Here is a 42,949-nt window from a genome sequence, read left to right as displayed (position 1 = left end):
CGCCGACGCCCACGATCTTCTTGTACGTCTTCCAGTTGTCGTAGAGCTTCACGCGGGCGGACAGCGTGCCGGTGCTGGTGCCCTTGTAGAGGTAGACGGTGCCGGTGGTGGTGTTGCGGGCGATCAGGTCCGGGCGGCCGTCGCCGCTGACGTCACCGGGGGAGGTCAGGACGTCGTACTGGGTCCAGCCGCCGGCCGACAGCGTCGTGTACGACGTCGACGGCTTGACGGCGGCGCCGCAGCCCGGCTTGTACAGGCGGAGCGCTCCGCTGCTGTACCGCACCAGAACGTCGTTGCAGCGGTCGCCGCTCAGGTCCCCGAAGGGGATCGCCTTCACCGAGGTCGCCCAACCGGTGCCGGTGTACTTGGAGTTGACCTTGCCCGTCCCGGTGCCGCTGTGGAACGTCAGGCCGCCGGAGGAGTTGAGGGTGAGCAGGTCGCCCCTGCCGTCCGGGCCGTCGGGGCTGGTGAAGTCGCGGAGTACGGGCGCGCCCCGGGTCAGGAAGCCCTCGCCGGACTTCACCGTGACCGGGACCGAGGTGCCCAGGCCGGTTGCCTTCAGCGTCCAGGTGAACCAGCCGTTGGGGAAGTAGCCGCCGCTCGCCGTCTTGCCGTTCCAGTTCGCCGACACCACGGCCGAGGCCGCGGCGCCGGTGAGTGCGCGGGTGGCCCTGCCGGTCGCGCCGCTCTGGACCGAGGTGAAGGTGAGCGACCAGGAGGTGACCGGGCGGGACAGCAGCCACTGGCCGGTCCAGGCGGTCGACGAGCCCGGTTCGAGGTAGCTCCCGGCCTCCGTCTCGAAGGCCGTCGGCGCGGACGGGGTGACGCCGGTCGTGGCGACGTGCGTCTGCTCGAACGAGTCGAACCAGGCGACCAGGCCCGTGTACTCGTCCACCGTCCAGCGGTGGCGCCGGTCCACCGCGAGCCCGCTGTCCGGCAGGCCGGAGGCGATCACGCGAGTGGTGCCGGTGGCCGCGTCGGTGAGGACCAACCGGTCGGCGTCGTGGTCGTGGCGGACGGTGAAGCCGTCGCCGAGCAGCACGTCACCGGGCTGTACGGCGACCGACGTGCCGGCCTTGGTGTCGTACACGCCCGCCGAGGCCGTGCCGCAGGACCAGTACACCCAGCGGCCCGCGGCCTGGAGCTCGCTCGGCACGCAGCCGAGCGAGGGGACCGTCACCGTGGCGAGGGTCTTGTTCTCGGTGAGGCTGTAGGAGGTGAGCTTGCCGGTGGTGGAGGCGCTCCAGAGGGTGGAGCCGTTCAGGGCGGCGGCGCGTACGGTCCGCTTCAGCTTCTGGCCCTGGCCGAACTCGCCGACGTACTGCATCGGCGTGGAGCCGCCGGAGTTGTAGACGGCGTAGTCGTCGGAGACGTCGACGATCGAACCGCCCTCGGTGCCGAACGACAGCGGGTTGTAGCCGATGGAGACCAGCCGGTCGGCGTTCTCCAGGCCGCTGCCGCCCTCGTCGCCGTCGTAGAACGTGTCGAGGTAGACGTCCTCGGGGTCGGTCCCGTCGAAGTTGCCCCACATGGCCGAGCAGGTGGTGTTCGGGTACGGGCACGTCGGGCTGACCGAAGAGCTCTCCGTGGCGGCGGACGCGGTCAGCTGGGTGCCGCCGTTCGTGGTGAGGGTGCGCACGGACGTGGTGTCCGAGGCGCTGGTCCTGCTGTCCTCCGCGACGCGCAGGCTGCCGCGGCTGAGCGCGAGCCCGGTCTTGGTGTTCTCGTACGGGGTGGCCCGGTACAGCTTCTCCAGCTGCGGGGTGCCGTCCGCGCCCACGAAGACGCGCTGGACCCACCAGTCGGCCGTGCCGGTGCCGCCGGTGACCAGGGCGGAGCCGTCCGGGGTGGCCAGCGGGTTGCCGTAGGTGTACGTCAGCAGGGTGCGGGTGGCGCCGTCGGTCAGGGACACGGCCGTGGTGCCGCCGTTGGGCTTGGTCAGCACGAGCCAGTCCCCGACGAGGACCGGGACGGGGACGGAGATGACTTCGCCGATGTCGGGGTCGCCGGCCACCGGGACCGTCTCCTCGGCGGTGAGGTCGGTGCGGGACTTCAGGTGCAGGCCGGAGGCCGGCGTGTACCAGCCGATCCGGTCGTCGCTGAGTACGAGCTCCGGCGAGGTGTCCGCGCCCGTGAAGGCGGTGGTGAACGCGGCGGTGGCGAAGTCGAGATAGCCGATGGTGAACGTCCTGTCGCCGGTCTCCGCGTCGGTGACCGGGTAGGCGAGCAGGGCGCCGTCCTGGTCGCCGGTCCGGAGGATGCCCCTCGACACGTACACGTCGGTCGGGAAGCCGGTCACCACACGGTCGCGCTGCGCGCCGTCGACGAAGTCGGCCAGTCCCAGCCAGGTGCCTTCGAGGCCCTCGCCGTCGACGGTGGCACTGCCGTGGACGAGCACCGTGGAGCCGTACGTACTGATGTAGTGGCCGTTCGGCGGCATCTCGACGGTCCGCGGCGGGCTCCCGTCCGGGCTCCACAGGGACATCGGGTAGTCGTAGTTGTCGACGTCCGGCAGGGCCACGGTGTCGCCACCCTGCCCGTACATGCCCGAGGCGCAGACCACGGTGATGCTGTAGCAGGTGGTGGACGACGGCTTGTAGACCCCGTCGGGTCCTTGGACGGTGACGGTGCTGCCGTCCTCGTACCTTGTCCACAGCAGCCCGGGGACGCCGTCCTGCCGGTGCAGGAATCCGGTCTCACCGGCCGCGAGCAGCCGCTCGGTGCGCGGGGTGTCGGTGCGCGGGTCGTCCAGGACGATCTCGGTGGTGCCGGCCGCGGCGGCCGTCGTGGCGGCCTGCGCGGCGCCGCCGCCGTCCTCAGAACCGGAGAACAAAGTGATGGATCCGGCCGCCACGGCGACCGCGAGCGCGGAGACGAGCGCGGCACGACCGCCCCGTCTCGGGGCGTGTCTGCCCACGTGAAGTTCCCTCCCCAACGAGGGCCCCCGCCCTCGCACAAGTGGCCGGATGTTATCAAGAGCGCTCCGCGGTCCCCGCGTCAGTGCTCCCTGGCCCCGCATCGTTCATCTCACAGACGTGTCCCGTACTTCTCAAAGTGGCTTAAGGGAACTCAAAGGGACTTCACAGGCCTTTGCCCGACCGTCATCTCATGTCCACAACGGCCCTTCACCAGCTGGCACTTGTCGCCGCCGACCTCGTCGCCATCTCCGTCCTCACCTTCGGCGTCTACTTCCCGCGCCACCACCGCCGGGACCTGGTCACGTCCTTCCTCGGAGTGAACGTCGGTGTGCTCGCCGTGGCGATGACGCTGAGCTCCACGTCGGTCGGGATCGGGCTGGGGATGGGCCTGTTCGGGGTGCTGTCGATCATCCGGCTGCGGTCGTACGAGATCGCCCAGCACGAGATCGCGTACTACTTCTCCGCACTCGCCATCGGCCTGTTGAACGGACTTCCGCACAGCGTGAGCGTCCTGACCGGGTGCCTGACCCTCCTGATCGTCGCCGCCCTGTACTTCGGCGACCACCCCCGCCTCTACCCCCGCCACCGGCAGCGCAGCCTGCGTCTCGACTCGGCGCACACCGACGAGGACGCCCTGCGCGCGCACCTCGAAGTGCTGCTGGGCGGCCGCGTGGTGAACCTGTCGGTCAAGGGCATCGACCTCGTCAACGACACGACGCAGGTCGAGGTCCGGTACGTCGTGAGTGACGGCATGCGAGCGTCGAAGGACGCCGACCTGCCGCTCGAGCAGGGCGTACGGGCGTGAGTGCCCTCGACTCCCTCGGTACGGCCGTCGGCGCGCTGCGGCCGATCGGGCTGGACGAGCTCGTCGCCCGGGCGGAGCTGCTGACCCGGCTGGACCGCAAGTACATGCTGCCGGTCGTGGACCTGCCCTTCGTGTTCGGCGGCCTCGACGAGGACGTGCGGGTCCTGGACATCGACGGGCGGCGGGAGTTCGGCTACCGGTCCGTGTACTTCGACACCCCCGGCCTGGACGGCTACCTCGGTGCCGCACGGCAGCGCCGGCGCCGCTTCAAGCTCCGGGTGCGGACGTATCTGGACTCCGACCAGCACTTCTTCGAGGTCAAGACCCGCGGGCCGCGCGGCACCACGGTCAAGTACCGCATCCCCTACGACGGTGACCCGTACCGCCTGGGCACACAGGCGCGGGCGTACGCCGATGCCGTGCTCGCGCAGGCCCGTATCGACACCGTGGGCTTCCGCTGGCAGCCGGTACTGACCACCTCCTACCGGCGCACCACCCTCCTCCTCCCGGCCACCGCGAGCCGCCTCACCCTCGACACCGGCCTGACCTGGGCCCTTCCCGACGGCACCGCACTGCGCACTCCGGAGCGGGCGATCGTCGAGACCAAGGCCGGCCGGGCCGGGTCCGGCGCCGACCGGCTGCTGTGGTCGCTGAAGCACCGCCCGTGCCCCGTGTCGAAGTACGGCACGGGCCTGGCCGCGCTGCGCCCCGACCTTCCTTCCCACCGCTGGCTGCCCGTCCTGCGGCGCCACTTTCCCACCGCACTCGACGGGAGTCCGGCATGAGCAGAAGACCATTTCGTACGAGGGCCGCAGGTGCCCTCGCCTCAGCTGTGCTCGGCGCGGCGGCACTCGTGGGGTGCACCGCCGATACCGAGTCCGACACCGCTTCCTCCCAGGAGAGTTCGGGTACGGCCGCTGCCGTGGCCGGCGCCCAGGATGCCGCCGCGGTCCTCGCCGACAACGAGGAGGCACATGACGCGGCCGTCGACGCGGACGCCTCCAAAGCCGTGGAGATCACGCTCGACGGCGACTCGGCCGGCGTGGAGGGCGAGGGTGCCAAGGCCGACGGGAGCACGGTCACGATCAGCTCGGGCGGGACCTACCGGATCAGCGGGAAGCTCACCGACGGGCAGATCCTCGTCAACGCCCCCGACCAGACGGTCACGTTGATCCTCGACGGCGTCGACATCTCCAGCTCCTCCGGGGCGGCGATCGCGGCGACCGAGGCGGAGGAGCTGGTGGTCGTCCTGGCGGACGGCAGCGAGAACACGCTCGCCGACGCCGACTCGTACGCCGAGAAGGACGAAGCCGACGCGGCGCTCTTCAGCGCCGGGAACCTGACGGTCGGGGGCGCCGGCTCGCTCACCGTGCACGGCAACGGCAACGACGGCATCGCGAGCAAGGACGGCCTGGTCATCGCCTCCGGCAAGGTCACCGTCGAGGCCGCCGACGACGGCATCCGCGGCAAGGACTACCTCGTCGTGCACGGCGGCACGGTGACCGTCACCGCCGACGGCGACGGACTGAAGGCCGACAACACCGAGGACGCGGAAGCCGGTTACATCGCCGTCGACGGCGGCACGGTGAAGGTCACCTCCGCGGGCGACGGCGTCGACGCGGCCACCGACCTCGTCGTCACCGGCGGCACGCTGGACGTGCACAGCGAGGCCACCGACGACAGCTCGGCGCACGGACTGAAGTCCGGCGTCATCACCGTCCTGGAGGACGGCACGGTCGGCGTCGACTCCTCCGCCGACGGCGTGCACAGCGACGCCGCCGTGCACCTCGGCGGGGCCACGGTGACGGTCGCCGCCGGGGACGACGGTGTGCACGCCGAGGGCGACCTGGTCGTCGACGGCGGCACGGTGAAGGTCACGCGGTCGAACGAGGGCCTCGAGGGCAAGGACATCACGGTCGGCGGTGGTTCGACGCAGATCACCTCCTCCGACGACGGGGTGAACGCGTCCGGCGGGACGACGACCGAGGAGGGCGGCGGCGGTGGCCGTGGCCCGGGCGGCGGTGGCGGAGGGGAGTCCGCCGGCGACTTCACCCTGAAGGTCACCGGCGGCACCCTCGTCATCAACTCCGACGGCGACGGCTTCGACTCCAACGGCACCGCCGAGATCACCGGCGGCACGCTCGTCGTCAACGGCCCCGAACAGGGCGGCAACGGCGCGCTCGACGTCAACGGCAGCTTCACGGTGAGCGGCGGTGTGCTGCTCGCCGCGGGCAGTGCGGGCATGGCCGTCGCACCCGACACCGAGTCCGGGCAGGGCTGGGTGTCGGCGACGCTCGACTCGACGGTCGCGGCGGGCACGACGCTGCACGTCGTGGACGCCGACGGAAAGGTGGTCGCCACGTACGTCACCTCCAAGGCCATCCAGAACGTCGTCTTCTCGTCCTCCGCCGTCAAGAGCGGGGAGGAGTACCGGATCTACTCGGGCGGCTCGGCGTCGGGCGCGAGCACGGGCGGTCTCGCGAAGTCCGGGGAACTCGGCTCGGCGGAGAAGATCGCGACGGTGACGGCGGGGGAGGCGCCGGAGGGCGGGTTCGGGGGCGGGCGGAGGTAGGAAGGCCGGAGCTCGGGTGGCGCGGGCTTTCGCCTCCGGCTCCGGCCAGGAAGAGTTCGGTCAGTTCCGGCAGGTGTCCGTCGCGCCCGCGACGGTCATGGGCGCCTGGAACATCCAGTGGACCGAACCGGGCCTGTTCTCCTGCCGCTGACGGGGAACAGGGACACCAGCCGGAGGCCCGTGGCTACTCGTCTTCGAAGATCTCCGCGGCGGATGTGGCGGTGGCGGCGCGGGTGAGCCAGGTGCTCAGGGTGGCGTGGTCCGTGCAGTTGGTGATGCGTTCCCGGGTTTCGTCGGAGACGTCGATGCCCCGGCCGGCCAGGACCAGCAGGAGCGCTTTGGCTTCGCCTTCGGCTTTACCCTCGGCGCGGCCTTCGTCACGCAGCTCCTGTGCCAGCGGGGACTGGAAGAAGGAGAGGTCCATGGTCACGAGTTTCCTCCAGTGTTCGGCGACCGTGCCTGTGCCCAGGCCCTGTGCGGTCAGTTCGATGAAGATGTCCGCTGCGTTCAACCTTCCGGTCTTCAGGCCCCCTCCGCATACCTACCTCGCCACGAACTGGGTGAGGATCGCCTGCACTTCGTAGATGTCGACGCCCTTGGTGAAGGTCTTCTCGACCGGCGTGGGGGTCCCGGAGATCCAGATCTTCAGCTCTGCGTCGAGGTCGAAGTGGCCGGCGGTCTCCACCGAGAAGTGGGTGATGCTGCGGTACGGGATGGAGTGGTACTCCACCTTCTTGCCGGTGATGCCCTGCTTGTCGACCAGGAGCAGCCGCCGGTCGGTGAACAGGATGGTGTCCCGGATCAGCAGATACGCGGCGTGCACCTGCTCGCCGTGGCCCAGCAGGCGCGCGTAGTCCTGCTGCGCCGACGCCGGGTCGACGGTGTGCGCGTTTCCGAACAGTGCCACGGGTGGCCCCCACTCAGTTCAGTTGATTCACGTATCCCGGGAGACGCCGGGGGCCGGAAAAAAGATGCGCGCCTGCGGCAACTCTTCGTCCGGCGGCGACAACTGACGAGTCGTAAGCGCCTTCACCGGAGCTTCACCACCCGCACGTGTCCCACCACCACGTAAGGACTCCTCCGTGGCAGCACCCTCCCACCGCCGGTCCCTCCGCTCGCGGCGCACCCTCGTCGTCTCCGTCGCCGTCCTGGCGGCCGGGGCCGGCGCCGGTGTCTTCGTGATGAACGCGAACGCCGGTGCCGTCGACCTGTACCACCAGACGCTCGCCGCCAAGGACGGCTGGGCGTCCTCCGGCACCGGTACGACCGGTGGCGCGAAGGCCGACTCCGCGCACACCTTCACCGTCTCCACCCGCGCCCAGCTCGTGAAGGCGCTGGGGTCGGCGTCCGACACCACCCCCCGCATCATCAAGATCAAGGGCACGATCGACGCCAACACCGACGACGCGGGCAAGAAGCTGACCTGCGCCAACTACGCGTCGGGCACGGGTTACTCGCTCTCCGCCTACCTGAAGGCGTACGACCCCGCGACCTACGGCCGCTCCAAGCTGCCCTCCGGCACCCAGGAGAAGGCCCGCGCCGCCGCCCAGGCCAAGCAGGCGAAGAACATCGCCTTCAAGGTGCCGGCCAACACCAGCATCGTGGGCGTGCCCGGCACCAAGGCGGGGATCAGCGGCGGCACGCTCCAGATCCAGAACGTGGACAACGTCATCGTCCGCAACCTCGCCTTCGCCGCTACCGAGGACTGCTTCCCGCAGTGGGACCCGACCGACGGCGACGACGGCAACTGGAACTCGAACTACGACTCGGTCACCCTGCGCGGGGCGACGCACGTCTGGGCCGACCACAACACGTTCACGGACGCGCCGCACCTCGACAGCGCCAACCCGAAGTACTACGGCCGCGAGTACCAGATCCACGACGGCGCCCTCGACATCACCAAGGGCTCCGACCTCGTGACCGTCTCGCGCAACCAGTTCACCAACCACGACAAGACGATGCTGATCGGCAGCAGCGACACCGACAGCGTCGGCAAGCTGCGCGTCTCCATCCACCACAACGTGTGGAAGGGCATCGTCCAGCGCGCCCCCTTGGCCCGCATCGGCCAGATCCACATCTACAACAACTACTACGACGTCACGACCCTCAACGGGTACGCGCCGCAGTACAGCATCAACTCCCGCGCCAAGGCCCAGGTCGTGGCGCAGAACAACTACTGGAAGCTCCCGACGAGCGGCAAGGTCGCCAAGCTGCTGAGCGGCGACGGCACGGGTTCGGTCGCGGGCAGCGGGAACCTCGTCAACGGCACGACGACCGACCTGGTGGCCGCGTACAACGCCGCGTCGTCCAAGGACCTGAAGACGACGGTGAACTGGAAGCCGACGCTTACGGCGGGGCTGGAGTCTTCGGCGAAGAGCCTGCCGACGTCGCTGGCGACGACCACGGGTGCCGGAGTGCTTTCGTAGGGCACCGCGAGTGCAGCGGGGCTGGGGAGCGTTCGGCTTCCCGGCCCCCTTCTTTCGACGCTCTCGACCCTCTCGGCTCTCTCTCGACTTCTCGACCGGGACCGGGAGGTCAGCCACCCCAGGCCGCGATCACGTCCCGCGCGCCCCACGTGAGCCCGACCGCGCCCTCCGCCACCGCCCCGGTCGTGCCGGAGAGCGATACGACGGCGAGCCCGGTGGCGCCCGGTGTGAAGCCGGGGACCTGGGCGGCACCCTGTGCGAGGGCGGTCAGGTCGTGCTGGTCGAAGGGGGAGGCGAGCCACTTCACGGAGCCGGCGAAGAAGACCGTCCCCGCCACGGGCGAGCGGTCGGCGCCGATGAGGTCGATCTCCGGTGCGAACTGCCGGTTCCACCAGCCGCCGACGACTTCCGTGTCCGGCCAGGGGAACTCTCCCGTAGCCGCGGCCAGCTCCAGTGCCTGACGGACCAGGGGTTCGACGGCCCGTCCGCGCCAAGCCGCCCACCGTCGTTCGACCACCCGGTACGCGGACTCGGGTCGGCCGCGCCGGGACAGCTCCTGCGCGGAGCGCATCGCGGCGAGGTAGAGACGCAGATTGCTGTCGGCCACGCGGTAGAGAGCCGGTTTGCCGGGCTGGGTGGAGAGCGGCGAGTCCGACGCGAGGGCCCGCTTCTCGTCGGTGAGGCGCCGCAGCAGCGGGGACAGTATGCCGGAGGGCAGGACGCCGCTCTGGCTGCCGGCCGTCGCGGCGATGTTGGCATGCGTGCGGTCTCCGCTGCCCACCGCCTCAAGGACACGGCGTGTCTGGTCCGGTGCCGGGAACTCGGCCATGAGAGCCGCTTCCGGGACACCGAAGAGCGGCGAGGCCGGATCGGCGCACTCCGTCTTGACGAAGTCGAGCGCCGGGGTGCCGTGCGGCCAGGCCCGCAGGATGCCCGGCAACCCGCCTGACACGAGGTGCGCGTCGATGGCGTCGGCCGCGTCCAGCCCGAGCGCGCTTCCCACCTCGGCCGGATTGAGCGGACCGAGCACGAAGGGGTCGGCCCGGCCGTAGAAGGGCCGGTCGTACGCGGTGAACCGCTCCATCATGTGCAGATCACTGCCGAGCAGCAGCAGAAGCACGGGCCGACCGGACAGCAACCGGTCCCAGGAGGTCTGCAGCGCGCCGTCGAACACGGTGTCCTGCTCCGAGAGCCAGGGCAGTTCGTCGAGTACGACGATGCTGGGCGAGGCGGGCAACACGGCGGCGAGGGTGCGGAAGGCGTCGGGCCAGTTCGTGGGGGCTGTCTTGGGTACGAGTTCCGGGTCGGCCGGCAGGGAGGACTCGCGCAGCTCCGCCATGAAGTCGGCGATGCCTTCCACGGGGGACGCGCCCTTGGTCGCGGTGAAGAAGACGTACGGGCGCCCGGCGCGGTCGCAGAACTCCTGGACGAGCCGTGACTTCCCGACCTGCCGCCGCCCCCTCATGGCGACCGCGACCCCGGCGCCGTCGGCGTCGACACGATCGAGACGCTTGTGAAGGAGGGCGAGCTCGGCTCGGCGGCCTACGAAAGGGGCGGGCATGGCACCTCCAGGGTCTATGTAGATTCATTCTACGTAGATTGCTTCTACGTACGTATCCCGGCAGCGCCCCTGTTTCAGGCCGCGGCGGACAGTTCGCACCAGACGTACTTGCCTCGGCTGCCGTTCCTGGCCAGCGGCTGCCAGCCCCAGAGGTCGGCGCAGGCGCGGACCAGGGCGAGGCCGCGGCCGTCCTCCGCGTCGGTGAGGTCCGCCAGGTCGTGGGGCGGGTGCGGGGGTTCGGGGTCCGCGTCCCACGCACCGATCCGCAGGACGCCGCCCGACCAGTGCACGCGGAGGGTTGCGGGGCCCTTCGTGTGCAGTACGGCGTTGGCGACCAGCTCGGTCGCGAGGAGTTCGGCGGTGTCCGCGAGGCGGATCAGGCCGTGCATGGTGAGGATCAGGCGGAGGGTGCGGCGGCAGACGGTGACGGCGCGGGGGTCGTGGGGGATGGAGAGGGTGTATTCCCAGGGTTCTGTTTCAGACATGGGTGAACTCCAGGTGGCGTCGGGAAAGTTGATCCGGGCGGTGGCAGTGCCGCAGCCGCCATGGCAGGACGGGGCGGTGCGCTTCCGGTAACCCCGGGTTCCGCAGCGTGTGCGTCACGTCACTGACGGTAGAGAATAAAGTTAGTACGTCGCAACCTGTTGTCGTAGTCTGGTCACTCGATGTGATGGGAGCGGGGAGGCGCAGGTGCCACGGAAGCAGCCGACGGCCCGACAGCAGCGGCTGGGGCGGGAGTTGCGCAGACTGCGTGAGGCCGCAGGGATGACGGCACGCCAGGCAGCCTCGCTGCTGGGCGTGATCTCGGTGACGATGAGCCAGATCGAGTCAGGCGTCGCCGGTGTCAGTGAGGCGCGGGTACGGCGGATGGCGGCTCAGTACGCCTGTGCGGACGTCGAGTTGATCGACGCGCTGGTGGAGATGGCGACGGACCGTACCGCGGGGTGGTGGGAGGAGTACCGGGAGGTGCTTCCGCCGACCTTCCTGGACCTGGCAGAGCTGGAACACCACGCGAGCTTCGTTCAGGAGATCGGCACCACGCATGTCACCGGGCCCTTGCAGACCGAGGACTACGCTCGCGCCGTGTTCGCGTACTGGCGGCCGGAGCTCCCGGCGAGCGAGTTGGAGGCTCGGGTCTCCCACCGTATGAACCGCAAGGCGGCCCTCGCCAGGGACGGCGATTGTCCGTACACGGCCGTGCTGCACGAGTCGGTGCTGAGGACCCGGGTCGCCGACCGACGGGTGGCGCTGGCCCAACTGGACGAAGTCATCCGGCAGTCGGAGCGACCCGGCGTCACCGTGCGGGTGATCCCTTTCGCCGCCGACCGTTTTGGCGGGGCGAGCGCGGCGTTGCTGTACGCGGGCGGGCGGGTCCCCCCGCTGGACACCGTGCAGAAGGACACACCGTCCGGCTCGGGCTTCGTGGATGCGGCCGCACAGCTCCAGTCGATGCGAACACTCTTCCGTAAAGTGGAGTCGGCATCGCTTGACCCCGCCCCGTCGCGGGACTTCATCCACCGCCTCGCGAAGGAGCTGTAGAAGTGGTCCAGTGGCAGAAGTCGTCCTTCTCCAGCGGCTCGGACGGGTCCTCCTGCGTCGAACTCGCCCACGCCGATACCTCGTTGCTCCTCCGCGAGAGCGACGACCCCGACCGAATACTCCGGGTGGCCCAGGACGGCCTCGCCGCCCTACTGCGTCGGCTGCAAGCCGACCGCTCGTGAGCAGCGGGGTGCGCATATGTCGGCTGGCCACCGCCCTGTCGAGGGACGTGATCCAGTGGCAGAAGTCCACGTACTCCGGCGGTGCCGACGGCAACGAATGCGTCGAACTCGCCCACGTCGAAGACTCGTTGCTCCTCCGCGAAAGCGACGACCCCGACCGAATACTCCAGGTCACCAAGGGCGGCCTCGCCGCCCTTCTCGACCAGCTGCGCCTCAGGTGACGTACCGGCCGTCCCACGGTTCGCCGAATTCGAGGCGGTCCGGGTAGAGCTCGGCCCAGGTCTCGCCTTCCTCCTCGCGGATCACCAGGCCGAAGCGGACGCCGTCGACGGTGAGTTGGAAGGGGCGGATGGCGATGTCCGTGTAGGCGCGGCGGGGCAGGCTGCGCAGGAGTTTCGCCAGGTGGATGCGGGCGCGGCCGAGGACGGAGTCGTTGCCGAGCGGGGCGCGCTGTTGCTCGGCCCAGGTGCCGGCGCACCAGATCTCCGAGTCGCGGTAGTGGCCCTCGGCGTCGAAGGTGTGGAGCGCCACGTAGAGACGTTTGTGTGCTTCCCAGCCTTCGCCGGGACGGAAGCCTTCGGGGAAGGCGTACGTGATCGACGCAAGGAACTGACCGTCCGCGTACCGGCCGATCGACTCGGTGTGACGCCTGGGCACGTAGGCGATCGGAATCACCTCGGGCACTGCCATTGCCATGGCGGAAACCATACGGGTGGACGTGGACATGCAGGTAGGGGGTACGGGTACGGCAAGGGCCCGGAAAACGAGATGTTTCCCGGGCCCTGCGCTGTTCGAGCGTGTGCGCTACGCCGTTGGCTTCTCCTCCAGGCGCGGGAAGAGGACCGCGCCCTTGGTGACCGTCGTGCCGGCCGGGAGCCTGCCCCACTCGCCCGCCTCCTGGACCCGCTGGTCCGCGAGCGCGCCGAGGGACGCCTCCGCGCCGAGCGAGTCCCAGAGCTTCTGGGAGGTGTCCGGCATGATCGGGTTCAGGAGGACCGCTACCGCGCGGAGCGACTCCGCGGCCGTGTAGAGGATCGTGGCCAGGCGGGCCTTGCCCTCGTCAGAAGTGTCCTTCGCGACCTTCCACGGCTCCTGCTCCGTGATGTAGCCGTTGACCTGCTTGACGAAGTCGAAGACGGCGAGGATGCCGCCCTGGAAGTCCACCTCGTCGCCGATCTTCCGGTCGGCTTCCGCGACCGCCTTCGCCAGGCCGTCCTGGATCGCCTTCTCCGCCTCGCCGGACGCCGTCGCCTCCGGCAGGGCGCCGTCGAAGTACTTGCCGACCATGGCCGCGACGCGGGAGGCGAGGTTGCCGTAGTCGTTCGCCAGCTCGCTGGTGTAGCGGGCGGAGAAGTCCTCCCACGAGAAGGAGCCGTCCTGGCCGAAGGCGATCGCGCGCAGGAAGTACCAGCGGTACGCGTCCACGCCGAAGTGCGAGGTCAGGTCCTGCGGCTTGATGCCGGTCAGGTTCGACTTCGACATCTTCTCGCCGCCGACCATCAGCCAGCCGTTCGCGGCGATCTTGCCGGGCAGGGGCAGCCCCTGCGCCATCAGCATCGCGGGCCAGATGATCGCGTGGAAGCGGAGGATGTCCTTGCCCACGAGGTGCACGTCGGCGGGGAAGGTGCTCTCGAACTTCGCCGGGTTCTCGTTGTAGCCGACCGCCGTCGCGTAGTTCAGCAGCGCGTCGATCCACACGTAGATGACGTGCTTGTCGTCCCACGGGACCGGGACGCCCCAGTCGAAGGTGGAGCGGGAGATGGACAGGTCCTGAAGGCCCTGGCGTACGAAGTTCACGACCTCGTTGCGTGCCGACTCGGGCTGGATGAAGCCGGGGTTGGCCTCGTAGTGGGCGAGGAGTTTGTCGCCGTACTCGCTGAGCTTGAAGAAGTAGTTCTCCTCCTTGAGGATCTCCACCGGCTTCTTGTGGATGGCACACAGCTTCGTGCCGTCCTCGGCCTCGATGAGGTCGCCGGGGAGCTTGTACTCCTCGCAGCCCACGCAGTACGGACCCTCGTAGCCGCCCTTGTAGATCTCGCCCTTGTCGTGGAGATCCTGGACGAACTCCTGGACGCGGTCCGTGTGACGCTTCTCCGTCGTACGGATGAAGTCGTCGTTCGCGATCTCCAGGTGCTCCCAGAGGGGCTTCCAGGCTTCGGTGACGAGCTTGTCGGCCCACTCCTGCGGGCTGACGCCGTTCGCCTCCGCGGTGCGCATGATCTTCTGACCGTGCTCGTCCGTGCCGGTGAGGTACCACACCTTCTCGCCGCGCTGACGGTGCCAGCGCGTGAGCACGTCCCCTGCAACGGTCGTGTAGGCGTGGCCCAGGTGAGGAGCGTCGTTGACGTAGTAAATGGGGGTCGAGACGTAGTACGCCTTCGCCCCCTGCTTCTCGGTTCCAGTGGCCGCCATGCCCGAAATCCTACTGGGCGCGTGAACATCGACTCACATGCGTTTCGGGGTGCGGACGGGGGTGGACGGTGATCCGTCCACCCCCGGCGGCGTGCGGCTGTGTCGTTACGGGCGCCAGGCGGCCAGTACGCCTTCGTACAGCTCGGCGTCCGTGAGCTCTCGGGGGGCCGGGCCCGCGTGGAAGAAGGACGTGTTGTCCGTCTTCAGTTTGCGGAGGTAGTCGAAGGCCTTGTTGTCGTGCTCACCGAAGGCGACGAAGGAGAAGAACACGGTGGGGTGGTTCTTCGCGGCGTCCGTGAGGGACTGGGTGGCGGGGGTCTTGGCGTCGGGGGCGCCGTCGGTCTGGAAGACGACGAGGGCGGGGGTGCCGGGGGCTTCCTTGGTGTGGTGGGTGACGACTGCCTCGACCGCGGCGTGGTAGCTGGTACGGCCCATGCGGCCGAGGCCGGCGTGCAGCTCGTCGATCTTGTTGTCGTGGTCGGTGAGGGTCAGCTCGCCGGTGCCGTCGAGTTCCGTGGAGAAGAAGACGACGTGGACCTTGGCTTCCGGGGCCTCGGGGTCGAGGTGGGCGGCGAGGGCGAGGGTCTGCTCGCCGAGGGCCTGGGCGGAGCCGTCCTTGTAGTACGGGCGCATGGACGCGGAGCGGTCGAGGACGAGGTAGACCTTGGCACGGGTGCCGGTGAGGTTCTTGTCCTTGAGGGTGGCTTCGGCTGCGTTGTATGCCGTGCGGAGGGTGGTGGGCACCCGGCCTTCGGCCGGGTTGTCGTTCCCACCCGCACCACCCGTGCTGCTTTCGTCGTCGGCTGCGGGTGGCCCCTGTGGGGCGTCCTCGCCGTCGGCGGCCAGCGGTTCGGGGGTGGAGACCGGCTCGGGCTCGGGCTCCGGCTCGGGCTCCGGCTCGGGCTCGGGGGTGACCTCCGGGGTGACCTCGGCGGTCGGCTCCGGCTCGGGCTCGGTGACTGCCTCGGGCTCGGGCTCGGGGGTGACCTCGGCGGTCGGCTCCGGCTCGGTGACGGTCTCGGGGGCGACCTCCGCCACCGGCTCCGGCTCGGGCGTCACCTCGGCAACCGGCTCCGGTTCGACGACCGGCTCGGGCTCGACGGTCGGCTCCGGCTCCGGTTCGGGAGCCTCCTCCGCCACCGGCTCCGGCTCCGGCTCGGCGGCGGGCTCCGGCTCCGGCGCGACCTCCGCCACCGGCTCGGCGGCGGGCTCCGCCACCGGCTCCGGCGTCGGCTCCTCAGCCGCCGCCGGTTCTTCCGCCGCCGCCGGCTCCACCGGCTCCGACGCGTCCGCCGGCTCGGCCGGCTTCGGCACGGCCACCTTGTTGAAAGCCGCCGCTACCAGGTCGTGCTCGTCCTTCGCGGAGAGCGTGGACTCGGGCGTGGACTCGGGCGTGGACGGTGTGGAGGGGCGGGGTTCCGGGACCGTGGTCGTTGATGTTGCCGTCGGCTGCGGGGACGGTGTCGGCTCCGTTGCCGGGGCCGGCACCGTCGGTGCGGCCTCCTGTGAGGCAACCTCGGTTTCCTGCGAAGGGGACGTGGTGTGCCCCTTGCGTGACCGGCCGAACGCGTTCCGCAGGAGAGTGAGAATGCCCATGTGCGCAACCCTTCGCATGAGTTGATGCCCGTAAATCCCTGGCCAGGACGGACACGTAAGGTTAGCGGCCTCAGATGGTGATCTTTGGCAGGGGCGGGTCATGCGGCGCCGGAGACGTCAAGGGGGACATCCGGCCTTCACCCGCGCGCCCGCCCGGCGACGCCAACTGACCTACAGCCACCTCGGGTTCACCCCCCGTTCATCGGTGCGCCCCGCTCCCGAACGGACGTGCCCATAACGTCCGTCACGCCGGACTCAAGGGGAAGCAAGGGGAGAGCAAAGTGCGCATGCAGTTGCCGTTGATCAGGACCTCGAACGAGTCGCATCCCGGTGGGCGGTCTGCCCTGACTTGCCGGTTCCGGTGTGGTAACGCCTGTTTCCACGAGGCGCCCAACACCTCCGCCAACCCGTACGTCGGTGACGTCATCGCCGGCGCGCTCAGTCGCCGTTCGATCATGCGGGCCGCGGCCGTCGTCACCGTGGCCGGTGCCGCGGGGGCGGGGCTCGCCTCGCCGGTCGCCGCGTCCGAGAACAGCACAACAAACAGCACCACAAACAGCACCACGACACGGAAACCCGGCACCTCCAAGGGCGCCCGCGGCCTCCGGTTCACCGCTGTCGCGCCCAACACCGCCGACGCCGTGACCGTCCCGGACGGGTACAGGCAGAACGTCGTCATCCGGTGGGGCGAGCCCATCCTGCGTGGTGCGCCCGCCTTCGACCCGGAGAAGCAGACCGCCGCCGCCCAGGCCGGTCAGTTCGGGTACAACAACGACTTCCTCGCCCTCCTCCCGTTGCCGGGCGAGCGCAACAAGCAGATCCTCGTCGCCAACCACGAGTACACCGACGAAGTACTCATGTTCCGTGGCTACGACGCCGCCAACCCCACCCGCGAGCAGGTCGAGATCGCGTGGGCGGCCCACGGGCTGTCCGCCGTCGTCGTGGAGGAGGACCGCAGGAGCGGGAAGCTCTCCGCCGTCTCCCGGCACCCCCTCAACCGGCGCGTCACCGCCACCTCCGAGTTCCGGCTCACCGGGCCCGCCGCCGGGTCCGACCTGCTGAAGACCTCCGCCGACCCGACCGGCACCAAGGTGCTCGGCACCCTCAACAACTGCTCGGGCGGGACGACTCCCTGGGGCACCACCCTCCACGGCGAGGAGAACTTCAACCAGTACTTCGCGGGCGCGAGCCGGGCGACCGACAAGCGGTACGGCATCGGCACGGCGGCCAGTGAGCGCAAGTGGGAGCGGTTCGACAAGCGGTTCGACGTGGCCCAGGAGCCGAACGAGGTGCACCGCTTCGGGTACGTCGTCGAGCTCGACCCGTACGACCCCGCCTCCACGCCCCGCAAGCACACCGCCCTCGGTCGCTTCAAGCACGAGGGCGCGACCGTGCGGCTCACCGACGACGGCCGGCCGGTCGTCTACACCGGTGACGACGAGCGGTTCGACTACTTCTACAAGTTCGTCGGCAGCAAGCGGATGAAGAAGGGGTCCTCCCGCTCCGTGCGGGAGCACAACCTCTCGCTGCTCGACGAAGGGACCCTCTACGTCGCCAAGCTCACCGGCGACTCCCCCGCCATCGAGATCGACGGCACCGGGAAGCTGCCCGCCGACGGCGAGTTCGACGGCAGCGGCGAGTGGATCCCGCTCGCCACCGCCACCGCCGACGGAGCCGTCTCGCACGTCGAGGGCATGACCGCCGACGAGGTCTTCGTCTTCACGCGTCTCGCCGGTGACAAGGTCGGCGCGACCAAGATGGACCGGCCCGAGGACATCGAGCCGAACCCGCACTCCGGCAAGGTGTACGTCGCGCTCACCAACAACACCAACCGCGGTGTCGGCACGAACGCGCCGGCCGACGAGGCCAACCCGCGCAACGCCAACAAGCACGGCCACATCCTGGAGCTCACCGAGCGCCGGAACCGGGCCGAGAGCACGAAGTTCGCCTGGACGCTCTTCCTCGTCGCCGGTGACCCGGACGACCCCGCGACCTACTTCGCCGGGTTCCCGAAGGACGACGTCAGCCCGATCTCCTGCCCGGACAACGTGGCCTTCGACCCGTACGGCAACCTGTGGATCTCCACCGACGGCGCCCAGCTCGGCTACCACGACGGCCTCTTCGGTGTCGCCACGAAGGGTGTGCGGCGCGGTGAGCTCAAGCAGTTCCTGACCATGCCGATCGGCGCCGAGACCTGCGGCCCGATCGTCCAGGACCGGCGGGTGCTCGTCGCCGTGCAGCACCCGGGCGAGATCAGCGGCGCCTCCGTGGAGAAGCCGGCCAGCACCTGGCCCGACGGCCCCGGCAGGATCGTCCGTCCGTCGGTCGTGGCCGTGTGGCGTGCCGACGGCGACGACATCGGCGTCTGAGCACATAAGGCACAGAAGGCACAGAAGGCATAGAAGGCACAGAAGGCACAGAAGTCGAACAACCACACCGGCGATCGCGTCACCCGGCTCTCACCGCGGTGGCGCGATCGCCCTTGTCATCTGTCATCCCCGCTGGTGAAGCGTGATGTCGACGAGCAGGGCGCGGTGGTCGGTGTCGTCGAGGCCGAGGAAGCGGGCCTCGCGTGCGGCGAAGTCGCCGGAGACCAGTACGTGGTCGATCTGGGCGCCCAGCGCCGGAGTGGTCCCGGCCGTGCGGGCGGGCCAGGTGGGGGTGCGGTCGGAACCGGCGAGGCGGGCCGCGTCGCGCAGGCCGGTGTCGAGGATGCGGCGGAAGGCGGCGTGGTCCTGCGAGGCGTTGAAGTCGCCGGCCAGGATGGTCGGGGTCTTGGCGTGGGCGGCGGCGAAGTCGCGCAGGGTGCCCAGTTCGCGCCGCCAGACGTCGACCTGGCCGGGCAGCGGTGGCATCGGGTGCGCGAGCTGGAGCCGTACGGCCCGCCCGCGCACCTCGGCGACGGCGCCCGGCATGCCCATCGTGCCCGGGATGCGAGCAGCGTCCCGGAGCGGGAAGCGGCTGAGGAGGACGGACCCCGTCGATCCGCCGCCCTCGACGGCCTGCCGGTGGGGATAGTCGGCGGCGAGCGACTGCTTCAGCGCCGCGTCGCAGCGGTATTCGCACTCTTGTACGAAGACGAGGTCAGGCCGCTCGCTGCGCACGGTGGCGATGAGGGATTCGGTGGCCTGTCCGAACTCGACGTTCGAGCTCAGTACCCGGAGAGAGGCGACGGCCGCCCCGCCGGGTGCGGTGGTCCTCCCGTACGGCTCCATGAACCACGCCAGCAGGCCGAGCACGGCGACCGCCCACACCACCCCGGCCCACCACCGGGCCAGCAGGGCGATCCCCAGCCCCAGCCCGGCGGGCGCGAGCAGCCACGGCAGGAAGGCGAGGAGCTGGGGGACGGGGGTGATCCCGTCGGTGTCGGCGACCCGGCACCCCACGACGACACTCACTCCGGCGAACAACAGCGCGGCGAACCAGATGCCGGGCCTGCGCAAGCGCTGTCGAGTCACCGTCCCGAGACTACGAGCGGCCGTCCACCCGCGCCAGGAACTCCCCGAGCGCCCCGTTGAACTCCTCCGGCCGCTCCAGGTTCGGCATGTGTGCCGCGCCCTCGATCACCCGCAACGTCGAGTCGGGGAGCGCCGCATGCATGTCCTGTGCGTCGGAGACGGGCGTGTACGCGTCGTCGGTGCCCACGACGACCAGTGCGGGGACGGTGACGCGGGTCAGCAGTTCGCGGTAGTCGGGGCGGCCGGCGCGGGCGCGGAGGGCGGCGGCGGCACCCTGGGGCGGGGCGGACGTCATCATGCGGTGGACGTGGGCCTTCACCTCGGGCGAGGCGTACGGCGCCACCATCTTCTCCAGCACCTCGTCGGCGTACCCCCGCATCCCCTCCCGCAGGAGCCGGTCCGCCATGGCGTTGCGGGACTTCACGCCCTGAGGTGTCTCGGGCGCCGGGAAGGTGTCCGCGAGGACCAGGCCCCGGATGCGGCTCCCGAAGCGCCGGTAGCCGTCCATCACGACCTGGCCGCCCATCGACAGCCCGGCGAGGACGAAGGTCTCGACCAACAGGTCGTCGAGGAGCGCCTCGATGTCCTCGGCGAACTCCGCGAACCGCGTGACGCCGGGGGTCCGCGGGGACTCGCCGTACCCGCGCAGGTCGGGGGCGATCACCCGGCGCGTGGCGGGGAACTCCGCGATCTGCGGGGCCCACATCGTGCGGTCGAAGGGGTGGCCGTGGACCAGGACGAGGGGGACCGCGGAGATATCGGTACCTTTGTCCTCGTACGCGAGGAACTCCGGGAAAGGGGTCATGTGAGCGACCCTAGATCGCTCCAACTCGTCGGTGCAATAAGATCTTTGCCCTCGGTGCAATCTGATGGGGGACCCCGTGGACGACTACCGGCGCCTGGCCGACCGTCTGGCCGACGACATCACCGCCGGACGGCTCAAGCCCGGGGAACGGCTGCCTCCGCAGCGGGCGTTCGCGCGGCGGCGGGGGATCGCCGGGTCGACGGCGGGGCGGGTGTACGGCGAACTCGTCCGGCGGGGGCTGGTCGTCGGGGAGGTGGGACGCGGGACGTTCGTGCGGGCGGCCCCGCCTGCCCCCATGAGCCGGGCGCTCACCGAGCCGGCCACGGTCGCCCCCGTCAACCTGGAGCTCAACTACCCGTCCGCACCGGGGCAGTCGGAGCTCCTGGCACCCGCCCTCGCGCCCCTGCTCCGCCCCGACGTCCTGGCCGAGGCACTGCTCCCCGCCCCCGCCGACGGCACCACGTCGGCCAGGGACGCCGCGGCAGCCCTCCTCGCCACCCCGGGCTGGCAGCCCGGCCCTCGCCAACTGCTCTTCACCGGCAACGCCCGCCAGGCCGTCGCCGCCACGCTTGCCTCCCTCGTCCGGCCCGGCGGCCGTGTCGGCGTCGAGCCGCTGACGTATCCCGTGGTCAAGGAGATCGCCACCCGGCTCGGCATCACGCTGGTGCCGCTGGCGGCGGACGAGGACGGTCCGTCGCCGGAGTCCGTGGCCGCCGTCCACCGCACGGCTCCCCTCTCGGCCCTGTACGTGCAGCCGACGCTGCACAATCCGACGTCCGTGACGATGAGCGAGCAACGGCGTCGGCAACTCGCCGACACCGCGACCGACTTGGGCATTCCGGTCGTCGAGGACCGCATCTGGTCCTTCCTGGCCGACAGCGACCCCCTCGCGGTCCACGCTCCCGGCATCACGCATGTCGTCGACGGTCTGTCGAAACGGGTCGCCCCCGGGCTCACCGTCGGATTCGCCGTCGTACCGCCGCATCGGGTCGAAGCCGTGGCCGCCGCGATCCGGTCCGGGGGCTGGAGTGCCGGCCGGTTCGCGCTGGAGGCGGGCGTGCGATGGATCGGGGACGGCGCGGTGGCGCGGCTGGTCGCGGTGAAGCGGGCGGACGCGGGGCGCAGACAGCGGATCCTCGAAGAGGAGCTGCACGGGTTCGCCGTACGGTCCGATCCGCGCGCCTATTACGCCTGGTGGGAGCTGCCCGCCCCCTGGCGCGCGGACACCTTCACCGCCGCGGCCGCCGCGCACGGCATCGCCGTCACGCCCGGGCCCGCCTTCGCCGTCGACCCGAGCCGCACGCCGGACGCGGTCAGGCTCGGGCTCGCGTCGGCTGCTGTGGGGGATCTGCGGCGGGCGCTGCGGACGCTGGCGGACGTCGCACGAGATGGCCGTACCGGCCGATGAGCCAGCAGGTCAGGGCCACCGTCACACCGACGGCGACCAGCAGCCAGGAGACCGTGCGCAGGGTGGCGGTGAGGGCGTCGTAGATCGCGCCCGCGGCCGGCTGGTGGGCCGGGTCGGGCAGGTCGGCGAGGGTGAGCCGGCGGCCGACGGCGACCGCGAGGCCGAGGAGGGCGCCGCCCAGGGCCGTGCCGAGGGCGGTCGCGGTGACCGCGCGGCGGCGGCAGGCGGCGACGGCGATCCCGGCGACCGCGAGCACGGCCGCCGTGACGGGCAGCCAGAAACCGGCGACGTCGAGCACGTGGAACCCCTTCCGGAGCCGGGTCAGGTCCTCGGCCGGGAGCACCGGGACCTCGGTGTGCCTGACCGGGATGCGGTACGCCAACGGCACGTGGTCCGCGGTCAGTCGGTCCTTCACCTCGGCGGCGACCGGCGCGAGGTCCACCGTCACCGCGCCCTCGCCGCCGCCCCGCAGCGCGCTCAACACCGCGTCGTGCACAGCTCGGTTGCCCGCGTCCCAGGCCGTGCGGAAGGCCTCGGTCCGGGTGAACGAGCGCACCGCGTCCCGGACGAAGGGGCGCATCTGCCCGCCGACGCCGGCCTCTTGCACGATTCCGGAGCCGACGGTGTCCGCGATCGCGTCGCACACGTCCGGGTCGGCGGCGAGCGGCGCCAAGGTGGTGACGTACCGGTTCGTGTCGGCGAGCCCGTACGCCACCCAGGCCGCCAGCGCGCCGAACGGCACGAGCAGACAGGCCAGGGCGATGAGTACGGCCGACAGGGCGTTCCGGAGTCGTGTGGGCACCCTTCCAGGCAAGACGGGCGGGGGCGGGGGTGCGAGCGGCGTGACTGCATATGGGCGCACGGGGCAAGCCGAACGGGAACCGGGCGGCCGCAAGCCTTGGCGGAACTGGGGATTCCGCTCTCCGGTGGAGGGTTCACCCGAACGGGTGTTTCCTGGATCTGGGGAGAAGGAGGCCGATTCATGCGCACCACTCCGGCCCTGCGGACCCTGGCCGCGATCCTGCTCAGCGGCGGCACCTTCGCCGTCGCGGCGGCGGGAACCACGGCAGCAGCCGCGACCCCGCCGACCTACGCCGACGGACACGGCAGCGGCGGATCCGGCGGTCCGATCTGGGGCACCATCGTCTCCGGTACCGCCCTGAACGTGAGAGCGGCGCCCACCACCCACTCAGCAGTCGTCGACCGGCTCTCGCCCGGCAGCCAGGACCGTGTCGAGTGCAAGGTCCGCGGCCAGAGCGTCAACGGCAATGCGTACTGGTACTGGTTCGTCGGCGCCCAGGGCTGGGTGAGTGCCGACTTCGTGGACACCGGCGGGCGCTGGGTGCCGACCTGTTCGGACCCGTGCCCGGAATGGAAGAACGACGCCTGGGCCAACCCCGACTGGAACGACCCCAGTTGGAACGAGTCCTGGGCCGTGTCGAGTTCGGGTTCCTGGAGTGTCTCCGGTTCCGGCTCCTGGAGCGCCTCGGGCTCATGGAGCTGGAGCGCGGCCGGATCCTCGTCGGGCGGCTGGGAGTGGCTTCCGGTCGTCCGGTGAGTGGAGGGATGAGGGATGAAGGAGACACAGGGGCCCCGGCTACCGACCGGGGCCCCTGTGCCGTTCAGCTGTGCCGTTCAGCGGATGCGGTTTCCCTCCGCGTCCTCGCGCGTGTAGTAGCGGTAGAAGAACACGGCGAAGATGGCCGCCGCGACCACCAGTCCCATGACCGCCGACCGCAGGACGCTCGCGCCGGTCTGGCCGTACAGGAAGCCGAAGGCCGCTCCGGCGAAGCCGGACTTCGTCAGCGAGTGCAGCTCCCGCTTCAGACGCGGGGCGAACGTCGCCACGGCGAGGCACAGCACGATGAACGCGATCGCGGTGACGAAGCCGAACAGGACGTTCCAGCCGGTGATGGGCCCGCCGTCGCGCCGGTTGGCCGCGGCCCAGTAGCCGTAGACGAGTCCCAGTACGACGGGGATCGCGTACCTCGCCACCGTGTGGACCCGCTCGCTGAACAGGTCCGGTGTGCGGGTCGGCCGGGTCATGCCTCGCCGGGCCGGACGACGGTGCATGCCGCGCATTCCGCCGGGCCTGGGTGCCGCCTGAGCCATGAGAGCACTCCTCTCTCCTCGCCCCCGCCTTCCAGAGCACACCTGGGGACAGGCCCTGGCAAGTCGGCGGACAGGGGTTTCCGGTGCCCAGGCGCCTTCGGCGGGGCGCCGGGGCAGGCTCGTTTGCAGTCCTGAGGCCCACCTTTGCACCCGCAGCGGTTACGGTGCTGCCGTAAGTGATCGACGGGGGACGGGGAGGGACCGATGCCGGGAACCGTGCTACTGCTCGCCGCATCGCCGGTGGGCAAGGGCTGTCTGGTGGACGCGGCGTCCGTGCTCCCCGTGCTCGCGGCCGTGCCGCCCGCCGTGCTGTCCGGCACCGACACCGCCAACGTCGTCGAGCTCGCCGACCCGCTGGAACCCCAGGCCGTCCTGACCCGGCTGCGGGCCGCCGCGACGGCCCCCGGCCCGCTGACCGTCTTCGTCACCGGCCAGCTCCTGCTCGACCGCCGCCAGCACCTGCCCCACCTCGCGCTGGCCCGCACCACCTCGGCGACCGTCCGCTACACCGGCTTCCCCTGGCACTGGATCCGCGAGGAACTGCGCCTGCGCACGCCGGGGACCACGACCCTGCTGCTCGATCTGCACGCGGACGCGGAGACCTGGGCCTGGTTGCGCGCCCACCCGCTCGACTCCGGCCGCAGCAGCGCGGTGTACGGCCGTATCGCGCCCCCGCCGTCGTCCCGGCGGACGGTGGCCGCGCCGGCGTACATGAAGGCGATCGCGACGATCCTGCGCAGCGGCTGGCGTCCGCCGGTGGAGCAGTTGCATGAGCAGGCGTTGGCCCGGCTGGGAAGCGACGGGTACGGGGACCTCGTGCTGGGGGTGCCCGGCGCCGCCGTTCCCGAGGGCCCCGCCCCCAGGCCCCCGTATCGGCCTGAACGGCCTCGTCCTCAGGTGCCGGAGGGGCCGAACACAGCCGAACGGCGTCGAGTCGACGTCGTCGGCCCGCGTCAGGAGCAGCCCGACGACCCCCACGTCGCCATCACCACCGCCGTCCAGGACGGCCGTCACGACGCCGCCGACGCCCTCGCCGCCGAGCACGAGCAGGCCGCCGTACGGGCCCACGGCAGGGCCTCCGAGCAGGCCCTGCACTGGGCCGAGGTCCGGGCGGATCTGGCGATGTTCGCGGGGGATCCGGTGCGCAGTTGCCGGACGTGGCTGGCGGTGGCGTCGGCCCGGCTCGGCGCCGGGCAGGCGGTGGACGCGCCCGCAGTGGAGGCGGCCGTGGACCGGGCCCACCACCAGTGGGGGCAGATCGGCGACCCGGCACCGGCCCGTGAACTCGGGGCCGAGCTGGCCGGCCTGCGGGCCCGGGTACCGGGACGCCGCGAGGGCGCCCTGGACCACATCCAGCGGCAACTGAGCCAGCTGCAGACGCTCAGCTCGTGAACATGCGACCCCGCCGACCCCTCCCCTGACTCCAACCACGGTGCCATGATGGTGAGTTATGGCTGAGGGGGATGGAGTGGCCAACCAAGGCATACGCGTTCGGCTGGACGGGACCGCGAGCGAGAGTGACGTCGGCGCTCTGCGCAAGTGGCTGGAGCGGGAGAAGCCACTCGACGAACTGGTGCGGGCCGGCCGGCTGCAGATTCACGAGCAGCGCAAGGCGGACGAGCCCGGTGCCCCGATGGGCGTCGGCATGGACATCGTCGTCGCCGTCGTCGGGGCGGGCGCGGCCACCGTCTTCAAGGAGCTGCTGACGCAGGTCAAGCAGTCCGTGGAGGCCTGGCGGGCCAACCGCAGAGAGGTCGAGGACGGCGATCCGCCCGAGGGTCGTGTCGACACCGTGGACCTCGACGACAGGTAGGCCGGTGACCCGCTTCGACCCGCGTGGACGGGTGAACCGGGCGCTGCTGGTGGGGGTCTCCGAGTACGACCTCACGAAGCCGCCGCACGGCGTGCCCGGCGACCTACCCGCCGTCAAGCACAACCTGAACCGGCTCCGGGACGCGCTGCTGCGGGGCCGGGTCTTCGGCGAGCACGAGATCACGGTGGCCCGCTCGCCGTCCCTGGACGACTTCGACCACGCCCTGCGCAGGACCGCCGGGGAGGCCGAGGGGCTGCTGTTCCTGTACTTCACGGGGCACGGTGCCATCCCCAGCGCGGGCGACGAGCTGTTCCTGCAGATGCGCAACGCGAGCGTGGTCGCGGGCGGGCACGCGGTCTTCCCCGGCGCGGAGGTGTTCACGACCGCCCTGACCGTGCTCGCCGCCGGTCCGGCCGAGCGGATCGTGGTGGTCCTCGACTGCTGCTTCGCCGGCAACGCCGCGTGGATCTGGGAGACCTTCCGCGACAAGCGGCGCGTGCTGCTGCTGATGAGCGTGCAGGCCAACCACCGCACCGACGCGGGGGACGGCGCGGCACCGACGCCGTTCACCGGGGAGCTCGTACAAATCCTGGAGCAGGATGAGGAGTTGGGCTTCCAGGAACTCGCGGACCGGCTCCGGGACCGGATGGCGGCAGCGGGGCACAAGACGATGCGAGAGGAGCCGTGGGAGCCGCAGAGCAGGACGGAGCCGGGTGAGGACGTCCTGTTGTCCGCGCGGTCGGCTCCGTCGGTTCGGTGGGCGATGGGCGGGGCGGGACCGTGGCCCTCCGGAGGGCAGCGGGGTCCGCGCGAGCAGCCCGGCGACGAACGGGATCAGCGCCCCTCCCGTCTGCGCACCGCCGCGGCAGCCGTCCTCGACCCTCTCCACAGCGGCGCCACCGCCGTCACCCGCGCCTACCGCCGCCTGTGGGCCGCCGGCCGCCCCGGCCTTCGCGTCACCCTCGTCCTCGCCGTCGCCCTCGTCGCCGTGGGCTTCGGCTCCTACAGCATCGTCACCCTCAACGGCGGCCGGTCCTCCTGCGCGCCGCCGCTCGAACTGCGGGTCCTGACCGACCCCGACCTCGAACCGACGGTGAGCGCGGCGGCGGAGGCCTATCTGACGTCGGACGAGAACACCACCGGCGACGGCTGCCGGCGCAGCGGCATCACGGTCTACAGCGCGGGTTCCGCCGACGCGGTCACCGCACTCGCCGGGCAGTCGGACGCCTGGCAGGAACCCCGGGACGAGGACACCAACCCGCAGCGGGACGTCGGCCCGCAGCCGGACGTCTGGATCCCCGCCACCGCCGCCGATGCCGCCCGGGTCAAGGCCGCCCAGGACACGGACGCCGTGGCCCGCCTGGACCCCGACGACGATCCGCTGGCGTACTCCCCGGTCGTGCTCGCCGTCCCGAAGCCCCTCGCCGCCGACCTGGACGGCCGTGTCGAACCCTCGCTGTCCCTGCTGATCACCGCCCTGCGCGAACGCGACGCGGATGCCGAAGTGCGCCGCTCCGACCCGGAGTTCGCGGCCTCCGCGCTGCTCGCCACCGTCGGCCTGTACGCCGGCGGAGCCGACCCGGGCGGGGCGGAACTGAAGGTCGCGCAGCCGGGGCCGCCCTCTCCCACGGCCGCCGACCTGCTGTGCACGCTGCCCGACGACGACGCGGTGGACGACGGCACCGCCGCCCTGGTCCCAGAGTTCCTGTTGAGGAGCGGCGTCGGCTGCGACCGGGCGACCCGGACGCCCCGGGTCGCCCACTACCCCGGCGACGTACCGGGGCTGGAGCCCACGTTCGTGCGGGTCCGCTGGCAGGACGCCGACCGGGACGAGGCGGCGCGGGACGAGGCGGCCGAGGACTTCCGCACCTGGCTCACCGGTGAGGAAGGGCGGGCCGCGTTCGCCCGGGACGGCTTCCGTTCCGCGAGCGGCGAGCACCCCCTGCTGGACGCCGACGGTCCGGTCCCCACCGGGGTGTTGTCGGCGCCGTCGCCGCTCACCGAGACCGCCGGAGGGGACGAGATGAAGAAGGCGCTCGACGGCTACCGCGCCGCACACGGTCCCGGCCGCGTCCTGTTCCTGCTGGACAGCTCCGGTTCGATGGCCTCCCTGTGGGAGGGGCCCAGCGGCGGGCCCGGCCTGCTCAGGCAGTCCCTGGGCGGGCTCGGGGGCGGGGACGAGTACGGCGTGTGGGCGATGTCCGGGACGTCCGGCGCCGAGCGCCCGTACGAGACCCTGCTCCCCTTCGGCCGTCACACCCGCAAGGACGCCGAACGCGCCGTCGACGCGGCCCGCGTGCGGGACGCCGAGGCCGACCCGCACGCGGCCCTGCTCGCCGCGCTCGACGACCTGAGCACCCGCGGCCCGGCCGGACGCCCCCGTCTCCTCGTGCACATCACCGACGGCGAGGACGACGACCGGCTGACCGGCACGGACCTCGACGAGGTGCTGAACAGGGCCCGGACGGCGAAGGTGCCGGTGGCCATGGTGTCCCTGGAGACCGGCGGCTGCGACCCGGGCAAACCGGCCGCCCGCATCTCCGCCGCGAGCGGCGGCCGCTGCCTGGACGCCGACGAGGACCCCGGCGCGGGCCTGACCGACGAGGTCGCGCGCGCGGGGAGGGGGGAGGACTGATGGCCGGAAGCGGCACCCGCGGCGGCACCGCACGACTGATGGCGCTCCGCGGCACCGGAGCGCGCCTCGCGGCCCTGCTGACCGTCCTCCTGGTCACGGCGGTCACGGCGTGCACCGGCGGCGACGCCGGGGAGTCCGCGAAGCCCGCCGCCGACGTGCCCGGCGACATCGTCGTCGCCAGCGGCCGGGACGTCACCGGCAAGAACGGCATCCGTCAGCAGCTCATCGACGCCTGGAACCGGCAGCAGGAGAAGGCCGGCACCGGCTACCGCGCCCGCCTGGTCGAGCTCCCGGGCAGTGCCGACGAACAGCGCAGCCAGCTCCTCGGCGCCCTCCAGTCCGGCAGCGCCGCCTACGACGTCGTCAACCTGGACGTCACCTGGGTACCGGAGTTCGCCGCCGCCGGCCTCGTGCGCGGGCTGCCCGACGCGGTGCTGGACGACGACATCATCAAGTCGGTCGCGGACACGGCCCGTTGGGACGGCAAGGTGTACGCGGTGCCGTTCAACAGCGACGTCGGACTCCTCTACTACCGCCGCGACCACCTCCGCGCGGCGGGCATCACGCAGACCGACCTGAGCACGGGCGTCGACCGGGCACGGCTCCAGGACACCATCCAGTTGCTGGAGGACAAACCGCCCAAGGGCTATGAGCAGGGCTGGACCACCCAGCTCGCCCCCTACGAGGGCCGCACGGTCAACGCCGTGGAGGCGTTCGCGTCCGCGACGCCGGACCTCGCGCTCACCGACGCCGAGGGCCGCTACATCGCCACCGTCGAACAGTTGACCGAGGGCATCGCCGAACTCCGGCAGCGCACCGGTAAGCCGTACACCCTCCAGGACGCGGTCCACTCCGACGAGGGCGCCTCACTCGCCGACTTCGCCGCCGGCCGCACCGCCTTCCTGCGCCACTGGCCCTACGCCTACCGCACGCTGCACCAGACCTTCACCGCCGAACAGCTCGGCGTGGCCCCGCTGCCCGGCCGGGCGGTGCTCGGCGGCCAGAACCTCGCGGTGACCGCCGCGTCGCAGCGGGCGGGCAAGGCGGCCGAGCTGATCGGCTTCCTCACCGGCAGGGAGAGCGAACGCTGTCTGCTGGACGCGGGGTTCGCGGCGACGCGGGCATCGGCGTACGGCAGCGCCCCGGTGAAGTGCCCCCTCACCGCGGCGAGCCCCTCGCCCTCCCCCACCGGCGAGGGTGCCGACCGCATGCCCCGCGACAAGGCCGGCCGCCCCGCCTACGCCGGCCGCATCCTCCTCCCGGCGCTCCGAAGTGCCGTCCAGCGCCCGCGCACCCCGCTGTACGGAGCGTTCACCCAGACGTTCACCGCCCAGCTCGGCGCCTTGTTCGGCGACCGCCCGCCGACCGACGCCCAGCTCGCGCAAGGCCTGGACGAGGCGCTGCGGAAGGCGCTGCCGGACTAGCTACACCAGGTGCGCGAGGGCCCCGGACACCAGCGCCCGTACGCCCGGGGCCAGCGTCGACAGGTCCGGTGCGAAGCGGGGGCTGTGGTTGCCGGGGACGGCCGCGAGCTTCTCGGACAGGTCGTCGCCGGGTGCCGCGTCCCACACGTCGGCGGGGGTCGTCGCCACGAACCAGTACGCGTACGGCATCCCGTCCTTGGCCAGATGCGGGAAGTCCTCGCTGGCCATCGCCGGGCCGGGGTCGAGGACGGTCCCGGCGCCGAAGACCTCGCCGTGCACGGCGGCGACCCGCCGGTCCGTGTCGGCGTCGTTGACGGTGACCGGGAAGGACGCGCCGACCGTCACCTCCGGCTCGCGCGGGCAGCCGGCCGCCGCGCACTCGCCGGCCGCGATCCGTCGTACCGCCGCGATCATCCGGTCGCGGACCTGCTCGGACCGGGTGCGGATGTTGAGGGAGATCCGGGCCTCGGGCGGGATGATGTTGGGCCGGGTGCCGGCCTCGATCCGTCCCACGGTCAGGACGGCGGACTCGGCGGCCGCCACCTCGCGCGAGACGACGGTCTGGAGCCGGGTGACCAGGAAGCACGCCGTCACCACCGGGTCGACGGCCGTCTCGGGGCGCGAGCCGTGCCCGCCCACCCCGTGGACGACGATGTCGAGGTCCGTCGAGGCGGAGAGGATCAGACCGGGCACGTGCCCGTAGAACCCCGTCGGGCCCGGCACCGCGTGCTGGCCCAGCAGCACGTCCGGGCGCGGGAACCGCTCGTACAGCCCGTCGGCCACCATGCGGGCCGCGCCCAGCCCCGTCTCCTCGGCGGGCTGTCCGACCACCAGCAGCGTGCCCGACCAGGTCTCCCGCCCGGCGGACAGGGCCTGCGCCGCGCCGGCCAGCCAGGTCACGTGCAGGTCGTGGCCGCAGGCGTGCATCAGACCGGGCGTCTCGGAGGCGTACGGCAGCCCGGTCTCCTCCCGCACCGGCAGCGCGTCCATGTCGGCGCGCAGCAGGACGACGGGGCCGTCGCCGTTGCGCAGGACGCCTGCGACTCCGGTTCCGCCGATGCCGTCGGTCGTCTCGAACCCGGCCCGCTCCAGGCGTTCGGCGAGCTTGCCGGCCGTGCGGTGTTCCTTCAGGGAGAGCTCGGGATGGCGGTGGAGGTCCCGGTAGAAGTCCTCCAGGGCGGTCACCGGGAGGCCGGCGGTGAGGTCCAGCGCGGTGCGCGCGGCGGGAGAGGTCACGTCGGCAGCGTACGCGGGGGCAGGTCGCCCGCACGGCGGAAAGCCGGAAGCGTCCCACCCCCCTCCGGCGGTACACCGTGGACGCCGCCCTCCGGCCACCTGGGCCGCCTTCGTCAACGGCGTCGCCGACCGACCGTGGGGCCGCTCGCTCCAGCGCGCCACTGCCAGGAAGCGAGCGGTCCGACGGCAGCGCGACAAACCGCCCGTGCCGAGATCAGCGCGTGTCCCCCAGTGACACGAGCAACGTCCGCAGCAGTGCGTTGAACTGTTCGCAGTCCTCGGCGCCCAGTCCCGACAGCAGCTTGCGCTGGTTGCTCACGTGGCCTTCCACCACGTCGTCGACCCGGGTCCGGCCCTCCTCCGTGAGGGCGATGTGGAGGCTGCGCCGGTCACCGGGTACGGCCTCGCGGGTGACCAGGCCCTGGGCGACGAGGCGGTCCACGCGGTTGGTCAGGGCGGCGGAGCCGATCATGACGCCGGCGGCCAGCTCCTTCGCGGTGAGCGGTCTGTTGCTCCGGCGCAGGGTGGCGAGGACGTCGAACTCCCAGGTCTCCATGCCGTGTTCGGCGAAGTAGTCCTTGAGGCCGGCGCCGACGAGCCGTGAGAGCCGCATGATGCGCCCGACGGTACCCATGGCGTCGAGGTCCAGGTCCGTGCGCAGGACGGTCCATTGGTCGAGGAAATCGTCGACGGAGTCGCGCAAGACGGTCACCTCCCCTTCATTAATTCGATGTCAAACCGTTTGACTAAGTTCTAGCGTACTGCTTAGCTTCTCGATGTCAGATAGTTCGACGTCGAAAGGCCGGATCGTGACGACCGCCGAGGCAGATCATTCCACCGTGGCGCGGGTCATCCGCACGCGCCGCAGTGTCCGCCACTACCGGCCGGACCCGGTCCCCGCCCCGCTGCTGCGCGAGCTCACCGACCTGGCCCTGGAAGCGCCGTCCAGCTTCAACCTCCAGGCCCGCTCGATCGTCGTCGTGGCCGGCGAGGAGGGGCGTCAGGCCCTCACCCGGGCCACCGGAGGCCAGCCGCATCCCCAGGAAGCGCCGGTCATGCTGGTCTTCGTCGCCGAGTCCGCCGCCTGGTGCGAGGACCGCGGGGACATCTGGGAGACGGCCCTCGAGGGCGGTGCCTGGTCGGGGAAGTTCGCCGCTGCCTCGCCCGACGACGCCCGTGCCTTCTACGAGGACCCGAGCCGGCGTGGCCTGGAGCGCGAGTACGCCGTCAAGGACGCCATGATCGCCGCCTCGTTCCTGATGATCGCCGCGCAGGCGGCCGGTCTCGCCACCAGCCCGATGAACGGCTGGGACGAGGAGGAGGTCAAGAAGGCCATCGGCGTCGACGGACGCGACGACGTGCACATCGCCCTGCTCATGCCGCTGGGCTACCCGGCCGAGACCCGGCTCCACCCGGGCCGCCGGGACCGTGCGCTGACCTGCTTCAGTGAGTCGTACGGCCGCTGAGGCGCTCCGCGAGAACACGTTTGCCATTCAATCAATCACGTCGAACAACTTCACCAGCAGGTTCTTCAACAGGGGGATGGTCTTCATGACCACTGTGAACAAGCTCGTCCAGGTCGCCGGCATCATCGACGCCGCCGAAGCCGACATGGTCATCGCGGAGGGCGCCGACTGGATCGGCTTCGCCCTGCGGCTGCCGTCCGGCAAGGACGACATCGCCGAGCAGGACGCCGCCGTCATCATCAAGGGCCTCGACGCCCCGCACGCCGGCGTCCTCATCAGCTACCTCACCGACGCCGAGGAGGTCAGCGAGTTCTGCCACGAGCTCGGTGTCGTGGCCGTACAGCTGCACGGGGACGTGGCGACGGAGGAACTGCGCCGGCTCAAGGAGATCCGGCCGGAGCTGTTCGTCCTGAAGTCCCTCGTGGTCAAGGAGGACAACGCCGACGAACTGCTGAAGCTGGTCGACGAGACGCACCCGTACGTGGACATGTACATCACGGACACGTTCGACCCGAAGACCGGCGCCAAGGGCGCCACCGGCCTCACCCACGACTGGAGCGTCTCGGCCGAGCTGGTCCGACGCTCCCCCAAGCCGCTGATGATGGCGGGCGGTCTGAACCCGGAGAACGTCGGCGACGCGATCCGCACGGTCCGCCCCGCCGCCGTGGACGCCCACACCGGCCTCGAGGGCCCCGACGGACGCAAGGACCGGGCCAAGGTCGCGAAGTTCGTCACCGAGGCGCGCCGCGCCTTCGACGAGATCGCCTGACCCTCCCCGGACAGGGGCGGCCGGTCCGGGGACAGCCCGGCCGCCCCGCTGCCCCGCCTGCTCCTTCGAGTTCGAGCCGTACATCCCGCAAGGAGCACGCGGCACACCCCGGCGCACCGAGGAACACCCCGAGGACCACCGAGGAGATCCCGTCGTGACCACCGGCCACAACGTCCACCCCCTTCCGCAGACCGACCAGCTCCGCGCGATGCACACGATCATCCGCGACCGGGACTGCGCCCGCGAGGACTTCGTCTTCTACTCCCGCCGCATCATCCGCCTCCTGCTGGAGTCCGGAATGGACCTGCTCCCCTTCACCAAGAAGGAGGTCACCACTCCGGTCGGCACCACCTACCACGGCCTGGAGTTCGCCGCCGAGCTGTGCGGCGTGTCCGTGATCCGGGCCGGCGAGGCCATGGAGGGCGAGCTGCGCGATCTGCTGCCCGGCGTCCGGATCGGCAAGATCCTGATCCAGCGCGACAAGCAGACCAAGCAGCCCCACCTGTACTACCGGCACCTGCCCGCCGACATCGCCGAACGGCACGTGCTGCTGCTCGAGCCGATGCTGGCCACCGCGGGGTCCGCGCTCGCCGCCGTCGACGTCCTGCTGGAGGCAGGCGTGCGCGAGGACCGCATCATCATGATCAATTTTCTGTCGTCGCCCGAGGGCCTGCGCCGCGTCGCCACCGAGCGGCCGCGCGTGCGGATCGTCACCAGCGCCATCGAGGACCGGATGAACGAACACGCGTTCATGATTCCGGGCATCGGCGACTTCGGCGACCGGTTCTTCGGCACCACCGATTCCGGAGCCCGGACATGACCAGCCAACGCCTCGCGACCACCTCCGCGGTCACCGCCCTCGCCCCCGCCGTATGGGGCTCCACCTACCTGATCACCACCGAGTTCCTGCCGCCCGACCGGCCCCTGCTGGCCTCGACCGTACGGGCGCTGCCGGCCGGCCTGATCCTCCTTGCGGCCACCCGGGTTCTGCCGAAGGGCAGTTGGTGGTGGCGGGCGATCGTGCTCGGTGTCCTGAACATCGGTGCGTTCTTCTACTTCCTCTTCCTGGCCGCCTATCACCTGCCCGGTGGCGTGGCCGCCCTCGTCATGTCCGTCCAGCCGATGATCGTGCTGCTGCTGGGGGCGGTGCTGCTGGGGGACCGCATCAAGCCCGTGCACGTGGCCTCCTGTCTGATCGCCGCGGCCGGTGTCGCCCTGCTCGTCCTCCAGCCGCACGCGGGCCTGGACGGCATCGGCGTGGTGGCCGGTCTGCTGGGCGCGCTGTCCATGGCCGCCGGCATCGTGCTGACCAAGCGGTGGGGCCGCCCCGAGGGCGTCACCCTGCTGACGTTCACCGGCTGGCAGCTCACGGTGGGCGGCCTGTTCCTGCTGCCGATCACGCTGGCCGGCGAACCGCTGCCGGACCACCTGACCTGGGGCAACGTCGGCGGCTTCGCCTACCTCGGCATCATCGGCGCCCTCGTGGCCTACGTCCTGTGGTTCCGCGGTCTGTCCCGGCTTCCCGCGCTGGCGGCCTCGTTCCTGTCGTTCGCCTCGCCGCTGTGCGCGACGATCCTCGGCTACCTCTTCCTCGACCAGTCGCTGCGCCCGCTGCAACTCCTCGGCGCCGCGGCCGTCGTGGGAGCCGTCGTCCTCGCCCAGCCCCGCGCCGGGAAGCCCGCGCCGCCGGCGGCGACAGAGAGCCCGGCCGTCGGCCGCGTGGCGAACGACGCCCGCGTCTGAAACAGCCGTACGCACAAGCCGTACGAGAAGCGACAGCACGCCTGCCACAAGGCGACACCACGCCTACGAGAAGCGACAGCACGCCTACGAGAAGCGACACAACGCCCACAACCGGCGCGCGCACCAGGGAAGCGCGCGCCGTGCGTGAGTGAGCATCCGCATATCACCGCCCTGAACGGGGCGTATTTCTTCCGGGGGGAAACACCGTCATGAGCACCCGTGCGCCGATACCCGGCGTGTCCCACATGGGCGTCTCGCTGCCCGCTCTCCTTGCCCACCAGGCCCGCCTGCGGTCCGACGACATCGCCGTCACCCTGCCGCAGGCCTCCGGGGAGAGCGGTCACCTCACCTTCGGCGGGCTGGACGCGGCCGCCCGCCGGCTCGGCACCCATCTGGTCCGGCTCGGCGTCGAACCGGACACCTGCGTCGGTCTGTTCACCGAGCCGTCCGCCGAGCTGATGACCGGCGTGTGGGGCATCCTCACCGCCGGCGCCGCCTATCTGCCGCTGTCCCCGGACTATCCGGAGGACCGGCTGAGATTCATGGTCGAGGACTCCGGAGCCCGGGTCGTCGTCACCCAGGACCATCTGCGCGAGCGCGCCCTGCGCCTGGTCCCGGAGGGCACCACCGTCGTCACCGCCTCCGACGTCCCCGACCTGCCACCCGTCCCGCTGCCGCAGAACCGCGGCCACCACCTCGCGTACGTCATCTACACCTCGGGCAGCACCGGCCGCCCCAAGGGCGTGATGATCGAGCAGCGCAGCATCGTCTCCCAGATGCAGTGGCTGGCCAACTTCGGTCACCTGGGCCCCGAGGTGTCGATCCTGCAGAAGACGCCGATGAGCTTCGACGCGGCCCAGTGGGAGATCCTGGCGCCCGTCACCGGTGCCCGCGTCGTGATGGGCGCGCCCGGCATCTTCCGGGACCCCGAGGCGATCGTCACCACGATCTGCGAGCACCGGGTGACCGCCCTGCAGGCGGTGCCGACCCTGCTCCAGGCTCTCGTCGACACCGAACAGCTGGGCGCCTGCTCCTCGTTGACGAGGGTCTTCTCCGGCGGCGAGGCCCTGACCCGCACCCTCGCCAAGGACCTGTTCGCGGCGCTGCCCGGGGTGTCGGTGGTCAATCTGTACGGGCCGACCGAGACGACGATCAACGCCACCTCGCACTGGATCGACCCCGACACCCTGGGCGGGGCACCCTCCGGGATCGTGCCGATCGGCACCCCGGCCGACAACGTCACCTGCTACATCCTCGACGAGAACCGCCAGCCGGTGGACATCGGCGAGAGCGGGGAGCTGTTCCTCGGCGGCGCCCAGGTCGCCCGCGGCTACATCGGCCTGCCGGAGCAGACCGCGGCCCGGTTCGTCACCTCGCCCTTCAACCCGACGGAGCGGCTGTACCGCACGGGCGACCTGTGCCAGTGGAACCCGGACGGCACGATCCAGTTCATGGGCCGTACCGACAACCAGGTCAAACTGCGCGGCTACCGCGTCGAGTTGGAGGAGGTGGCCTCGCGCGTCGAGGAGCACCCGTGGGTACGGCGGGCCGCGTCCGTCGTCACCGACGACCCGCGCACCGGGAGCAAGGCCCTCGTCGCCGCGGTGGAGCTGAACGAGCGCACCGCCGCCGTCATGGACCAGGGCCGCGGCGACGCCGCCCACCACCAGTCCAAGGCGTCCAAGCTCCAGGTCAAGGCCCAGCTGTCCAACCCGGGCCTGCGCGAGCCGGAGGAGCTGGCGGGCCGCGAAACGGTCGAGCTGCCCGGCCGGGAGGCGACCGCGGCCCAGCGGCGGGCGGCGTTCGCCCGCAAGACCTACCGCTTCTACGACGGCGGCCCGGTCACCGCCGCGGACGTCCTCGGTCTGCTCGCCCCGCGCCCGGTGTCGTCGTACACCCGGCCCGTCGGCGAGCTGTCGTCGGCCGAACTGGGGGAGATCCTGCGCTGGTTCGGCCCGTTCCGCAGCGCGGAGCGGCTGCTGCCGAAGTACGCCTACGCCTCCCCGGGCGCCCTGTACGCCACGCAGATGTACCTGGAGGCGAGCGGGCTGCCCGGTCTGGAGGCGGGCCTGTACTACCACCACCCGGTCGACCACACCCTCGTCCGCCTCGGTGACGTGTCCGAGGGTTTCCCGGCGCACGGGCTGCGGGTCCACTTCGTGGGCAAGCTGCGGGCGATCGAGCCCGTGTACAAGAACAACATCGCCGAGGTGCTGGAGTTCGAGGCCGGCCACATGGTCGGCGTGTTCGAGGAGGTCCTGCCCGCCCACGGCCTGACCATCGAGCCGTACGGCTTGGAGCCGTCGGTCAAGGACCGGCTCGGCGTGGCCGACGAGGACCTGTACCTGGGCACCTTCGCCGTCACCGGCAACGACGGGCGCGTGCGGCCGGAGCAGGTGGACCTGTACGTGCAGGCCCACGAGGAGCGCGTCCAGGGGCTGGCCGCCGGTCTGTACCGGTACCGGGGCGGGGAGTTGGAGCCGATGGGCTCCGACGTCGTCGAGAAGCGGCACGTCATCGCGATCAACCAGGGTGTGTACGAGCGGGCCGCGTTCGGAGTCAGCGCGGTGGCCCGCCCCGACGCCGAGTGGCTGCGCTACGTCGTCCTCGGCACCGCGCTGCACCACCTCCAGCGGCGGCCGGACTTCGGCCTCATGTCGTCCGGCTACTCCTCCAAGTCCGGCCATCCGCTGCCCGCCTCGCGCCGCCTGGACGACCTGCTGGCCGCCGCCGGTGAACCGGCCGCGCCCGCCTCGTACTTCTTCGTCGGCGGCCGGATCAGCGACGAGCAGGCCGCGCACGAGGGCATGAACGAGGACGCCGTGCACACCAAGGGCCCGGCGGAGATGATCCGCGACGACCTCACGCGGTTCCTGCCGGACTACATGATCCCCGCCCGGGTGCTGGTGGTGAACGAGCTGCCGCTGACCGCCAACGGCAAGATCGACGCCAAGGCCACCGCCCGCCTGCCGGAGATCGCCCAGGCCCGCACGTCGGCCGAGTACGTGGCGCCCGCGACCGCCACCGAGCACTGGCTGGCCGGCGAGTGGGGCCGCGCGCTGAAGTACGAGGACGTCTCCACGCAGGACGAGTTCTTCGCCTCCGGCGGCAACTCCCTGCACGCGGTGGCACTGGTCAACCGGATCAACCGGGAGTTCGGCATCACCCTGCCGCTCCAGGTCGTCTTCGAGTCCCCGAAGCTGGCCGACCTCGCCGCCCGTGTCGACGAGGGCGCCCCGAGCCGCGTCTCCCGCCTCGTCCCGCTGCACGGCGGTGGCGCCGGGGACCGCCCGGTGTTCTGCTGGCCCGGCCTCGGCGGCTACCCGATGAACCTGCGCCTGCTCGGCCGCGAGGCCGCCCCCGACCGCGCCTTCTACGGCGTCCAGGCACACGGCATCAACCCGGGTGAGATGCCGTACGGCACGATCCGCGAGATGGCGATGGCCGACGTGGCCGAGATCCGGCGGAACCAGCCGTCCGGTCCTTACACCCTGTGGGGCTATTCGTTCGGCGCGCGGGTGGCGTTCGAGGCGGCGTGGCAGCTGGAGCAGTTCGGCGAGAAGGTCGACCGGCTGCTGCTGATCTGCCCCGGCAACCCGCGCGTGCGCACCGAGGACGGCCGGCAGTGGGGGCGCGAGGCCTCGTACGCCAACCCCGCCTATGTGACCATCCTGTTCTCCGTGTTCACGGGCACGATCCACGGGCCGGAGCTCCAGGAGTGCCTCACCCGGGCGGTCGACGAGGACTCCTTCGTCGGGTATGTGTCCGGTCTGCTGCCCCAGCTCGGCGCGGAAACGATCCGCCGGATCACCCGGATCGTCACGGAGACCTACGAGTTCGAGTACAGCTTCCGCGAACTGCGCGAGCGCCGCATCGAGGCGCCCGTCACGATCTTCAAGGCGCGGGGCGACGACTACTCCTTCGTGGAGGACAGCTCCGGCTACTCCGCCGCACCGCCGCGGATCGTCGAGCTGGAGGGCGACCACTACGGCGTGCTGAAGGAGCACGGCGTCGGTGAACTCGTCGCCGCCATCCATGACATGACGGGTCGTCGGTAACACCCGTCATCCGCAGACTCCTCGCCCCCGTGTGACACCCCCGCCACGGGGGCGAGGTCCCCGGAACCCCGGAAAGGAGCCGTGCGATGCCGCACGTCAGCATCAGGCACTGGCCGCGCACCTTCACCGACGCCGAGAAGGCGGACCTGGTCGCGGCGCTGACCGAGACGATCACGAAGGGCTTCGGCTGCGAGCCGGGCGCGGTGTCGATCGCCGTGCAGGCGGTGGAGCAGTCCCGCTGGGTCGCCGAGGTGCACGTGCCCGAACTCGAGGCGCGCGCCCACCTGTTGTGGAAGCAGCCCAGCTACTCCAAGCCCGTCCCGACCGAAGGAACCTCATGAGCACGATCCCCCTCGTCTTCACCGAAGAGGTCCGTGCGGCCCTGCACGAGGGCCGTCCGGTCGTCGCGCTGGAGTCCAACGTCATCACGCACGGCCTGAAGTACCCGTACAACGCCGAGACCGCTCACCTGGTCGAGGCCGCCGTCCGCAAGGGCGGCTCGGTGCCGGCGACGATCTGTGTCGAGGACGGCGCGATCCGGGTCGGCATGACCGAGCGGGACATCGAGCGGTTCGCGTCCGAGCCCGGCATTCCGAAGGTGTCCAGCCGGGACCTGCCGATCGTCCTGGCGGGCGGCGGCCGGGGTGCGACCACCGTCGCCTCCTCGCTGGTGGCCGCCGAGCTCGCCGGGATCCCGTTCTTCTCCTCCGCGGGGCTCGGCGGGGTGCACCGGGGCGCCGAGACCACCATGGACGTCTCCTCGGACCTGATCCAGCTGACCCGCTCCAAGGTCGCGGTGGTGTGCGCCGGGGCGAAGATGATCCTCGACCTGAAGCTGACCATGGAGTACCTGGAGACGCACTGCGTCCCGGTCGTCTCCTACGGCTCCGACGACTTCCCCGCGTTCTACTGCGCCTCCAGCGGCGTGAAGTCCCCGCACCGCATCGACGACGAGGACCTGATCGCCAGGGCCGTCGGCCTGCACTGGGCGGCCGGCCACCCCGGCTCCTTCGTCGTCACCACCCCGCCCCGCGCCGAGGACGCGGTCGACGCCGCCGAGGCGGAGGCCGCGATCGCCGACGCGCTCGCCCAGGCCGAGCGGGACGGCGTCACCGGCCAGGGCCTCACCAAGTACCTGATGCACGCGGTCGACCGGGCCACCGGCGGCCGTACCGCGCAGGCCAACATGGCCGTCCTGATCTCCACCGCCGAGGTGGGGGGCCGGATGGCCGCCGCGTACGCCCGCCTGCGCACCGACCACTCGTGACCACCGCCACTCATAGGGAGACCACCCGCATGACCTCGCTGTTCGACTCCGTGACCTTCGGCAAGATCCCGCTGGCCAACCGGTTGGTGATGGCGCCGATGACCCGCAACCGGGCCAAGCCGTGCGGCGGCGCCACCGAGCTGATGGCCGAGTACTACGCCCAGCGCGCCTCCGCCGGCCTCGTCATCACCGAGGGCGTGCAGCCCTCCCAGGTCGGCCAGGGCTTCCTCAACACGCCCGGCCTGCACCACCCCGAGCAGGTCGCGTCCTGGCGGGCGGTGACCGACGCCGTGCACGCCGCGGGCGGCCGGATCGTGGTCCAGCTGATGCACTCCGGCCGGATCGGCCACCCGTCGCTGTACGACAGCGCCCACACCTCCGTGGCGCCCTCGCCGGTCGCCGCGGCCGGCCAGTGCTTCACCCCGGGCGGCATGCAGGACTACCCGGTGCCGCACGAGCTGACGGTCGACGAGATCGCCGCGACCGTACGGGACTTCGCGACGGCCGCCCGCAACGCGGTCGAGGCCGGCTTCGACGGGGTGGAGATCCACGCGGGCAACGGCTTCCTGCTGCACCAGTTCCTCGCCGAGAACACCAACCACCGCACCGACGCCTACGGCGGCTCGATCGCGAACCGCATCCGCTTCACGGTGGAGGTCGCCGAGGCCGTCGTCGCCGCGATCGGCAACGAGCGCACCAGCATGCGCATCTCGCCCGGCAACCCCTACAACGACATCGCCGAGGGCGACACCGAGGCCCTGTACGCGGCCCTGGTCCCCGCCCTGCCGGAGCTCGCGTTCCTGGAGGTGTGCGAGATCGTGACCCGCCCGGTGACGCGGGCCGTGCGCGACCTGTGGCGGGGCAACCTGGTGCTGAACCCGCACGCCGCGCCGGACTCCTTCCCGGCCACGGCGAAGTCCGCGCAGGAGGTGCTGGACGAGGGTCTGGCGGACGCCGTGTCGCTGGGCGCGCTGTTCCTCGCCAACCCCGACCTGCCCGCCCGGATCGCGGCCGGCGGCCCCTTCAACGAGGCCGACGAGTCGGCGTTCTACGGCGGCGACCACCGCGGCTACACCGACTACCCCGCCCTCGGCCGGTGAGGGGCGAACTCGCGAGGGGCGCCCGCAACAACGAGCGCACCCTGCTCCTCTTCGCCGGCCGGGCCCACCCGGACCTGGCCGGGAAGGTCGCAGCGGAGCTGGGCGCGCGCCTGGTGCCCACGCAGGCCCGGGACTTCGCCAACGGGGAGATCTACGTCCGTTACGAGGAGTCGGTGCGGGGCGCGGACTGCTTCGTCATCCAGTCCCACACCGCGCCCATCAACACGTGGATCATGGAACAGCTCATCATGATCGACGCGTTGAAGCGGGCCTCCGCCCGCAGCATCACCGTCGTCGCCCCGTTCTACGGCTACTCGCGGCAGGACAAGAAGCACAAGGGCCGCGAGCCGATCTCGGCGCGGCTGCTCGCGGACCTGCTGGCGTCGGCGGGGGCGGACCGGATCATCACCGTCGACCTGCACACCGACCAGATCGCGGGGTTCTTCGACGGTCCGATGGACCACCTGTTCGCGCTGCCGACGCTCGCCGACCACATCGCGGCCGGCAGCGATCACGGCCGGCTGACGGTGGTGTCGCCGGACGCGGGCCGGGTGCGGGTCGCGGACCGGTGGTGCGACCGGCTGGGCACCCCGCTGGCGATCGTCCACAAGAAGCGGGACAAGGACGTGGCCCACCAGGTCAGCGTGCACGAGGTGGTGGGCGAGGTCGAGGGCCGGGTGTGCGTGCTGGTCGACGACATGGTCGACACGGCGGGCACGATCTGCGCGGCGGCGGACGCGCTGTACGACAGCGGCGCGGAGGACGTCATCGTGGCGGCCACGCACGGCATCCTGTCCGGTCCGGCGGTGGAGCGGCTGAAGCACTCGCGGGTCAGCCGCTTCGTGTTCACCGACACCCTGCCGACGGCCGCCGCGACGGGCCTGGACAAGGTGCAGGTCCTGTCCATCGCCCCGGTGATCGCCCACGCGATCCGGGAGATCTTCGAGAACGGCTCGGTGACGAGCCTCCTCGACGACCTGTAGGCCGGGGGTGGGCAATCAGGGGTACGGCTAGCGACCGGCGGGAGCCGCGGAGCCCGTGACCTGCGTGGCGTGTTGCGCGGGCCGGGACTCCGTCGCTCTCGCCGGGCCCGCGTTCGCCGCCAGTACCAGGGCGGCGACCGCGACGACGGCGGCGACGATGCCCCTGGCGTAACGCTCGGTGGCGCTGGTGCGTTCAGGCACGACAACCTCGCAGCGGCGACAAGAACAGCAGGAACAGGAACACCCACGGCAACAACGAGAACAACAGAAGCAGCGGCGTATTAAGCATGGTTAATACGCCGTTTAACCTAGGGGCTGTCCGAGTCGAACGGCAAGAGGCACCAGGGGAGTTGGTCATGTCGGAGCGCGACGACCCGGTGACCATCGGGCGAAGGGTGCAGCAGCTGCGGATCGATCGCGGGCTGACCCAGAGGCAGGTGGCCGAACCGGCCTACACGCCCGCCTACATCTCCACCCTGGAAGCCGGCCGCGTCCGCCCCTCCGACGACGCGCTCAGGCATCTCGCCGAGCGGCTCGGCGTCGGCTTCGAGGAGCTGGCGACCGGGCGCCCGGCCCGCCTGGTCACCGAGCTGCGGCTGCATCTGACCGGCGCCCAGCGCACCTTGGCGACCGGTGCCACCGAGGCCGCGGCCGAGGGGTT

The 42,949-nt window shown here is 71.3% G+C and carries 40 protein-coding genes (1 of these 40 running past the window's edge); 25 read left to right on the top strand and 15 right to left on the bottom strand.

The window, feature by feature from the left end:
* Nucleotides 1–2,917, bottom strand: a 2,917-nt coding sequence (locus ADK57_RS20730) for a hypothetical protein (protein ID WP_053750964.1), incomplete at its 3' end; no start/stop codon positions are given.
* Nucleotides 2,918–3,108: 191 nt separating this feature from the next.
* On the opposite strand from ADK57_RS20730, the gene ADK57_RS20725 reads away from it, so the two are divergent.
* Genes ADK57_RS20725 through ADK57_RS52015 form a run of 4 tightly spaced genes read left to right on the top strand, consistent with a single transcriptional unit; the run spans nucleotide 3,109 to nucleotide 6,446 of the window.
* Entirely contained in the window at nucleotides 3,109–3,723 is a 615-nt protein-coding gene (locus ADK57_RS20725) for a DUF4956 domain-containing protein (protein WP_053750963.1), read from the top strand.
* Nucleotides 3,720–4,508 (top strand): polyphosphate polymerase domain-containing protein, encoded by a 789-nt coding sequence (locus ADK57_RS20720; protein ID WP_053750962.1) that lies wholly within the window; start codon nucleotides 3,720–3,722, stop codon nucleotides 4,506–4,508. The genes ADK57_RS20725 and ADK57_RS20720 overlap by 4 nt, the downstream gene beginning before the upstream one ends.
* Nucleotides 4,505–6,295, top strand: coding sequence for a carbohydrate-binding domain-containing protein (locus ADK57_RS20715; RefSeq protein WP_053750961.1), 1,791 nt, complete (start codon nucleotides 4,505–4,507; stop codon nucleotides 6,293–6,295). Before ADK57_RS20720 ends, ADK57_RS20715 begins: the two co-directional genes overlap by 4 nt.
* Nucleotides 6,296–6,311: 16 nt before the next feature.
* Nucleotides 6,312–6,446: a hypothetical protein gene (locus ADK57_RS52015; protein ID WP_267890773.1), complete on the top strand. Its 135-nt coding sequence runs from the start codon at nucleotides 6,312–6,314 to the stop codon at nucleotides 6,444–6,446.
* A gap of 33 nt (nucleotides 6,447–6,479) precedes the next feature.
* On the opposite strand, the gene ADK57_RS20710 is transcribed toward ADK57_RS52015, so the two are convergent.
* Together ADK57_RS20710 and ADK57_RS20705 are read right to left on the bottom strand one after the other, a co-directional pair.
* Entirely contained in the window at nucleotides 6,480–6,806 is a 327-nt protein-coding gene (locus tag ADK57_RS20710; RefSeq protein ID WP_053750960.1) for a hypothetical protein, read from the bottom strand.
* A 30-nt stretch (nucleotides 6,807–6,836) separates the two neighbouring features.
* Nucleotides 6,837–7,202: a PH domain-containing protein gene (locus tag ADK57_RS20705; RefSeq protein WP_053750959.1), complete on the bottom strand. Its 366-nt coding sequence runs from the start codon at nucleotides 7,200–7,202 to the stop codon at nucleotides 6,837–6,839.
* 175 nt (nucleotides 7,203–7,377) lie between these two features.
* Here ADK57_RS20705 and ADK57_RS20700 point away from each other — a divergent pair, with 175 nt between their 5' ends.
* Nucleotides 7,378–8,721 carry a pectate lyase family protein gene (locus ADK57_RS20700; RefSeq protein ID WP_053750958.1) on the top strand — a complete coding sequence of 448 codons (1,344 nt, stop codon included), beginning with the start codon at nucleotides 7,378–7,380 and terminating at the stop codon, nucleotides 8,719–8,721.
* Nucleotides 8,722–8,830: 109 nt separating this feature from the next.
* On the opposite strand, the gene ADK57_RS20695 is transcribed toward ADK57_RS20700, so the two are convergent.
* Both ADK57_RS20695 and ADK57_RS20690 read right to left on the bottom strand, forming a co-directional pair.
* The gene (locus tag ADK57_RS20695; protein WP_053750957.1) at nucleotides 8,831–10,282 is read right to left on the bottom strand and encodes an ATP-binding protein; all 1,452 of its coding nucleotides are present in this window, start codon (nucleotides 10,280–10,282) and stop codon (nucleotides 8,831–8,833) included.
* A 74-nt stretch (nucleotides 10,283–10,356) separates the two neighbouring features.
* The gene (locus ADK57_RS20690; RefSeq protein WP_053750956.1) at nucleotides 10,357–10,767 is read right to left on the bottom strand and encodes an ATP-binding protein; all 411 of its coding nucleotides are present in this window, start codon (nucleotides 10,765–10,767) and stop codon (nucleotides 10,357–10,359) included.
* A gap of 205 nt (nucleotides 10,768–10,972) precedes the next feature.
* Between ADK57_RS20690 and ADK57_RS20685 the strand changes: the two genes are divergently transcribed.
* Genes ADK57_RS20685 through ADK57_RS20675 form a run of 3 tightly spaced genes read left to right on the top strand, consistent with a single transcriptional unit; the run spans nucleotide 10,973 to nucleotide 12,224 of the window.
* Complete coding sequence (locus ADK57_RS20685) at nucleotides 10,973–11,821, top strand: helix-turn-helix domain-containing protein (protein WP_053750955.1); 849 nt, start codon at nucleotides 10,973–10,975, stop codon at nucleotides 11,819–11,821.
* 2 nt (nucleotides 11,822–11,823) lie between these two features.
* Entirely contained in the window at nucleotides 11,824–12,003 is a 180-nt protein-coding gene (locus ADK57_RS20680; protein WP_053750954.1) for a DUF397 domain-containing protein, read from the top strand.
* On the top strand, nucleotides 12,000–12,224 hold the full coding sequence (locus ADK57_RS20675; RefSeq protein WP_324612201.1) for a DUF397 domain-containing protein: 225 nt from the start codon (nucleotides 12,000–12,002) through the stop codon (nucleotides 12,222–12,224). The genes ADK57_RS20680 and ADK57_RS20675 overlap by 4 nt, the downstream gene beginning before the upstream one ends.
* Here ADK57_RS20675 and ADK57_RS20670 read toward each other — a convergent pair.
* From ADK57_RS20670 to ADK57_RS20660, 3 genes are all read right to left on the bottom strand, one after another.
* On the bottom strand, nucleotides 12,217–12,693 hold the full coding sequence (locus tag ADK57_RS20670) for a hypothetical protein (RefSeq protein WP_053750953.1): 477 nt from the start codon (nucleotides 12,691–12,693) through the stop codon (nucleotides 12,217–12,219). The two genes, ADK57_RS20675 and ADK57_RS20670, sit on opposite strands and share 8 nt — an antisense overlap.
* Before the next feature lie 114 nt (nucleotides 12,694–12,807).
* Nucleotides 12,808–14,415: a methionine--tRNA ligase gene (gene metG, locus ADK57_RS20665; RefSeq protein WP_053750952.1), complete on the bottom strand. Its 1,608-nt coding sequence runs from the start codon at nucleotides 14,413–14,415 to the stop codon at nucleotides 12,808–12,810.
* Nucleotides 14,416–14,520: 105 nt separating this feature from the next.
* Nucleotides 14,521–16,011 (bottom strand): VWA domain-containing protein, encoded by a 1,491-nt coding sequence (locus ADK57_RS20660; protein ID WP_053750951.1) that lies wholly within the window; start codon nucleotides 16,009–16,011, stop codon nucleotides 14,521–14,523.
* Between the two features lie 281 nt (nucleotides 16,012–16,292).
* Between ADK57_RS20660 and ADK57_RS20655 the strand changes: the two genes are divergently transcribed.
* Nucleotides 16,293–18,380, top strand: a complete 2,088-nt coding sequence (locus ADK57_RS20655) for a PhoX family protein (protein ID WP_053750950.1) — start codon at nucleotides 16,293–16,295, stop codon at nucleotides 18,378–18,380.
* Between the two features lie 123 nt (nucleotides 18,381–18,503).
* Here ADK57_RS20655 and ADK57_RS20650 read toward each other — a convergent pair whose 3' ends face one another.
* A complete protein-coding gene (locus ADK57_RS20650; RefSeq protein WP_053750949.1) occupies nucleotides 18,504–19,469 on the bottom strand; it encodes an endonuclease/exonuclease/phosphatase family protein in 966 nt (321 codons plus the stop codon).
* 10 nt (nucleotides 19,470–19,479) lie between these two features.
* On the bottom strand, nucleotides 19,480–20,274 hold the full coding sequence (locus ADK57_RS20645; protein WP_053750948.1) for an alpha/beta fold hydrolase: 795 nt from the start codon (nucleotides 20,272–20,274) through the stop codon (nucleotides 19,480–19,482).
* 76 nt (nucleotides 20,275–20,350) lie between these two features.
* Here ADK57_RS20645 and ADK57_RS20640 point away from each other — a divergent pair, with 76 nt between their 5' ends.
* Nucleotides 20,351–21,682: a PLP-dependent aminotransferase family protein gene (locus ADK57_RS20640; protein WP_053750983.1), complete on the top strand. Its 1,332-nt coding sequence runs from the start codon at nucleotides 20,351–20,353 to the stop codon at nucleotides 21,680–21,682.
* Here ADK57_RS20640 and ADK57_RS20635 read toward each other — a convergent pair.
* Entirely contained in the window at nucleotides 21,588–22,484 is an 897-nt protein-coding gene (locus ADK57_RS20635) for a hypothetical protein (RefSeq protein ID WP_053750947.1), read from the bottom strand. The two genes, ADK57_RS20640 and ADK57_RS20635, sit on opposite strands and share 95 nt — an antisense overlap.
* 180 nt (nucleotides 22,485–22,664) lie before the next feature.
* Here ADK57_RS20635 and ADK57_RS20630 point away from each other — a divergent pair, with 180 nt between their 5' ends.
* Nucleotides 22,665–23,240 (top strand): SH3 domain-containing protein, encoded by a 576-nt coding sequence (locus ADK57_RS20630; protein WP_053750946.1) that lies wholly within the window; start codon nucleotides 22,665–22,667, stop codon nucleotides 23,238–23,240.
* A 77-nt stretch (nucleotides 23,241–23,317) separates the two neighbouring features.
* Here ADK57_RS20630 and ADK57_RS20625 read toward each other — a convergent pair whose 3' ends face one another.
* Nucleotides 23,318–23,794: a hypothetical protein gene (locus tag ADK57_RS20625; protein ID WP_420711876.1), complete on the bottom strand. Its 477-nt coding sequence runs from the start codon at nucleotides 23,792–23,794 to the stop codon at nucleotides 23,318–23,320.
* A gap of 204 nt (nucleotides 23,795–23,998) precedes the next feature.
* Here ADK57_RS20625 and ADK57_RS20620 point away from each other — a divergent pair, with 204 nt between their 5' ends.
* Genes ADK57_RS20620 through ADK57_RS20605 form a run of 4 tightly spaced genes read left to right on the top strand, consistent with a single transcriptional unit; the run spans nucleotide 23,999 to nucleotide 29,666 of the window.
* Nucleotides 23,999–25,186 (top strand): hypothetical protein, encoded by a 1,188-nt coding sequence (locus tag ADK57_RS20620; protein WP_053750944.1) that lies wholly within the window; start codon nucleotides 23,999–24,001, stop codon nucleotides 25,184–25,186.
* Nucleotides 25,187–25,244: 58 nt separating this feature from the next.
* A complete protein-coding gene (locus ADK57_RS20615; RefSeq protein WP_053750943.1) occupies nucleotides 25,245–25,607 on the top strand; it encodes an effector-associated constant component EACC1 in 363 nt (120 codons plus the stop codon).
* Nucleotides 25,608–25,611: 4 nt separating this feature from the next.
* The gene (locus ADK57_RS20610; protein WP_053750942.1) at nucleotides 25,612–28,242 is read left to right on the top strand and encodes a substrate-binding domain-containing protein; all 2,631 of its coding nucleotides are present in this window, start codon (nucleotides 25,612–25,614) and stop codon (nucleotides 28,240–28,242) included.
* 38 nt (nucleotides 28,243–28,280) lie between these two features.
* On the top strand, nucleotides 28,281–29,666 hold the full coding sequence (locus ADK57_RS20605) for an extracellular solute-binding protein (protein ID WP_053750982.1): 1,386 nt from the start codon (nucleotides 28,281–28,283) through the stop codon (nucleotides 29,664–29,666).
* On the opposite strand, the gene ADK57_RS20600 is transcribed toward ADK57_RS20605, so the two are convergent.
* Together ADK57_RS20600 and ADK57_RS20595 are read right to left on the bottom strand one after the other, a co-directional pair.
* Nucleotides 29,667–30,902 carry an amidohydrolase gene (locus tag ADK57_RS20600; RefSeq protein ID WP_053750941.1) on the bottom strand — a complete coding sequence of 412 codons (1,236 nt, stop codon included), beginning with the start codon at nucleotides 30,900–30,902 and terminating at the stop codon, nucleotides 29,667–29,669.
* Nucleotides 30,903–31,116: 214 nt separating this feature from the next.
* Entirely contained in the window at nucleotides 31,117–31,605 is a 489-nt protein-coding gene (locus ADK57_RS20595; RefSeq protein ID WP_053750981.1) for a MarR family winged helix-turn-helix transcriptional regulator, read from the bottom strand.
* A 136-nt stretch (nucleotides 31,606–31,741) separates the two neighbouring features.
* Here ADK57_RS20595 and ADK57_RS20590 point away from each other — a divergent pair, with 136 nt between their 5' ends.
* The 9 genes from ADK57_RS20590 (at nucleotide 31,742) to ADK57_RS20550 (ending at nucleotide 42,288) form a co-directional block, all read left to right on the top strand.
* On the top strand, nucleotides 31,742–32,368 hold the full coding sequence (locus ADK57_RS20590; protein ID WP_234390331.1) for a nitroreductase family protein: 627 nt from the start codon (nucleotides 31,742–31,744) through the stop codon (nucleotides 32,366–32,368).
* Between the two features lie 85 nt (nucleotides 32,369–32,453).
* Nucleotides 32,454–33,137, top strand: coding sequence for a phosphoribosylanthranilate isomerase (locus tag ADK57_RS20585; RefSeq protein ID WP_078973243.1), 684 nt, complete (start codon nucleotides 32,454–32,456; stop codon nucleotides 33,135–33,137).
* A 154-nt stretch (nucleotides 33,138–33,291) separates the two neighbouring features.
* Nucleotides 33,292–33,957, top strand: coding sequence for a uracil phosphoribosyltransferase (gene upp / locus ADK57_RS20580; RefSeq protein ID WP_078973241.1), 666 nt, complete (start codon nucleotides 33,292–33,294; stop codon nucleotides 33,955–33,957).
* A complete protein-coding gene (locus tag ADK57_RS20575; protein WP_053750939.1) occupies nucleotides 33,954–34,880 on the top strand; it encodes an EamA family transporter in 927 nt (308 codons plus the stop codon). The genes upp and ADK57_RS20575 overlap by 4 nt, the downstream gene beginning before the upstream one ends.
* Before the next feature lie 209 nt (nucleotides 34,881–35,089).
* Entirely contained in the window at nucleotides 35,090–38,938 is a 3,849-nt protein-coding gene (locus tag ADK57_RS20570; protein ID WP_053750938.1) for an amino acid adenylation domain-containing protein, read from the top strand.
* Between the two features lie 86 nt (nucleotides 38,939–39,024).
* Nucleotides 39,025–39,279, top strand: a complete 255-nt coding sequence (locus tag ADK57_RS20565) for a tautomerase family protein (RefSeq protein WP_053750937.1) — start codon at nucleotides 39,025–39,027, stop codon at nucleotides 39,277–39,279.
* Nucleotides 39,276–40,205, top strand: coding sequence for a pseudouridine-5'-phosphate glycosidase (locus tag ADK57_RS20560; protein WP_053750936.1), 930 nt, complete (start codon nucleotides 39,276–39,278; stop codon nucleotides 40,203–40,205). Before ADK57_RS20565 ends, ADK57_RS20560 begins: the two co-directional genes overlap by 4 nt.
* A 29-nt stretch (nucleotides 40,206–40,234) precedes the next feature.
* Nucleotides 40,235–41,305: an alkene reductase gene (locus ADK57_RS20555; RefSeq protein ID WP_053750935.1), complete on the top strand. Its 1,071-nt coding sequence runs from the start codon at nucleotides 40,235–40,237 to the stop codon at nucleotides 41,303–41,305.
* On the top strand, nucleotides 41,302–42,288 hold the full coding sequence (locus ADK57_RS20550; RefSeq protein ID WP_053750934.1) for a ribose-phosphate diphosphokinase: 987 nt from the start codon (nucleotides 41,302–41,304) through the stop codon (nucleotides 42,286–42,288). The genes ADK57_RS20555 and ADK57_RS20550 overlap by 4 nt, the downstream gene beginning before the upstream one ends.
* 27 nt (nucleotides 42,289–42,315) lie before the next feature.
* Here ADK57_RS20550 and ADK57_RS50520 read toward each other — a convergent pair whose 3' ends face one another.
* Nucleotides 42,316–42,489, bottom strand: a complete 174-nt coding sequence (locus tag ADK57_RS50520) for a hypothetical protein (RefSeq protein ID WP_199830636.1) — start codon at nucleotides 42,487–42,489, stop codon at nucleotides 42,316–42,318.
* A gap of 155 nt (nucleotides 42,490–42,644) precedes the next feature.
* Here ADK57_RS50520 and ADK57_RS20545 point away from each other — a divergent pair, with 155 nt between their 5' ends.
* A protein-coding gene (locus tag ADK57_RS20545) for a helix-turn-helix domain-containing protein (RefSeq protein WP_053750933.1) crosses the window boundary here: on the top strand, nucleotides 42,645–42,949 show its 5' end (the start). It continues 1,045 nt past the right edge of the window; only the first 305 of its 1,350 coding nucleotides appear in the window; the start codon lies at nucleotides 42,645–42,647; its stop codon lies beyond the right edge, outside the window.

The sequence above is a fragment of the Streptomyces sp. MMG1533 genome (genome assembly GCF_001279775.1).
Lineage (GTDB): Bacteria > Actinomycetota > Actinomycetes > Streptomycetales > Streptomycetaceae > Streptomyces.
Note: the sequence above shows the minus strand (reverse complement) of the source record. Positions and strands in the feature narration are given on the sequence as shown.

What these genes read in the sequence shown, in the direction of transcription:
- ADK57_RS20605 (WP_053750982.1), top strand. Translation starts at nt 28,281, where the DNA reads ATGGCGCTCCGCGGCACCGGAGCGCGCCTCGCGGCCCTGCTGACCGTC.
- ADK57_RS20690 (WP_053750956.1), bottom strand. Translation starts at nt 10,767, where the DNA reads ATGTCTGAAACAGAACCCTGGGAATACACCCTCTCCATCCCCCACGAC.
- ADK57_RS20555 (WP_053750935.1), top strand. Translation starts at nt 40,235, where the DNA reads ATGACCTCGCTGTTCGACTCCGTGACCTTCGGCAAGATCCCGCTGGCC.
- ADK57_RS20565 (WP_053750937.1), top strand. Translation starts at nt 39,025, where the DNA reads ATGCCGCACGTCAGCATCAGGCACTGGCCGCGCACCTTCACCGACGCC.
- ADK57_RS20615 (WP_053750943.1), top strand. Translation starts at nt 25,245, where the DNA reads ATGGCTGAGGGGGATGGAGTGGCCAACCAAGGCATACGCGTTCGGCTG.
- ADK57_RS20670 (WP_053750953.1), bottom strand. Translation starts at nt 12,693, where the DNA reads ATGGCAGTGCCCGAGGTGATTCCGATCGCCTACGTGCCCAGGCGTCAC.
- metG (WP_053750952.1), bottom strand. Translation starts at nt 14,415, where the DNA reads ATGGCGGCCACTGGAACCGAGAAGCAGGGGGCGAAGGCGTACTACGTC.
- ADK57_RS20575 (WP_053750939.1), top strand. Translation starts at nt 33,954, where the DNA reads ATGACCAGCCAACGCCTCGCGACCACCTCCGCGGTCACCGCCCTCGCC.
- ADK57_RS20620 (WP_053750944.1), top strand. Translation starts at nt 23,999, where the DNA reads ATGCCGGGAACCGTGCTACTGCTCGCCGCATCGCCGGTGGGCAAGGGC.
- ADK57_RS20695 (WP_053750957.1), bottom strand. Translation starts at nt 10,282, where the DNA reads ATGCCCGCCCCTTTCGTAGGCCGCCGAGCCGAGCTCGCCCTCCTTCAC.
- ADK57_RS20570 (WP_053750938.1), top strand. Translation starts at nt 35,090, where the DNA reads ATGAGCACCCGTGCGCCGATACCCGGCGTGTCCCACATGGGCGTCTCG.
- ADK57_RS20725 (WP_053750963.1), top strand. Translation starts at nt 3,109, where the DNA reads ATGTCCACAACGGCCCTTCACCAGCTGGCACTTGTCGCCGCCGACCTC.
- ADK57_RS20630 (WP_053750946.1), top strand. Translation starts at nt 22,665, where the DNA reads ATGCGCACCACTCCGGCCCTGCGGACCCTGGCCGCGATCCTGCTCAGC.
- ADK57_RS20560 (WP_053750936.1), top strand. Translation starts at nt 39,276, where the DNA reads ATGAGCACGATCCCCCTCGTCTTCACCGAAGAGGTCCGTGCGGCCCTG.
- ADK57_RS20625 (WP_420711876.1), bottom strand. Translation starts at nt 23,794, where the DNA reads ATGGCTCAGGCGGCACCCAGGCCCGGCGGAATGCGCGGCATGCACCGT.
- ADK57_RS20715 (WP_053750961.1), top strand. Translation starts at nt 4,505, where the DNA reads ATGAGCAGAAGACCATTTCGTACGAGGGCCGCAGGTGCCCTCGCCTCA.
- ADK57_RS20645 (WP_053750948.1), bottom strand. Translation starts at nt 20,274, where the DNA reads ATGACCCCTTTCCCGGAGTTCCTCGCGTACGAGGACAAAGGTACCGAT.
- ADK57_RS20585 (WP_078973243.1), top strand. Translation starts at nt 32,454, where the DNA reads ATGACCACTGTGAACAAGCTCGTCCAGGTCGCCGGCATCATCGACGCC.
- ADK57_RS20660 (WP_053750951.1), bottom strand. Translation starts at nt 16,011, where the DNA reads ATGGGCATTCTCACTCTCCTGCGGAACGCGTTCGGCCGGTCACGCAAG.